This is a genomic window from Actinomycetospora callitridis (assembly GCF_028737265.1).
In the GTDB taxonomy this organism is placed as follows: domain Bacteria; phylum Actinomycetota; class Actinomycetes; order Mycobacteriales; family Pseudonocardiaceae; genus Actinomycetospora; species Actinomycetospora callitridis.
Window position 1 is genome coordinate 1 of sequence record NZ_JAQZAK010000015.1, and the last position, 56984, is coordinate 56984.

Sequence of the window (56984 nt, forward strand, 5' to 3'; positions counted from 1 at the left end):
GCCATGATCGGCCCCGGTGCTCCTCCCGGCCCGTGGGGCGGGCTCGCCGGAGCACCCGCGGCGATCACGGGCCGCGCGCGGCCGCAGGCACCGCCCGCGGGGGTGGGGCCAGGTGGGGACGTGCTCGCCGGGCCGGTGGGGCGAGGTGGGGGACGTCGTCCGGGCGGTGATCGCGCCCGCTGCTCCCCCTGGCCCGTGTGGCGGGCTCGCCGGAGCACCCGGAGCGATCACGGGTCGCGCGCGGCCGCAGGCACGGCCCGCGGTGGTGGGGCGAGGTGGGGGACGCGCTCGTCGGCCCGGTGGGGCGAGGTGGGGGACGTCGCCCGGGCGGTGATCGCGCCCGGTGCTCCTCCCGGCCCGTGTGGCGGGCTCGCCGGAGCACCCGGGGCGATCATGCGCCCCGAGCCGACGGCCACCGGGAGATCAAGGGCGCGGTGTGCACCCGCCGGCGCGCCTCCGGGGTGTCGACGTGCCCCTGATCATGAGCACTGCCGCCCGGGACCCCGGAACGACGACGCGCCGCCGACCACGGGGGTCGGCGGCGCGTCGGGGCGTCGAGGAGCGGAGGGCTACTCCTGCTCGAAGCGGCGGCGGAAGCGCTCTTCCATCCGCGAGGTGAAGCGGCTGCGCTCCTTCTCGGTCGCGGCCGGGGCCTCGCCCTCGGCGGCGGCGGCTTCCTTCTTGCGCGCACCGAAGGACGTGATGGCGAGGATCGCGCCGCCGAACATCGCGAGGAAGCCCGCGACGCTGACGATGATCCCCACGGTGGAGGAGCTGAAGACGACGCCCAGCACGAGCATCACGACGCCGATGATGAAGAGGGCGATGCCCTGCACGCGGCGCCGGCGCGACGGACGTCGGAGCTTGCCTCCCCGCACGGTGGACGCGAACTTCGGGTCCTCGTCGTAGAGGGCGCGCTCGATCTGCTCGAGCAGGCGCTGCTCGTGCTCGGAGAGCGGCATGTTTCTCCTCCGGCACCGGAATGGGAAAGACGCCCGACCTCGGGGGGTCTGGCGGGCATCGTCGGGATGTCCGACACCCATCGTACGAGTCCGGTGGCAGTCCCACTACCCGGACCGGCGTGTTGCGCTCCTGATCATCCGTTCGGCTCCCGCGGTGACGCCGCTCGCGACACGCTCGGATGCTCTCGGTGACGATTCGGCCCGTCACCACGCGCCGGATCCGCGGCCTCGACGGGTGAGCGGGCCCGGGTCGGGTCCGGATCGCCGAGCAGGCTCGCCGGACGGACCGCGGCGACGCCGAAGCGTGATCGGGCCTGGTCAGCGGCGCGCTCGGCATCCGACCAGCCGTGCTCGGCCTCGCCGAGGACGATCTGCTCGGGCGCGCGGTCCGCCGGGACGAGCCCCTCGGCGCGGACACCGAGCAGCCGCACCGGCGCGATCGGGCCGAGGGCGTCGAGGAGCTCGCCCGCGGTGGCGTACAGCTCACGGGCGAGATCCGTCGGCGCCGGGAGGGTCCGCGATCGTGTGATCGTGGTGAAGTCGTCGAAGCGGACCTTGAGCGCGACCGTCCGCGCCCGCACTCCGCGCCGGCGCAACATCCGTCCGGTGCGGTCGGCGAGGCGCAGGAGCTCGCGCCGCAGCACGGCCCGGTCGACGAGGTCGCGGGCGAACGTCTCCTCGGCGCCGGCGGACTTCTCGCGGCCGTGCGGGTCGACCCGCCGCTCGTCGACACCACGCGCCAGGGCGAACAGGTGGACGGCGTGGGCCTCCCCCACCGCCCGCCGGAGCGTGGCGAGCCCGGCCGCGGCGACGTCCCCGACCGTCGCGATGCCGTGGCGGGCGAGCACCTCCTCCGTCCGCGCCCCGACGCCCCACAGCGCGCCGACCGGCAGCGGGTCGAGGAAGGCGCGGACCCCGTCGGCGGGCACGAGGTGCACCCCGTCGGGCTTCGCGACCCGCGAGGCGAGCTTGGCGACGAACATCGTCGACGCGATGCCGACCGAGCAGGTGATCTCCTGGGAGGCGGCGACCTGCTCGCGGACCGACGCCGCGATCTCCAGCGGTGTCGCCCCGAGACGCCGCAGCGCGCCGGACACGTCGAGGAACGCCTCGTCGAGGCTCAGCGGCTGCACCAGCGGCGTGACCGAGCGGAACACCTCCATGACCGCGCGGGAGACCTCGGCGTAGGCGGCGAAGTCCGGCGGCAGGAAGACGGCCTGCGGGCACAGCCGGTGCGCGCGGGCCGAGGGCATCGCCGAGCGGACCCCGTGGGCCCGGGCCTCGTAGCTCGCCGAGAGCACCACGCCGCGCTCCGGGCCGCCACCGACGACGACCGGACGGCCACGCAGCTCGGGCCGCGAGCGGATCTCGACCAACGCGTAGAACGCGTCCATGTCGACGTGCAGGATGCCGCAGCCCGCGTCCCGGCCGGGGGCGTGACCCGAGGGGGGCGTGCTCAGCCCGGCCGCCGCGCGAGAACGTGCAGCTGCGAGGCCATGTCGCGCAGCGGCGGGGTGCCGGCGGCGATGTCCTCGAGCTCGGCGAGGGGGTCGGGCACGGCGCCGCCGGTGTCGAGCACGCCGTCGGGCACGAGGTCGGCGAGCACCCGGTGTCCCTGCACCCGCTCGACCGACAGCTGCCCGTCGGCCTCGACCAGCGTGCGGATCTCCTCGACGTCCATGCGCCGGCGCAGCGGGTCGTCGGGGCCCCAGCGCCCCGAGGGGTCGACGAGCACCCGGCGCGCCTCCTCGAGGCGACCGGCCACGACCCGCGAGAGCACCGCGGCGAACCGGCCGGCGACGAGCAGCGAGAGCGCCCCACCGGGCACGGTCGCGAGGGCGAGCGCCCGGCACGCCTCGGCCGGGTCGTCGACGTACTCGAGCAGCCCGTGCCCGAGGACCAGGTCGGCCTCGGCGTCGGCGACCACGTCGGCCAGCGCGTCCACGTCGCCCTGCACGGCCCGCACCCCGCCGGCGACCCCCGATTCGCGCGCCCGGCTGCGAAGGACCGCGAGGGCGTTGGCGCTGGAGTCGACGACCGTGACCTCGCACCCGTCGGCGGCCAGGGGCACCGCCCAGGTGCCGCTGCCGCCACCGACGTCGAGGACGCGGGGTGCCGCGCCGTCGCGACGGCTCCGCGCCGCGGTCAGCTCGACCCGCAGCGTGCGCGCGACGACGTCGACCGGGGCGAACGACGGGGCGCGACTCACCGCGACACCGTAGAACGTGTGACGGGTGCGCGGGGGCACCGACCGGTAGGTTCCCCCCGTGCACGTCACCGGGGTGCTGAGCCTCAAGGGCGGGGTCGGCAAGACGACCGTCGTCCTGGGCCTTGCCGGATCCGCTCTCCGGGCCGGTCTGCGGACCCTGGTGGTCGACCTCGACCCCCAGGGCAACGCGACGACCGCGCTCGAGCCCGAGGCCACCGAGACCACGATCGCCCAGGCCATGGAACGGCCGTCGGCGGCGCTGCTCGCGTCGTCGATCGCCCCCAGCGCCTGGGGCGAGGAGCTCGACGTCCTCGTCGGCTCGGAGGACATCGAGCGTCACAACCACCCCGATCCGGGGTCGCAGCGGCTGGGGGCTCTGGCGCGCCTGCTCGGCGACCTGCCCAAGGATGAGGACGGCGCCACCCGGACGGGGCTGGCGAAGTACGACCTCGTGCTCATCGACTGCCCGCCCTCGCTCGGCCAGCTGACCCGCTCCGCCCTCGTGGCCGTCGACCGGGCCGTCCTGGTGACCGAGCCCACGATCTTCGCGGTGTCCGGTGTACAGCGCGCCTTCGAGGCCGTGCAGGCCGAGCGCGAGAACAACCCGGACCTCCAGCCGCTGGGCGTGCTGGTGAACAAGTACCGGGCGCGCTCCTCGGAGCACGAGTTCCGCCTGGGCGAGCTGCGCGAGCTCTTCGGCCCCCTCGTCATCTCCGGGGCCCTGCCCGACCGCAGCGCGGTCCAGCAGGCCCAGGGCGCCGGGGTGCCGATCCAGCGGTGGGACACCCCGGGTGCCCGCGAGATCGCGAGCCAGTTCGACTCGCTGCTCGGGCGCATCGTGCGCTCGCGCACCAAACGCTCGGGCCGCGGGCGGGCTCGGCGGACGCCCGAGGACTGACCGTCAGCGTCCGCGCCCGGCCACGGTGCGCGTGACCAGGGCGAGGAACAGGTCGGCCTGACGCACCATGTCGTCGGCGTCGCGCTGGGACACCTTGCCCCGCACCCCGGCCTCGACGGCCGAGCGCGTCGCCGAGTGCGCCGCGAAGAAGGCCGCCCACTCGCCGTACTCGGGCGCGACGGACGCCAGCAGCGTCCAGGCGTCCGTGGGGCGTGAGGCGCGCTTGGCGCGGGCCCGCAGGGCGAGCACCGCCGCCGCGGCACGCAGGGCCCCGAGGTGGGCGGCCCGGAAGCGCTCGGCGGCGTCGTCCTCGGCCTGGGCGGCGCGCAGCTCGTCGCGGGCGGCGCCGAGCAGCTGCACCACCGTGCGCGACGGCGGCGGAGCCGGCGCGGCCGGGGTGGCGCGGGTGGGGGCCCCGCGCTCGTCCGACCGCGCCGGCGTACCGGACCGGGCGGGGGCGGGGACCGCCGGTCCGGCGTCGGTGGGCGCCGCCCTGCGCGGGGCGGCCTCCAGAGGGGTGGTGTCGAACAGTCCGGGCATGGCGAGAGCGCTGGTCATGGTGATCTCCTCAGGGCATCGGGCGTCGCGAGCGGGGTCAGTAGCCGGCCCGGCGGAGGTCCCACACGCCGGGACCCGAGCGCATGCGCAGCACGAACTCGCCGGGCGGCAGGTGCGGCTCGTCGGACCGGCACGCGAGCACGCGCCAGCAGCGGCACCGGTCGCCCCCCACCGGCATGGCCGAGAGGAACGGCCACCGGGACTCCTCGATCCAGCGTTCCTGCACCTCGGTGACCAGGTAGTGACTGTCCCGCCGGTTCGGGCGGCGATGGAACTCGACCGGGTCGCCGTCCGCACAGCGGACCTGGACCGGCGACGGACTGCGAACCACGATGCGTCCTCCACGGCGGCTCGTGCTCCTCGACCCGGGGCCCGGGTCGAGTGGGTGCCTGCCACCGTGGGGAGCCGGCGGCACTCCCGGACGGCGGGGCGCTTCCCCCGCCCCGCCGTCCGAGCGATCGAACACGTGTTCGATAGGAACCAGTGAACCCGGTCGGTCCGGCGCCGTCAAGTCGATCCGCCGGTCCCCTCGGAGGCGATCCCGGACCACCCCGTGAGCACCCGCCCGGGGAGATCGACCCGTGGATCGCGGCCGGGGCGTGGTGAGATACCGGCGTGTCCGTCTCCGACTCCCCCCGCGCCGCGGGAGCCGGCCGATGACCGCCGCGCCGGCCCGCGCGACGGTCGTCGACCTGACGCCCGACGACCTCGGGGCCCGGCTCGACGAGGCGCTGACCGTCTACGTGCACGCGATGGGCTATCCGCCCGGCACGGTGCGGCAGCGACGCCCGATGTGGGTCGAGCACTCCCGTCGTCCGGGCTGGCACGCCGCGGCCGCGCTCGGGCCCGACCGCTCGCTGTGGGGCATCGCGTACGGCTACCCGGGCGCGCGGGGCCAGTGGTGGTTCGAGGAGGTGCGCCGCGGCCTGCTCGCGGGCGGCGCCGCGGGCCGCGAGCTGGCCGACACCGTGCTCGACGACTACTTCGAGCTCACCGAGCTGCACGTGCGGCCCGACGTCCAGGGCGACGGCCTCGGCGAGGCGCTGGCCCGCCGCCTGCTGGCGCGACCGACGAACCGCCACGTCCTCCTCTCGACCCCCGAGGCGGACCCGCCGTCGCGCGCGTGGTCGCTCTACCGCCGCCTCGGGTTCACCGACGTCCTGCGCCACCACCGGTTCACGAGCGACCCGCGCCCGTTCGCGGTGCTCGGCCGGACCCTGCCCCTCGAGGCCCCGGGCACGCCGCACCGCCCGGGCCGCGCCTGACCCGGACCGTCGGGGGCGCCTGGCACCATGCGCGGGTGCCCGCGTCCGCTTCCCCAGCCGACATCACCACCACCGACACCCGCCCGAGCCACGCCCCCTCGAACGGGACCCCCGCGACCAGCAACCGCCGCCGCACGCTCGTGCTCCTGGCCGTGGTGCTGGCCCTGGTCGGCGTCCTCGGCACGGGCTGCGTGCGGGTGCGCGCCGGCATGGCCGTCTCCCCGGACGACCGCGTCTCGGGCGTCGTCGACATCGCCACCCCGGACGGTGCCCCCGCCGGGCAGGGTCCGCCCCTGCAGGTGCCCGACGACCTCAGCGGGAACGTCTCGGTCGAGCGCTACGAGCAGGACGGCTACATCGGCTCCAAGGTGCAGTTCGAGGACCTGTCGTTCGACGAGGTCACCCGCCTGCTGCCCTCGATCAGCCCGACGAGCACGCAGGCGATCCGGGTCCAGATGCGCCGCGCGGGCGACCGGGTGGTCGTGTCCGGCCAGGTCGACCTCACGCGGGTGTCGCCGGAGAGCGCCGACGTGCAGCTGAAGATGGCGTTCCCGGGCTCGATCCGCCAGACCGACGGGACGGCGACGCCGGGGCTGATCAGCTGGACGCTGCAGCCGGGCACCGTCAACGACGTCAACGCGGTGATCGAGTACCCGGACCCCGACGCCCCGTCGTGGATCGGCTGGTCGCTGCTGCTGCTCGCGGTGGTCGCCGTGGCGGTCGCGATCGTGGTGGTGCTGGCCGCGTCGTCGCGCACCCAGCTCCGCACACGCGCACGCCGCTGATCGGGCCACTGACCCCGCCGACCCGCAGGTCGGCGGGGCCGGACGGTGTCAGGAGCGGGGCGTCGCCGGCACGAGACCGAGGCGCTGGACGACGTCCACCACCGCGGGCGAGCGGTTCATGCTGATGTAGTGGATGTTCGTGACGCCCTCGTCGAACATCCGCTGGGACAGCTCGACGCACAGGTCGATGCCGGCGTCGCGGTAGCCCGCGGCGTCGTCGACGAGGGGGTCGAGGCGCTCGGACATGAGCTTCGGCAGCGGCGCGCCGGAGAAGTCCGCGCCGCGCTCGGCCGACTTCGGCGTCGTGATCGGCATGAGGCCGGGCATGACCGGGATGTCGCAGCCGGCGGCGGCGATGCGGTCGCGCATGCGCAGGAACTCGTCGGCGTCGTAGAACATCTGCGTGATCGCGAACTCCGCGCCCGCCTTGACCTTCTGCACGAAGAACCGGGTGTCGGTGTCCTCGTCGACCGAGCGCGGGTGCAGGTACGGGAAGGCCGCGACGCCGACGCAGAAGTCGCCCAGGCGGTTCACCATGTGGACGAGCTCCTCGGTGTAGCTCAGCCCCGCCGGGTGCGGCACCCAGTCGGCGTCCTTGTCCCCGGGAGGGTCGCCGCGGATCGCGAGGACGTTGCTGATGCCCGCCGCGAGGTAGGAGCCGATCACCTGGCGCAGGTCGTCGAGCGAGGCGTCGACCGCGGTGAGGTGGGCCATCGCCGTCAGCGTGGTGTCGGTGGCGATGCGACCGGTGGTGCGGATGGTGCGGTCGCGGCTCGAGCCGCCGGCGCCGTAGGTGACCGACACGAAGGCCGGGTCGAGCGGCTCCAGGTCGCGGATGGTGCGCCAGAGTGTGGCTTCGCCCTCATCGTTCTTGGGCGGGAAGAACTCCGCCGAGAACGTGGGCACCCCGCGCTGGATGCGCTCCGTCACAGTAGCCATCCGGCGACCCTACGGTGACGGGGCGTCGTTACGGAGGTCCGTTGTGACCGGGACCGCCCGATCGGCCAGGTCGGCCGAACGGCCCTAGGCTCCGGTTCCGGACACGCTTGCGGTCCGGAGGGGAGAGTGCGGATGACGCTCGGCGGAGTCTCGACGCGAGCCGACAACGGTGCCCGCGACCCCTTCGGCAGCCCTGCTGAGCAGGGCGGACGCGCCATCGAGCACGACCTGCCCGGCGCGGTGACCGCCGACCTGGCCGACTACCTCGCCGGCCGGCGCGACGAGTGCGCCGACATCGCCGAGGAGTACGCCGACGCCGTCGACGACCTCACACGGTTCGTCCTCGCCGGCGGCAAGCGGCTGCGTCCCACGTTCGCGTGGTGGGGCTGGCGGGCCGCAGGCGGCCTCGACGACCCCTCCGCGGTGCTGCGCGCCGTGAGCGCCCTGGAGCTCATCCAGGCGTGTGCGCTGGTGCACGACGACCTCATCGACGACTCCGCGACGCGCCGCGGCGAGCCCACCGTGCACGCCCGGTGGGCGGCGCGGCACGCCGGCGCCGCCTGGACCGGCGACCCGACCCGCTTCGGCGCCGCGGTCGCGATCCTGCTCGGCGACGTGGCGCTGGCCTGGGCCGACGACATGCTCCACGAGTCCGGGGTGGACCCCGTCGCGCTCGCCCGCGCCCGCCCGGCGTGGCAGGCCATGCGCACCGAGGTGCTCGGCGGCCAGTTCCTCGACGTCCAGGGACACGCGTCGTCCGACTCGAGCCCCGAGACCGCCCTGCGCATCAGCCGGTACAAGACCGCGGCCTACACCGTGGAGCGCCCGCTGCACCTCGGGGCCGCGATCGCGGGCGCCGACGACACGACGATCGCCGCGCTGCGCCGGTACGGCACCGACCTCGGCATCGCCTTCCAGCTGCGCGACGACCTGCTGGGCGTGTTCGGCGACCCGGCGGTGACCGGCAAGCCCGCCGGCGACGACCTGCGCGAGGGCAAGCTGACCCTGCTGGTCGCGCTGACCCGCGCCCACCCCGACCGCACGACGGCCGCGGTCGTCGAGCGCGCCGTGGGCAACCCCCACCTCGATCCCGAGGGCGTCGCCGCCGCCCGCGAGGCCCTCGTCTCCCTCGGCGTCGTCGACGACGTCGAGCGCCGCATCACCGAGCTCACCGCCTCCGCACTCGACGCGGTGCGCGGTGCCGACGCCCCGGTCCTGGCCGTCCCGGCCCCCGACCGGCTCGCCGATCTGGCCGTCGCCGCCACCCGGCGCGCCCGCTGATCCACCTCCCAGGAGCCGCGTGACCCGCACCGTCCAGTCCCCCACCGACCACGTCGTCGTCGTGGGCGCCGGCCTCGCCGGCCTCGCGACCGCCCTGCACCTGCTCGGCGCGGGCCGTCGCGTCACGATCGTCGAGCGCGACGCCACCCCCGGCGGGCGCGCCGGCCGCCTCGACCTCCATGGGGGGCAGCACGCCGACAGGGGGTTCCGCCTCGACACCGGCCCGACCGTGATCACGATGCCGGAGCTGATCGAGGAGGCCCTGGCCGCCGTCGGCGAGAAGCTCGGCGACCGCCTCGAGCTCGTCGACCTCCACCCCGCGTACCACGCACGGTTCGCCGACGGCAGTGCGATCGACGTGCACACCGACCCGGGCGCGATGGAGCAGGAGATCCGCGAGAAGGTCTCGGCGTCCGACGCCGAGGGCTACCGACGGCTGCGGGCCTGGCTCACCGAGCTCTACCAGGTGCAGATGGCGACGTTCATCGACGCGAACTTCGACTCGCCGCTCGACGTCCTGGGCCCCGACCTGGCGCGGCTGGGCGCGCTCGGGGGCTTCGGGCGGCTCGGGGCGAGGATCGCCAAGTTCCTCGACGACGAGCGCCTGCGGCGCATCTTCTCCTTCCAGGCCCTGTACGCGGGCGTCCCGCCGGCCAAGGCCCTCGCCGCCTACGCGGTGATCGCCTACATGGACACGATCGCCGGCGTCTCGTTCCCGAAGGGCGGGGTCCGGGCCCTCCCCCAGGCCCTCGCCGACGCCGCCGCCGACGCGGGCGCCGAGTTCCGCTACGGCACGACCGTCACCGGGCTGGAGCGCTCCGGCGGGCGGGTGCGGGCGCTGCGCACCGTCCCGACGGGCGAGCCGACCGCCGACGGCGATCGCCTCGCCGCCGACGCCGTCGTGCTGACCTGCGATCTCCCCGTGTCCTACGGCCTGCTCGGGCGCACGCCGCGACGCGTGGTGCCGATGCGCTGGTCGCCGTCGGCGTTCGTGTGGCACGCCGGGGTGCCCGCCGGCACCGGGCTCGGCCACCACACCATCTCCTTCGGCGACGCCTGGGCGGGCACGTTCGACGAGATCATCACCGAGGGCCGGCTGATGTCCGACCCGTCGCTGCTGGTCACGCACCCGACGGCCACCGACCCGTCGCTGGCGCCCGAGGGGCACGAGCTGGTGTCCGTGCTCGCGCCCGCCCCGAACACCGACAAGGCCCCGCTCGACTGGGAGCGCATCGGCCCGCGCTACCGCGACGAGCTGCGCGGGGTCTTGGCAGGTCGCGGTATCGAGCTCGGTGGGGCGGGCGGGGAGGTCACTGTGGAGCACCTCATCACCCCCGACGACTGGGGCCGGCTCGGCCTCGCGGCGGGCACCCCGTTCTCGGCGGCGCACACGTTCGCCCAGACCGGCCCGTTCCGCGCGGGCAACCTCGTGCGCGGCGAGGGCAACGTCGTCCTCGCCGGCTCGGGGACGACGCCCGGCGTCGGCGTCCCGACGGTGCTCGTCTCGGGCAAGCTCGCGGCGGCGCGGATCACCGGGTGAGCACCACCGAGCTGGACGCCGCCGGCATCACCGACCCGGCGCTGCGCGACGCCTACACGCAGTGCCGGGCTCTCAACGCCGTGCACGGCCGGACCTACTTCCTCGCCACGCGCCTGCTCGCCCCGGCCCAGCGCCCGGCGATCCACGCGCTCTACGGCTTCGCGCGTATGGCCGACGACGTCGTCGACGACCCGGACGCCGACGCCTCGCCGGCCGCCGTCGCCGCGCGGCTCGAGGAGGTCCGCGCCCGCATGCGCCGGGGCCTGGCCGGTACCGACCCGCGGACGCTCGTGACCGAGGGCGAGCCGGTGGTCGCCGCGCTGGCCGACACCGTCGCCCGCTTCGGCATCGAGCACCGCCACCTCGAGGACTTCATGGACTCGATGGCCATGGACCTCACGGTCACCGACTACCCGACGTTCGACGACCTCGCCGGCTACGTGCACGGCTCGGCCGCGGTCATCGGGCTGCAGGTGCTGCCGGTGCTCGGGACGGTCGGACCGCGGGCGGAGGCCGAGCCGTACGCCGCCGACCTCGGCGTCGCCTTCCAGGTGACGAACTTCCTGCGCGACGTCGGCGAGGACCTCGACCGCGGCCGCGTCTACCTGCCGACCGCGGAGCTCGCGGCGTTCGGCGTGGACCGCGACCTGCTGGCGTGGTGCCGCACCACCGGTCGCACCGACCCGCGGGTCCGGCGGGCCCTGGCCCACCTCGTCGCCCGCACCCGCGCGGTCTACCGGCGCGCCGAGCGCGGCATCGCCCTGCTCCACCCGGTGTCGCGGCCCTGCGTGCGGACCGCGCACGTGCTCTACGGGGGCATCCTCGACGAGATCGTCGACGCGGACTACGACGTACTGCGCCGGCGCGTGGCCGTCGGGAACGGGCGCCGCGCCGCGGTGGCGCTCCCGCGCCTGGCCCACGCCGTCGGGACGCGGTGGCGCCGGCGGCTCGCGGCGTGACCCTCGTGCTCGCCGTCGACGCCGCCTGCGCGCGGTGCCGGGCGGTGGGCACCACCGTGGCGGACACCGTCGGGCCGGACCTCGAGGTGCTGCCGCTGGCCGACTACCGGGTGACGGCGTGGTGCGCCGAGTCCGGCGTCGCGGGGGACGCGCCGACGCTGCTGGAGATCACGCCCACCGACGGCGACGACCGCGTGCGGGCCTGGACCGGCCCCGCGCTGGCCCCCGCCCTGGTGCGTCGACTCGGCGTGCGGCGCGCCGCCCGGCTGACGGCGGCGCTGCGCCGGCACGGGCTGCTCGGGGAGGCGTTGAGCGGACTGCGCCCGTTCAGAACGCCATCGCCTGGGCGCGACGCTTGACCTCGCGACCCCGGTCGGAGCGCAGCGCGTCGATGGGGGTGCCCGGCAGGGAGTCGTCGTCGGCGAAGAGCCAGCGAAGGATCTCCCCGTCGGCGTACCCCCCGTCGCGGAGGACCTGGATGGTGCCGGGCAGGCCCTTCACCACCCCGTCGGTGGTGAGGAAGGCGGCGGGCACCGACCAGCGGTCGTCGTCCCGAACGCCCAGCAACTGCCCCTGCTTGATCATCTGACTGACGCGCGTACGGGGCACGCCGAGACGCTCGGCGACCTGGGCGAGCGAGACGACCTCGATGTCGTGGCCCACGAGGGCGGCGAGGGACTCGGTCACACGCGTCACTGTGCCAGAGGTGGGGCTCCTCCGGCCCCTTGTGCCCGCGTGTGTCCCGGGGTGTCCAGACCGTCGCGGACCAGGGCCTCCGGGTGGGCGAGCGCCGCGAGGTGCCCGCCGGGCACGAGCACCGGTTCGACGCCGGCGCGCGCACGGGCGAGACCGATCTGGAAGTCGGGCGGGAAGAAGCGGTCGTCGCGTCCCACGACGACCGTGACGGGCACGTCGGGCCACGCGGGGAGCGACCAGCCGTCGGCGAACGGGCCACCGGACTGCTCGCGCTGGTGCTCGGCGCCGGCCGCGACCACGTCGGCGGGGACGTCGTGCAGGAACTCCCACTCGGGGTCGAACCCGGCGTCCTCGCGGCCCGCGGCGCGGACCGCGGCCTCCTTCGCCGCCGCGTGCCCCGACCCCGTCCACCACTGCCCGGGCGTCTCCCCCACCGCGGGGATCATGGCGTTGACCAGCACCAACCGCTCCACGGGGATGCGCCGGCAGATCTCCACCGCGGTGGGCCCGCCCAGCGACTGCCCGACCACGACGGGGTCGGGGCGGCCACCGAGGGCCTCGAGCGCGACCTCGACGTAGCGCGGCACGCCGGCCTCCGGGTCGTCGGCGGGGAGGTCGACGGCGATCGCCTCGTCACCCCGCGCCCGCAGGAGCTCCACCACGCGGTGCCAGTACCAGGCCGCGCCGCCCGCGCCGGGCACCAGGAGCCAGGTCGTCATGGCCGGAGAGCCTAGGGGTGCGCCTCCGGCGCATGTGAGCACTTCGAGGTGCTGGAGCACCCCGAAGTGCTCACGTGCGCGAAGCGCACCCGGTCGAGGGGCCGCGCGTCGGACACGAGAATCCCCGCAGGTCACCGACCTCCTCGTAGCATCGGGCCATGACGTCCGTCCCGACCGCCGACCCCGCGGGGACGGTGCTGGAGGGGCGCTACCGCGTCGACGGCCTCCTCGCGCGCGGCGGGATGTCGGTGGTGCACCGCGGGAGCGACCTGCGCCTGGACCGTCCGGTGGCGATCAAGATCCTCGATCGCGGCCTCGCAGGCGACCCCGCCTTCGTCCGGCGCTTCGAGCGGGAGGCGCGGGCCGCGGCCCGTCTCGCGCACCCCGGCGTGGTCGCGGTGCACGACCAGGGGCGCGACCCCGACGGCACCGTCTTCCTCGTCCTCGAGCTGGTCGAGGGCGGGACGCTGCGCGACGTCCTGCGCGACCAGGTCCGCCTCCACCCGGCGGCGGCCCTGACGGTCATCGAGCAGGTGGTCACCGCCCTGCAGGTCGCCCACGACCGCGGTCTCGTCCACCGCGACGTGAAGCCCGAGAACGTGCTGGTCGGCACCGACGGGTCGGTGAAGGTCGCCGACTTCGGGCTGGTCGCCGCGGCGTGGGAGACCGACGCCGCCGACCCGAACGACCCCGAGGGCTCCGGCGAGATGGTGCTCGGGACCGTGGCGTACCTGGCCCCCGAGCAGGTCACCGACGGCCGCGCCGACGCCCGCAGCGACCTCTACGCGGCCGGGATCGTGCTGTTCGAGCTGCTCACGGGCGTACCGCCCCACGGCGGGGACGACGCCGTGGAGGTCGCCCGCCGGCACGTGCACCACGACGTCCCGCCGCCCTCGTCCGTCGTCGGCGGCATCCCCCGCGCGCTGGACCGCCTCGTGCTCGCGGCGACCGACCGCGACCCCGAGGCCCGCCTCGCCGACGCCGGCGCCTTCCTGGCCGCCGTCCGCGGGGTGCGGATGGACACCGACCTGCCCTACTACCCGGTGCCGCCGCCCCCGCGCCGCACCGGCGCCGCCTGCTCCCGGCCGCTGCGGGGGACGCGGCTGCTCGACCTCGACGGCGCGCCCCGCGAGGCGCCCCGGACCGGGCGCCGGGCGTGGGACGCGGAGCCCGAGGACGTCGACGACAAGGACGTCGACGACCTCGGGGACGACTACGGGGACGACTACGGGGACGACCTCGGGGACGAGCCCGACGGCGACCGCGAACCCGACTCCGGCACTGATCCGGCCCACGGGGTGCGCCGTCGCCCCGACGGCGCGGTGGACGACGTCGACGTGGCCATCGAGCGGATCGAGCGCCGGCGGGCGCGGACCCGCTCCCGCCGGCTGCTCGGAGCCTGGCTGCTGCTCGTCTCGATCGCGACCGTCGCCGCGGGCGCGGCCGGCTGGGGCCTCGGGATCCCGGGCTAGCTGCTAGTTCCGGAGCATCTCCGCGACCAGGAATGCGAGCTCCAGCGACTGCTGGGTGTTCAGCCGCGGGTCGCAGGCCGTCTCGTAGCGCCCGGCGAGGTCGGTGTCGGAGATGTCCTGGGCGCCGCCGAGGCACTCGGTGACGTCCTCGCCGGTGAGCTCGACGTGGATGCCGCCGGGGTGGGTGCCGAGACCCTGGTGCACCTCGAAGAAGCCCTGGACCTCGTCGACGACCTGGTCGAAGTGCCGCGTCTTGTAGCCGGTGGTCGCCTCGACGGTGTTGCCGTGCATCGGGTCGCACTGCCAGATGACCTGGTGGCCCGAGCCCGTGACCTTCTCGACGATCGACGGCAGCACGTCGCGGACCTTGCCCGCACCCATGCGCGAGATCAGCGTCAGCCGGCCGGGCTGGTGGTACGGGTCGAGGCGCTCGACGTACTCCACCGCCTGCTCCGGCGTGGTGCCCGGCCCGATCTTGATGCCGATGGGGTTGGCCAGCAGCTCCGCGAACGCGATGTGCGCGCCGTCGAGGGCCCGGGTGCGCTCGCCGATCCACAGGAAGTGGGCGCCGAGGGAGAACAGGCGGGCGTCCTCACGGCTGGTGGCCTCGACCCGCGAGTCCAGCCGCAGCAGCGCGCGCTCGTAGTCGAGCACGAGGGCCTCGTGGCTGGCGAAGATCTCGGTGCCGCGCAGGGAGTGGTCGTTCACCCCGGCCGCCGACATGAACCGCAGCGCCCGGTCGATCTCGGCGGCGACGGCCTCGTACCGCTCGCCCGCGGCCGACGTGCGCACGAACTCCCGGTTCCACTCGTGCACCTCGTGCAGGTCGGCCATGCCGCCGGAGGTCAGGGCACGGACCAGGTTCATCGCGGCGCCGGCGTTGGCGTAGGCGCGGATCATGCGGCCCGGGTCGGGGATGCGGCGCTCGGCGTGCGCGGCCAGCGAGTTGACCATGTCGCCCCGGTAGGACGGCAGGCCCAGCGCGTCGGTGTTCGACGAGCGCGGCTTCGCGTACTGCCCGGCGATCCGCCCGATCTTGACCACCGGCAGCGACGCGCCGTAGGTCAGCACGACCGCCATCTGCAGCAGGGTGCGGATGTTGCCGCGCAGGTGCGGCTCGGTGTTGTCCGCGAAGGTCTCCGCGCAGTCGCCGCCCTGGAGCAGGAACGCCTCACCCCGGGCGACCGAGGCCAGCTGGGACTGCAGCCGGTCGATCTCGGCGGGCACGGTGATCGGCGGCACGTGCTCGAGGACGGTGCGGACCTCGGCGACCGCGTCCGGGTCGGGCCAGTCGGGCTGCTGCGCCGCCGGGCGCGCGAGCGCGGCGTCGAGACGTTCCCGCAGTGCGGTGGGCAGGGGAGGCAGGCCCGGCAGAGCGTCCACGGGCAGGTCGACGGACCAGTTCACACCCGCCAGCGTAGTGGGCGGTGACGCGGCTGCCGCGTGTTCCCCACGACCCGGCCCTCCGGGTGGGGTGATCACGCGCTGTGATCACGCCCGGGCCGGCGGGCCGCCCGCGTGCAGCGCACGCCAGTGCGCGTCGATGACCTGCCAGCGGGCCAGGTTGTGGCGGGCGTCGGCGAGCGCGTCGTGGGCGTCCGCGGGCGCCGACGGCAGCTCGGGGCGCCCGACGTCGTCCCAGCGCTGGCGAAGGTCGCGGGTGAAGCGGGGCAGCGCCCGCGGCAGGTCGGGCATCGCGCCCCAGAGCTGCGCGATCGCGACGTGGTCGTACGCGGCGTACCAGGCCCAGAGCTCCACGGGGCCCTCGCCGGCGGTCACGAACTCGTAGAACGCCTCGCGGATGCTCAGGCGGCTGCGCCACGCCGGGTCCGACATCGGGGGCAGCTTGTCGAGGACGTTGTGCCGCACCCAGGGGCCCGCCCGCATGGGGTCGAACTGCTTGGAGATCGCGTAGAACTCGCGGCCCTGCTCGTCCACGACACCCACCGAGACCAGCTCGATGGTGGTCCCGTCCTCGATGAACTCGCAGTCGTAGAAGTACCGGGCCACGAGGGAGATTCTGGACGGTGGGACCCCGCCGCGATCAGGCGGCCTCGACGTCCGCGCCCTTGTCCTTGAGCGTGCTGGCGTAGACGTCCACGTACTCCTGGCCCGACAGGCGCTGCACCGCGTCCATGATCTCGTCGGTCATCGCCCGCTCGACCTGGCGGTCGTCGGTGATGCCGGCGTAGCGCGAGAAGTCGAGCGGCTCGCCGATGCGGATGCCGATGCGGACCGGGCGCCAGAAGCGGGACCCGACGGGGTTCGCCTGGTCCGTCCCGATCATCGCGACGGGGACGACGGGCACGCCGGCCTCGAGCGCCATGCGCGCCACCCCGGTGCGGCCCTTGAACAGCCGGCCGTCGGGCGAGCGCGTGCCCTCGGGGTAGATGCCGAACAGCCGGCCCTCGCGCAGCACGCCGATGCCGGTGTCGAGCGCCGCGCGCGCCGCACGCCCGTTGCCGCGCTCGATCGGGACCTGGCCCATGCCGGTGAAGAACCACCGCTTGAGGGTGCCGAGCACGCCGGGCTGCGTGAAGTACTCCGCCTTGGCGGGGAAGGCCATCCGGCGCGGCACCATCAGGGGCAGGACGAAGGAGTCGAGCACCGCGAGGTGGTTGGACGCGACCAGCGCGCCACCCCGCCGCGGCAGGTTCTCCGCCCCCACCACGCGCGGACGGAACGCCACGCGCATGAGCGGGCCGAGCAGCACCCACTTCATGATCCAGTACAGCACTCGCGCTCCCGTCCGACCGCCCTCGTCGCTGGGGGCGAGCGTAGGGCCCGCCCGCGGCCCGACACAGTCCCGGCGCCACCCGTCACACGACCCGATCGGCCCCCTCGGAGGCCCGGCGATCATGCGAACGGCCGCCCGCGACCCCGTCGGGTGGACCGCCCGGCGCGACACGGGCACCACCGCGTGACCCGGGCGTGTGGGACATGCCACGATAGGGTTCCCGATCCGCTCCCACCGCCTCGTGCGGTCCCTGTGCCGCGCCGCCCACGCCGTTCGTCGGAGGATCCACCGTGCCCGTCCTGCCCGGAGCCGAGCCCTTCGTCTCCGATCCCGGCGACGGCTCGCGCGAGATCGGCGTGGTGCTCAGCCACGGGCTCACCGGCACGCCGCAGAGCATGCGGGCGTGGGGCGAGTTCCTGGCCTCCGACGGCATCGGCGTGCGCGGGCCCCGCCTGCCGGGCCACGGCACGCGCTGGCAGGACCTCAACCGCACCCGCTGGACCGACTGGTACGGCGAGGTCGAGCGCGCCGTCGACGACCTCCGTCGCGAGTACCGGTCGGTGTTCGTGTTCGGGCAGTCGATGGGCGGCACGCTCACGCTGCGCCTCGCGCAGGAGCGCGGGGACGACCTCGCGGGCATCGCGCTGGTCAACCCGTCGGTCACGACGCTGCGCAAGGACGCGACGATCGCGCCCTACATCCAGTGGATCGTGCCCTTCGTGCCGGGCGTCGCGAACGACATCAAGAAGCCCGGCGTCACCGAGCTGGCCTACGACCGCCTGCCGACGCGCGCCGTGGTGTCGCTGACGACGCTCTGGCGCCTCGTGCGCGCCGATCTCGAACGGGTGCGCCTGCCCGTCCTGCTGTTCCACTCCCCCACCGACCACGTGGTGGAGCCGGTCAACAGCACCCTCGTCCTCCAGGGCATCTCCTCGCACGACGTCACCGACGTGGTGCTCGACGACAGCCACCACGTGGCCACCCTCGACAACGACGCCCCGAGGATCTTCTCCGACAGCCTGGCCTTCGTCCGTCGCGTGCACGACGACCGCATCGGCGGATCGCACGCCACGGACACCGCCGTCGCCACCCCAGGGACCCCCGCATGACCGCGCCCGAGCCGGACGAGACCCGCCCCGACCCCGCGGACAGCGGCGTCGGCGATCCCCACCGTCCCGGCGTGCCGGACGACATCGACGCGGCCTTCGCCTCGATCGTCGCCGACTGGGCGGCCACCGGGGCCCCCCGATGGCCGGACGAGGTGCCCGACCCGGACGACGCGTCGGGCCGGGAACACCCGTCCACCGGGCTCGGCACCGCGACGCCCCCCGGCGGCCAGCGCCGGCCGCGCGACACGTTCGACGCCGACGTCCCCCGCCCCGCCGCGCGTCCGGGTGCCACCCCGCCCGCTCAGGACCCGCCTGCGCGCGACGTGCCCCGCGCCTCGCCGAAGCCGGCCCACGACGAGCACTTCGTGCCCCCGGAGCCCCCTCCGCTGCCGCGCCTCGGCGTGAGCAGCCTGCTCGGGCTCGGCCTGCTGATCGTCGGGGTCGTGCTGCTCGCCGTCCCGGGCCTGCTCGGCGGGCCCGTCGGCCTCGGCATCGTGCCCGGGCTGCTGGCGATGACCGCCGGCCTCGGGTGGCTCGTGTTCGGCCTGCGCCGCGGGCGCGACGCGGGCGCCGGCGACGGCTCCGACGACGGCGCGATCCTCTAGACGCCCGACCGCTCGCGGGCGTCGAGGGCGGCGCCCACCATCCCGGCCCGACCGCCCAGCGTCGCGGGCCGGATCTCGGCCGGCCGGCGGTGCGCTCCCCCGGTGACCTCCTCGGCGTAGCGGCGGCGCGCCTGGTCCAGGAACAGGGTCGACGACGCGGACACCTCGCCGCCCACCACGACGACGTCGGGGTCGAAGACGTCGGCGACCAGGGACAGCGCCTGCCCGAGCCAGTCGGCGAACTCGTCGACGACCCGCCCGGCCAGCACGTCGCCCGCCTCGGCGGCCCGGGCCACGTCCCAGCCGGTGATCGGCTGCGCGCGCTCCCACGGCGCCCGCAGCACCGAGAACTCCTCGGTGTCGGCGACGAGCTCCTCCGCCGAGCGCCCCAGCGCGGTCCCGCTGCAGTAGCGCTCGAGGCAGCCACGCTTGCCGCACGGGCAGGGCCGGCCGCCCCGGACGACCGTGAGGTGCCCGAGCTCGGGGGCGACGCCGTGGGCCCCGCGGAACACGGCCCCGTCGACCAGCAGGGCCGCGCCGATCCCGGTGCCGAGGGCGACGAGGACGGCCACCCGGGCGCCCGCGGCCGCGCCGACCCGGTGCTCGGCCAGCCCCGCCGCGTTCGCGTCGTGCTCGATCACCACGGGCAGCTCGAGGCGGGCGGCCAGCCGTTCGGCCACGGGGTCGTCGCGCCACGGCAGGTGGGCGCCGAACGCCACGGTGCGCCGGTCCGGGTCGACGAACCCGGCGATCGCCAGCCCGACCGCGCCGACGTGGTGCTGCTCGGTGAGACCGCGGACGAGGTCGACGATCGCGTCGTCGAGGCCGGCGGCGTCGCGGGCCGTGGGCGTCGCCGCGGTGGCGATGACGGTGCCGTCGGCGTCGATCACCCCGGCGCGCACCGAGGTGCCGCCGATGTCGACCCCGACGGTCAGCACGGGGTGTCGCCGGCGGACTCCCCGTCCCCCTCTGTCCGGTCTGTCCGGTCTGTCCGGCCGGAGCGCGCGGGCCGCCGGATGGCGATGCGCTGCACCGACGGCCGCGGCACGGCGGCGGGCGGGCCGGCAGCGGGCGGAGCGGCAGCGGGCGGAGCGGTCGGGCGCGCGGGCCGCCCGGGGGGCGGGGCCGGCGCCTCGGGGGCGGTCCGCTCGGGTCCAGCGGTGGCGGGCGGTGGTCCGGAGGCGACACTCGGGCGCCGGGGCGCCGGGCGGGGTCCGCCACCCGGGGGACGCGGCCCGGGCGGGGGTGCGGCGCCGCGGGATGCGGCCGGGCCGGTCGGCCCGGTGGCGGTCGGGCCGGTGGTGGTCGGCCCGGTGGCGGTCGGGCCGGTGGCGGGCGCGTCGGTGGTCGAGGGCTCCCGGAACGCGGCCGAGCGCGGCGACGACCGGCGGATCGGCACACGCCGGCCGTGGGCGCGCGAGCCCGCCGGGGTCGGGGCCGGCCGGGGGCTCTCGGGCTCCGGGGTCGGCGGTCCAGGGATGTCGGGCTCGTCGACCCCGGCCGCGTCCCCGGGGACGGGGTCGGGCGCACCCGTGCCCCACCCGTCCCACGCGCCCCACTCGGCGGGCCAGCCGGGCGGTGGGGGTGGCGTCGTGGATGCCGCCGGCTCCGTCGCGGTGTGGTGCCCGTGGTGGTGGCCGTGCTGGTGCCCGTGCGAGGGGTCCTGGTGCGCCTGCACCATCAGCCGCAGCAGGGCCATCAGCGCCGTGGCGTGCTCGGTGAGGCGGGCGGTCAGCTCGGGCTGCTCGCCCCGGAACGCGGCGACGAGCGCGCAGATGGGGCACCAGGTGCACGGCCCGGGGCTCTGGGACGGGCGCGCCGACGCCGCCCCGGGGTCCGGCATCCCGGCGTCGAGCCCGTCGACCCGCGTCCCGAGCCAGTCGAGCAGCGCGGACGCCGTGGCCCGCGCCTCGTCCGTGAGGTGGTCCCGGTCGGCGCGCCCGAACCCGCCCTGGGGCCCGGTCACGTCATCCACACGGAGCGGTCGGGGCGGAAGACCACCGAGAGCAGGTCGTCGGAGAGGTCGGCACCCGTGACCTCGCAGCGCCGGAGCACGGGCGGCAGGGCCACGGCGCGGCGGCGGCCGTCGACCGTCACCGCCAGCTCGTCGCCGATACGGGCGAGATCCACCTCGGCCTCCCCGATCCCCGAGACGTGCAGGTCGAGCACGAACTCGCTCTCGGGCTGCGTGCCGGTGCCCGCGGTCCGCCGCACCGCGACGAGCGCGCGCCCGACCGGCCCGTCGAGCGGGTCGTCGTCGCCGTAGAGGGTGTCGGCGAGCACCGCGAGGGCGTCGACACCGACGGGCTCGCCGGCGTGGTGGGGCACCCGACGCACGGGCACGTCCCCGCCGGCACCGACGAGGTCGGCGAGCACCGCCTCCTGCTCCGCCCGCCGCGCGCGCACCCACGTCGCGGCCTCGCCGCGTCCCTTGCCGGCGTCGGGGACCAGCCGGTTGGCCACCATCCCGTCGACGTGCAGCCCGTGCAGGGCGAGGGCGGTGAGGGTGCGCCGGGTCTCGGCCGCGACCACGCGCTCGGGGGTCAGCACGAGGCGGATGGTCGTCGTGCGGTGGTCGGCGAGCAGGGCCCGCAGGCCCGCGAGCTGCTCGGCGAGGCGGGACAGCGAGGCCGCGGCGGCGTCCCACCGGGCCACGGTCGCGCTGCTGCCGGCGATCCCGGCGAGGACGCCGCGCACCGCCCGGCGGTGGGTCGGGAACAGGCGCTCCAGGTAGGAGCCCAGCGCCTCGGGCAGCGCGAGCAGCCGCAGCGTCTCCGCCGTGGGACCGCAGTCGACGACCACGACCTCCCACGGCCCGTCGACCGTCGCCCGGCGGACGTCCTCGAGCGCGAGGAGCTCCTCGACGCCGGGCAGGACGGTCAGCTCGTCGGCGACCATCTCGTCGACCCCGGCGCCGGCGAGCAGGGTGCGGAGCTGGGTGCGCAGCGGCTCCCACGCCTCGTCGACGAGCGCGCGGGTATCGATGTGCGCCGCGAACAGACCCGGGAAGGTGTCGGGGGCGATCTCGGCAGGGGTGCCGTCGAGGGACACGGCGAAGGCGTCCCCGAGGGAGTGGGCGGGGTCCGCCGACAGGGCCAGCACCTTGCGCCCGGCCCGCGCGAGCGCCACCGCCGTCGCCGCGGCCGTGGTGGTCTTCCCGACCCCACCCTTGCCGGTGAACAGCAGGACCCGCACTAGCCCTCCACGCGGCGCTTCAGCCCGGTCAGTGCCTGATCCATGATCCGCTTCTCGGCGCGGCGCTTGAGCATGCCCGGCAGCGGGACGCTGAGGTCCACCGACAGCGTGTACGTGACCTCCGTCGTCCCCCCGTCCTCGGCCAGGCGGTAGCGGCCCCGCTGGGAGCGCTGCATCTGGCCCGACACCAGATCCCAGGTGACGCCGTCGTCCACCCAGTCGTAGGCCAGCACGTAGGTGTCCTTGATCGGCCCGGCGTCGAGCGAGAAGCGGACCTGCTCGGGCCGTCCCTCGTCGTCGTGGGTGAGCACCGTGGCCGCGGTGATCGAGTCCGCCCACTCGGGATAGGCGTCGAAATCGGCGATGACCCCGAGGACGTCGGGGGCCGGCGCCGCGATCGTGATGGATTGCGTCGACTCGTCGGCCATGGCGCGAAAGGCTACCGCCGCGCCCCCGGCGGGCGGCACGCGCCGTGCGGCCGGGGACATGACCCGTGACCCCTGCCTCACCCCGTCACGCGGACGTGACCGGGGACTCCCCGCCGGGCGGCACACCGGGCGGCCGCCCGGCCTCCAGCCGGTCCTTGAGCGCGAACGCCACGGCCTTCGCGGCCCGCTGGCGGCGCACACCCTCGCGCGTCGCGGCCCGGCGCGAGAGGGGCTCGCCGACGGGATCGACCCGCAGGAACCAGTGCAGCACCGTGCCGTCGCCGACGGCCTCGAGCCACACCTCCATGCTGCCGGTCCAGGCGTCACCGACGACGCTCCAGCGCACGCCCTGCGCGCCCCGGTCGGTGAACACCCGCAGCGCGAGGTCCGGCCAGAGCCGGCGCCAGGCGGCGGGGTCGGCGAACTCGGCGGCGAGGCGCTCGGGGGGCACGGCGAGGAAGGTCTCGTCCACCACGTCCACGGTCGCCACGCCGCCAGCGTGACAGGACCCGTGCCGTACGCCGTCCGGGGCTCCGTGGCGATGGGTGGGCGGATTGTCCGGCTACCGGGAGGTAGTCCCCCGCGACTATGGTCACAGCCGACGCAGCGAGGCGCGCGGGGCAGGAGTTGGAGCGAGATGCAGCAGTACACGGAGCCGGCGACCGCCAAGGTGGCCGACGACGACAACCTCACCGCCGCGCCGTGGGCCAACGCCGAGGCGCACGGCAGCGACGTCGCCTACCGCCGCCTGGTCGACGACCAGTGGCAGGACGTGACGTTCTCGACCTTCCGTGACGAGGTCGCCACCGCGGCCAAGGGCTTCCTCGCCGCGGGGCTGCAGCCCGGCGACCGGGTCGGCCTCATCTCCCACACGCGCTACGAGTGGACGCTGCTCGACTACGCCCTCTGGGCGGCCGGCGCGGTCACCCTCCCGATCTACGAGACCTCCTCGTCCGACCAGGTCGAGTGGTGCCTGTCCGACTCCGGCGCCAAGGGCGTGATCGTCGAGTCCGACGAGCACCGCGCCATCGTCGAGAACCTGCGCGAGAAGCTCCCCGAGCTCGAGCACGTCTGGCAGATCGACGGCGCCGACGGCGCGGTGAGCGCCCTGCGCGACGCCGGTGCGGGCGTCGACGACGCGACGCTGGAGCAGCGCCGGACGTCGGTGCACGCCGACGACCTCGCGACGCTGATCTACACCTCGGGCACCACGGGCCGCCCCAAGGGCTGCGAGATCACCCACCGCAACCTGCTGTTCGAGGTGCGCGCCGTCGCCGACACGTTCTCGGACCTCATGCAGCCCGGGAACTCGACGCTGCTGTTCCTCCCGCTCGCGCACATCTTCGCGCGCGTCATCCAGTGCGCCGCGATGGAGTACCGCTACACGATCGGCCACTTCGCCGACACGAAGAAGCTGACCACCGAGCTGCCCCGCTTCCAGCCGGACTTCCTGCTCTCCGTGCCGCGTGTGTTCGAGAAGGTCTACAACGGCGCCAAGGTCAAGGCGCACAACGACGGCAAGGGCCGGATCTTCGACATGGCCGAGGCGACGGCCGTCTCCTACAGCGAGTCCCTCGACGCGGGCGGCCCCGGCCTCGTCCTGCGCCTGCAGCACGCCCTGTTCAACAAGCTCGTGTACGGCAAGCTGCGCGCCGCGCTCGGCGGGAAGTGCACCGGCGCGGTCTCCGGCGGCTCGGCGCTCGGCGCGCGCATCGGCCACTTCTTCCGCGGCATCGGCGTCCCGATCCACGAGGGCTACGGGCTCACCGAGACCAGCGCGGCGATCACCGCGAACCCGAACCGGGCGGTCAAGGTCGGCACCGTCGGCAAGGCCATCCCCGGCGTCACGATCGCGATCGGCGAGGACGGCGAGATCCTCGCCAAGGGCGACGTGGTGTTCCGCGGCTACTGGAACAACGAGGAGGCGACGGCCTCGACGATCGTCGACGGCTGGTTCCACACCGGCGACCTCGGCAGCCTCGACGAGGACGGCTACCTCTCGATCACCGGCCGCAAGAAGGAGCTCATCGTCACCGCGGGCGGCAAGAACGTCGCCCCCGCGGTGCTCGAGGACCGCGTGCGCGCCCACCGCCTCATCAGCCAGGCCCTCGTCGTCGGCGACAACCGGCCCTACATCGGCGCGCTGATCACCCTCGACCCCGAGGCCCTGCCGGGCTGGAGCTCCGAGCACGGCAAGGACGCCTCCGACGCGGCCACCCTCGCCGGGGACGCCGACCTGCAGGCCGAGATCTCGGGCGCGATCGACGACGCCAACCGCGCCGTCTCCAAGGCCGAGGCCATCAAGCAGTGGCGCATCCTGGAGAGCGACTTCACCGAGGAGAGCGGCGAGCTCACGCCGACGATGAAGCTCAAGCGCAACGTCATCACCGAGAACCGCGCCGCCGACATCGAGGCGGTGTACGAGCAGCGCTGAGCCGCTTCTCTGTCGCAACGAACGCGCTGTTCGCTGCCTCTACGCGCGCGAACTCCCCGTTCGCGCGCCGGATCTAGCCGGCGGCCAGCGCGCGCAGGCGGGCGGCGCGGGCGTCCCAGGTCCAGTCGGCGCGCATCCAGCGCCGGCCGGCCTCACCCATCGCGCGCGCGGCGTCGGGGTCGGCGAGCACGCTCGCGAGGGTGTCGGCGACGTCGGTGGCGTCGCGGCCGTCGACGAGGCGCCCCGTCTCCCCCGGCCGGACGGTCTCGGGCGCGCCACCGGAGCGCCCGGCGACCACGGGCACCCCGGCCGCCTGGGCCTCGAGGAGCACGATCCCCAGCCCCTCGACGTCGAGGCCCCCGCCGAGCGTGCGGCAGGGCAGCGCGGAGACGTCGGCCGCGGCGTGGTGCCCCGCGACCTCGTCGGGGGCCATCGGGCCGGTGAACACCACGTGGTCGGCCACCCCGTGGCAGCGCGCGAGCCGACGCAGCCGGTCGCGGTCGGGCCCGTCGCCGGCGACCATCAGCGCCGCCCCGGGCACCGCGGTCCGCAGGCGCGGCAGGGCGGCGATCAGCACGTCCTGGCCCTTGCGGCGCACCAGCCGCGACACGCACACCACGAGCGGGCGCTGCCCCAGCCCGTGTCGGCGGCGGATCGCCTCGCGGGCGCCGGGGTCGGGCCGGAACCGGGCGGTGTCGATGCCCGACGGCAGCGGCTCGAGGGCGGCCTCCGGGCCGAGGGCCGGCGCGATGCGGCCGCGTGTGTAGCGGCTGACGGTGGTGACGACGTCGCAGTCGCCCCCGATGCGCCGCAGCGCCTGGCGGCTGCCCGGCAGCATCGACCAGCCGACCTCGTGTCCGTGGGTGCTCGCGAGCACCCGACGGGCGCCGCGGCGCCGCAGCGCCGGCGCCATCAGCCCGAGCGGCGCCGCCGCCCCGAACCACACGGTCTCGATGCCGTGGGAGCGCACGAGCTCCCCGGCCCGCCGGGTGGCGCCGGGCGTCGGCAGCATCATCGTGGTCGGCAGGCGGTGCACCTCGAAGGGCTGCGCCGCGTCGAACGTCCGGCACGCCTCGACGGCCTCCGGCGAGCGCGCCCAGGTGGACGCGAGCACCACCAGCTCCTCGGGCGGCAGATGCGTGGCGAGGGCGTGGAGGTAGGACTGGATCCCGCCGGGCCGGGGCGGGAAGTCGTTGGTGACCAGCAGCGTGCGCGCCACCGCGGGAGCGTGTCACGGGCCCCCGCGCGCCCCGCGACGGGCTACGGGGCCCAGCGACGGATGAACTCGACCGCTGCCGCGTCGATGACCTCGGGGTGCGAGGCGCTCAGGAAGTGCTGCCCGCCCTCGACGACCCGCAGCTCGGCCTCCGGGGAGCGCGTGAAGCGGCCGATCTCGTCCTGGGCGTTGGCCACCGAGTAGACGGGGTCCGCCGTGCCGTGCAGCCAGAGGACCGGGCACCGGACCTCGTCGAGCCTGCCGTGCAGCCCGTCCCGGTCGCGCAGGTTGATCGAGCTCGTCCGCAGACGCCTGCGCCCGGCGTCGCCGGTGTAGTTCTGCTGGTGGGTCGCGTGCCAGAACTCCCGCTCCTCCGCACTCACGTCGGGACCGAAGCCCTCCGCGAGCACCGCGTCGACGAGCTCGACGGGGATCACCCAGTCGTCGCCGACGGGCTCGGCGAGGGCGTCGATCGCGGGGGTGCAGAAGGAGATGCCGTCCCAGCAGCCGAGCTCGCGGCTCCGCGGGCTCTCGAAGTCCATCGACGTGCCGAGCGGGAGGACGCCCTGGACGACGTCGGGGGCGAGCAGCGCCATGCGCACGGCGATCCAGCCGCCCTGGGAGGTCCCGAGCACGAACGCCCGGTCGATGCCGAGGGCGTCGAGGACGCCGAGGGCGGCCGCCGCGCTGTCCCAGTAGGTGTAGTCGGCGTACCCGGCGCGGGTGCTTCCGTGGCCGTAGGGCTCGATCGCGAGGAGGTTGGCGGTCCGCCGGAGCTCCTCGTCGGCGAACTGCGGGCGGTAGAGATCCACCGACGTGGTGAACGAGTTGGACAGGACCAGCGTCGGGAGCGACGCGTCGTACGGCGCGGCGAGCGCGTACCCGATGGTCGAGGAACCGAGGTGGGGCACGGTGATCGTGTCGGCGACGCTCATGGTGCGGAGCGTGTGACCCGGACCACGGTCGTGTCAATCAGCGGGGTCGGTCAGAGGACGACGCGCCGCACGCCCGAGAGGCTGCGGCGGACCTCGGAGACCTTGACGACGTCGCCGGACTGCGGGGCCTCGAGGAACTTGCCGTCGCCGACGTAGAAGCCGACGTGGGTGACGGGCTCGTTGAAGAACAGCAGGTCGCCGGGCCGGGCGTCCGGGAAGGACACCGGGATGCCGATCAGGGCCTGCTGGCGCGACACCCGCGGCAGCCCGACCCCGACCTGGCGGTAGGCCCACTGCACCAGCCCGGAGCAGTCGTAGGTGCTCGGACCGGTGGCGCCCCACAGGTAGGGCTTGCCCTGCTGGGTCAGCGCCATCTTCAGTGCCTCGATGGCGATCCCGGTGCCGGCGATGTCGGTGGGGAAGTTCGTGGTGCCACCGCGGCGCAGCGCGGCCAGGGTCTCGGGTGAGGCGTCGGCGAGGGCCTGCTCGGCCGCGGCGACCTCGCGGTCGGCGTCGTCCTTGCGGCGCTGGGCGTCGTCGGCGGTGCGCTGCGCGTCGGCGGCGGAGCGCTCGGCGTCGAGCGCGCGGGCGTCGGCGTCGCGCTCGGCACCCTCGGCGACGGCGGTGGCGTCGAGGAAGCGCTGGACCAGGACACGGTTCTCCTCGGAGATGGTGTCCAGCAGCGAGGTGCGGTCCAGGTAGGCCTGCGGGGACTCGGCGCCCAGCAGCGCGCCCAGCGGGTCGAGCTGCCCGCCCTGGTAGGCGGCGCGGGAGACCTGATCGACCGCGGTGAACGCGACGTCGCGCTCGGCGCGGGCGGCGTCGGCGACCTCGCGGGCGGCGTCGGCCTCGCCGCGGGTGCGGTCGGCCTCGCCCCGACGGACCCCGAGCTGCTCCTCCGCGTCCAGCGACGCCTCCGTGGCGTCGGCCGCGCGGGCGTTGGCCTGGGCGAGGGACGTGACGGCGTCGGAGGCTCCGGGCGGGACGATGGGGTCGGCCCACGCGGACCCCGTGGGCCCGGCTCCGAGCCCAGCCCCGGACCCGAGCAGGGCGACGACGGCCGTGACGACCACGGCCACCGAGAGGCGGCGGCGAACGCCGCGATCCGCGGGGCGGGGAGACACCACGGTGTCGTCGGGTCCTCTCTGCGCTGCCCGGCACAGCCGTGACCCCGGACCCTCCGGCCATCCGCACGGGACGGCCCGGGACCGGACGTCTCGGCCCCCGACGGCCACCATCCGGAGCCCACCGCGCCGTGCTCGGGCAGCGGTGGGTGCGCGGACTCTAACCGACCGTGCTCGGCCCTCCGCACGCGGCGGCGGCGATCGGTGGGCGCCCGGGCGGCGGACGGCCCGGCGCGCACCGGGCGGCGCGCGTTCACCCCACACCCCGGGCCCGCCGCGCCCCCACGGCGCCGGCCGGACGTTCGCGCGGCGGCGCCGCCGGGGGCACCAGCCGCAGCCGCGGGATGAGCCCGTGGTCGGCCAGGACCTCGAGCGCGCGCTGCTCCACCGGACCGAACTCCAGCGGCAGCGGGCCGCCGGGCTCGTCCGTGGACGGCGTGGCCCGGGACGGGACCGTCGGCGTGCCGAGCAGCACCCCGACGACGCAGTCGTCGCAGGCGATGTCCCGCACCGTGCAGGTGTCGCAGTCGATGAGCACAGCGGCCTCCCAGTGGTGTCGACGGCCTCTCGACGGCCTCGACGCCCTCGGCCCCCGGCAGGTCCGGGGTCATGCTGCGCACGCTAGGAGCGACCCCCGACAACGCCGGTCCGCGCGACCGGGCGGGGCCCCCTCGGATGCACTCAGATGCGCGCGAGCCGGCCCAGCAGGACGCTCGAGGGCACCGGGTGGGCGCCGCTGCGGCGCACCGAGTCCACGACGGCGCGGTCGGACGTCACCACCACCAGCGGCCGGCCCTCCGGCTCCGCCCCGACCAGGGAGCGGATGAGGTCGTCGGCGAGCACGCCGGCGTCGCTGAAGAGCACCCGCACCCCGCGCACCGAGTGCGTCGGCACCCCGGTGATCCCCGCCCCGTCGAAGACGAGCGTGGTCTCGGCACCCGTACGCGCCGCCAGCGGCTGGACCGCGGCGACCAGGCGCTCGCGCTGCGCGGCCAGCGACAGCTCCGGCCACCCCGTCTTGGTGACGTTGTAGCCGTCGACCATGAGGTGCACCTCGGGCAGCGCGAGCAGCCGGTCGAGCGCGGCCGGGTCGGTGACCCGGGCCTTCGGAGCCGCCCCGGTCGCCCCCGCCCCGACCAGCTCCGCGGGCCGCGTCCCGGAATCCCCCGGACGCAGGCCGAGCTCCCGGCGCAGGCCCTCGGCGGCCCCGGCGACGGTGTCGACGAGCAGGGCCAGGCGCGCGTCGTCGGCGCGCCGTGCCTCCACCGAGGCGCGCCGCACCCCGGCCAGCTCGTCGGCGGCACGACGCGCGCGCTCCTCGGCGTGGGCCGCGGCGTCGCGGGCCCGGTCCCGCTCGCGCCGCAGCTCCGCCATCTCGGCGCGCAGCCCGCCCTCGCCCGCGTCGCGCGCGGCCCGCAGCTCGGCGGCCTCGTCCTCGGCGCGCCGCACCCGCGTGCCCTGCTCGCGCAGGCGGGCGCGCAGCTTCGCGATCTCGTCGCGGTTCTCCTCGGCGGTGGCCTCGACCGCGGCGCGGGCCTGCTCGCGGTCCGCGCTGAGCCGCCGCACCTCGCCCTCGAGCTTCTCGACCTTCGCGACCGCGGCGTCACGCTCGGAGCGGGCGCGCGCGGCGTCGGCGCGTTCCCCCAGGCCGCGGACCAGGACCGAGCCCTCGTCCCGGCCCTCGAGCACGGCGACGGCCGCGGCGTGCACGGGGTCGGGGACCTCCGGACGCCACCGCGCGGGCCGCTCCTCGGTCCACCAGCCGACGACGGACGCGGCGAACCCCTCCGCGCTCCCCAGCGCCGTGAGCAGCGGCCCCGCACCCGCCCGGGCCCGCTTCGACGGCGCGAACCGGGACACCGCGCGCACCGGCGGGGGCAGATCGGTGACGGGCATGTGCCCGACGGCCACGGACGCGAGCTCGGCCACCTTGGCCCGCACGGCCTCGGGCGCGCGCTCGAGGAGCTGGACGCGGACGGCGGCCCGGGCGGCCTCGTCGGACGCGTTCCCGGGGGCCTCCCCAGAGGTGGGCGCGTCGGAGGCGGGCGCGTCGTCGGCCGCCGCGGGTGCCCCCGTCGCTGCACCGTCGCCGCCGGCCTCCATGACCGCCCAGGCTAGCCCTGCCGGGGCCACCGTCCGCGCTGGTGAGCCCGGTGCGGCGCGTGCTCGACCCGGGACTGTCGGGGGGCACCCCTAGCGTCCCGCCGCGATGGACGCCCCCGCCCGTCCGGTCACCGGTCCGGACCCCCAGCTCTCGTTCGGCGAGCTCGGCACGCCCCTGTCGGCCGTCACGTTCGTCGTGGTCGACCTGGAGACGACGGGCGGGCCGCCCGACTCGGACGCGATCACCGAGATCGGGGCGGTGAAGGTGCGCGGCGGCGAGATCGTCGGGGAGTTCGCGACGCTCGTCGACCCGGGCGTCGCCGTGCCCCCGCAGATCGTCTCGCTCACCGGCATCACGACGGCGATGGTCCGCGACGCCCCGCGGCTGCCCGCGGTCCTGCCCGGCCTGCTGGAGTTCTGCGCCGGGGCGGTGCTCGTGGCCCACAACGCGCCGTTCGACGTCGGGCACCTGCGCGCGGCCTGCCGGCGTCACGGCCCGTCGTGGCCGCGCCCGGCGGTGGTGTGCACGGCGCGGCTCGGGCGCCGCGTCCTGTCCCGCGACGAGGCGCCGTCGTGCCGGCTCTCGGCCCTGGCGGCGCTCTTCCGCGCGGGCACGCGCCCGATCCACCGCGCGCTGGACGACGCGCGGGCCACCGTCGACGTCCTGCACGGGCTGCTCGAGCGCGTCGGCGGCCGCGGCGTGTCGACGCTCGAGGACCTCCTGGCGCTGCAGGTCGAGGTCAGCCCGGTCCAGCGCGCCAAGCGCCACCTGGCCGACGCCGTCCCCGAGCAGCCGGGCGTCTACCTGTTCCGCGGGCCGGGCGACGAGGTGCTCTACGTCGGCACCAGCGGCGACCTGCGACGACGCGTGCGCTCCTACTTCACCGGCGGCGACAAGCGGGCGCGCATCAAGGAGATGATCGGGCTGGTCGAGCGGGTCGACTGGGTGGTGTGCGCCCACGTCCTCGAGGCCGAGGTCCGGGAGCTGCGCCTGCTCGCCGGGCACGCGCCCCGCTACAACCGGCGCTCGAGCTTCCCGCACCGCGGCTGGTGGGTCGCGCTCACCGACGAGCCCTTCCCGCGGCTCTCGGTGGTCCGCACGCCGCGCGCCGACGCCGTCGGGCCCTTCGGGCGCCGTCCCGACGCCGTGGCGGCGGTCCAGGCCCTGCAGGACGCCCTCCCGCTGCGGCCGTGCACCCAGCGCATCCCGGCGCGCGGCGCCTCCGGGACGCCGTGCGCGCTGCACGAGATGGGCCGGTGCGGGGCGCCGTGCGCGGGTCACGTGGACGTCGCGGCCTACCGGCCCGTGGTCGACGACGCCCGGGCGCTGGTCCGCGGGGCCGACGACACGGGGCTGCGCCGGCTCTCGGCGGCGGTGGGCGACCTCGCGGCCGCCGAGCGCTTCGAGGACGCCGCGGCCCACCGCGACCGCCTCGCCGACCTCGCCGCCGCCCTCGGGCGCGTCCAGCGCCTCTCCGCCGTGGCCGGGGCGCCGGAGATGATCGCCGCCCGCCCGGACGGCGAGCGCGGGTGGGACCTCGCGGTCGTCCGGCACGGACGCCTGGCGGCGGCCGGGCGTGCCCGCCGGGGCGTACCGCCGATGCCGGTGGTCGAGGCGCTCGTGGCCTCCGCCGAGACCGTGCGCCCCGGCGACGGCCCGCTGTGCGGCGCGCCGCCCGAGGAGGTCGCCGTCGTCACCCGCTGGCTCGAACGGCCGGGGACGCGGATGGTCCGCACCACCACCCCGTGGGCGATGCCGGCCGCCGGGGCCGGCGCGTGGGCCGGGTGGGTCGGACGGGCCCGCGAGGCGCGGCGCGAGCCTGCGGGGGCGCCGGGCGAGCCGCCCTAGACTCTCGGCACCCGGGGCCGGGCAGCCGGTCCCCGAGCCACACCCGAGCGACGAGGAGGGCCCGTTGATCACGGCCTTCGTGCTGGTCCACGCCGACGCCGACCACATCCCCGAGACCGCCCAGGCCATCGCGGACCTCGACGGCGTCGCGGAGGTCTACTCCTGCGCCGGCGACGTCGACCTGGTCGCCGTGGTGCGCGTCCGGGAGCACGAGCAGCTCGCGGACGTCATCGCCGGCGGGCTGAGCCGCGTGTCGGGGGTGCGCAGCACGTCCACGCACATCGCGTTCCGCTCCTACTCCTCGAGCGACGACGCCTCGGCGTTCTCGATGGGGCTCGACTAGCTCGTCACGCCCCGGGAGACGGCCTCAGTCACGCACGGCGCGGGCGACCGCCGACCAGCGCTCGAGCAGAGCCCCGGCGGCGCCCGAGTCGACCGCCTCGGCGGCCCGTCGCATGCCGGTCGCCACGCCGGCGTGCAGGTCGGTCATCGCCGTGCCGGTGACCGACTCCTCGTGGGCGGCGAGCGCGGCGCCCGCGTTGAGCAGCACCGCGTCGCGGACCGCTCCGGGCTCGCCCGCGAACACCGCGCGGGCCACCGCGGCGTTGTGGGCGGCGTCCCCGCCCCGCAGCGCCCCGGGGCCGGAGACCGGCACGCCCAGGGCGGTCGGGTCGAGCGTCTCCACCCGCACCCCGCCCGGTCCGGCGTGCCAGACGGTGGTCGTCGTCGCGGTGGTGACCTCGTCGAGCCCGTCGTCGCCCCGCACGACCACGGCGCGGTCCCCGCGGGCGGCGAGCACCTCGGCGAGGATCGGCGCGAAGCGCACGTCGGCGCACCCGATCAGCGCCGCGCCAGGGCGGGCCGGGTTGGTCAGCGGCCCGAGCAGGTTGAACGCGGTCGGGACGCCGAGCTGGCCGCGCACCGGGCCCGCATGGCGCATGGCCGGGTGGAAGACCTGGGCGAAGCAGAACCCGATGCCGACCTCGGCGACGCAGCGGGCGACGGCGTCGGGACCGAGGTCGACCGGCACGCCGAGGGCCTCGAGCACGTCCACCGACCCGCTCTGCGACGACGCGGCGCGCCCGCCGTGCTTGACGACGCGGGCACCGGCCGCGGCCATCACGACGGCCGCCATCGTCGAGATGTTGACGGTGTGCGCGCCGTCGCCGCCGGTGCCGACGATGTCCACCACCGGACCGGGGACGTCGACGGGCCGGGCGTGGGCGAGCATCGCCGTCGCCAGCCCCGCGATCTCCGGCGCCGTCTCCCCCTTGGCGCGCAGGGCCACGACGAAGCCCGCGACCTGCGCGGGCGACGCCTCGCCGGACATCACCTGGTCCATCGCCCACTCGGTGTCGTCCGCGGCGAGGTCGTGGCCCGCCAGCAGGCGCCCGAGCAGGCCCGGCCAGCTCGGTGGCGTCCCCACCGTGGCCGTCACCCGCGGACGGCGGGCGCGGCCCGCTCCCGCAGGACGGTGGCGACGGTCTCGGCGGCGGTCACCGGGTCCAGCGGCTGCACGAGGACCGCGTCGGCCTGCGACCAGGTCGCGAGCCAGTGGTCGTCGCGGCGCCGGACGACGACGATGATCGGCGGCGGGTCGTCGCTCTCGTTCTTGATCTGGCGGCACACCCCCATCCCGCCGGTGGGCTGCGCCTCGCCGTCGAGGACCGCGAGATCGATCTCGCCGGCGTCGAAGGAGCCGAGGACGTCCCCGATGCTGTCCGCCTCGACGAAGCGCAGTCGCGGCAGGTCGGGCGCGGGGCGGCGCCCCACGGCGCTGGAGATGGCCTCGCGCACCTCCGGACGATGGCTCATCACCACGACCGTGAGTGTGGGGCTCGGGGCGGTCATGGGGCGGATGCTATCCGGCGGTGCCCGACGGCACCGAGCCCCACGACCACCCGCCGCGCCACGCCCGGCGATCGGTACGACGAATCGACGTACGACGGCGGGTAGGAGAACCTGCAGGTGAGGGGCGTGCAGGTCGCGACGGGTGCGGACCGTCCCCCGAACATCGCACGATCCGCCCTCGCCCCGACGGGCTGGTGTCGGGCAGAGGTGTCATCATGACGCCCGTGACGACCGCCCAGGGTGCGCCGGCGCCTTCCTTCAGCGCGAGGATTCACTCCCTCAACCGGCCCAACGTCGTGAGCGTGGGGACCATCATCTGGCTCTCCAGCGAGCTGATGTTCTTCGCCGGGCTGTTCGCCATGTACTTCGTCGCGCGCGCGAACGCCACGGAGGGATGGCCACCGGAACCCACCGAGCTCGACGTGCCGTACGCGCTGGTGAACACGATCATCCTCGTGGCCTCCTCGTTCACGTGCCAGTACGGCGTGTTCGCGGCGGAGCGCGGCGACGTGTTCGGCCTGCGCCGCTGGTACGCGATCACGTTCGTGATGGGCACGATCTTCGTGCTCGGGCAGGTCCTCGAGTACCACACGCTCGTCACCGAGCACGCGACGACGATCTCCAGCAGCTCCTACGGGTCGGTCTTCTACATCACGACCGGGTTCCACGCGCTGCACGTCACGGGCGGTCTGATCGCGTTCATCCTGCTCATAGCCCGCACGTTCCTCAGTCGGTTCACACCGGCGCAGGCCACGGCGGCGATCGTCGTCTCGTACTACTGGCACTTCGTGGACGTGGTCTGGATCGGCCTGTTCGCGGTCATCTACTTCATCCGCTGACCCGTGTCGGCGACCCCGCAAGCCCCGCAGGACCAACCGCACCACCACCGAGGAGAGCTCGAGGTTGGGCACCCGATGAGTGACGAGAAGCCGCGATCCGCCCCCACCCGGGCACGTCGCGGGACGAAGATGCGCCGGCGCCTGTCCGGGATGCTGGCCCTGGGCGTCGCGCTGGTCGCCGTCGGCGGCCTGTACACGGTGTTCACCCCGGAGCCGGACCAGGCGCTCGCGGCCGACCCCGCGATCGTGCGCGAGGGCCAGCAGATCTACGACAACTCCTGCATCACGTGCCACGGCACGAACCTGCAGGGCGTGGAGGGGCGCGGCCCCAGCCTCATCGGCGTCGGCGAGGCCTCGGTCTACTACCAGGTCTCCACCGGCCGGATGCCGCTCGCGGCCCAGGGTGCGGCGGCCGAGCGGAAGCCCCCGCGATTCGACGAGGCCCAGATCGACGCCCTCGGGGCGTTCATCCAGGCCAACGGCGGCGGTCCGGTGACGCCCGAGGAGAGCGGCGAGGCGCTGCGCGGCCGCGACCTCGGTCGCGGCGGTGAGCTCTTCCGCCTCAACTGCGCGTCGTGCCACAACTTCACCGGCCGTGGCGGCGCGCTGTCCCAGGGCAAGTTCGCGCCGAACCTCGACCCGGCGAGCGAGTCGCAGATCTACGCGGCGATGCTCTCGGGCCCGGCCAACATGCCCACCTTCGCCGACACGCAGCTCTCCCCCGAGGAGAAGCGCGACATCATCGGCTACATCAAGTCGGTGGGCGCCGCGAACCCCGCGAAGAACCCCGGCGGCGCGGAGCTCGGTGGCTTCGGCCCCGTACCGGAGGGTGTCGTCGCGTTCTTCGTCGGTCTCGCCGCCCTCATCGGTATCTCTCTGTGGATCGGATCCCGCCAGTGAGCACGCGCCCCGCTGACCACGGCGCCAACGCGCCCACCGAGCCCCACCCCTCGGACGCCACCCCGCGCATCCCGTCGGACGACGAGCTCGCCCGGATGAGCACCGACGACCTCGTCCGTCTGGGCAACCAGATCGACGACCTCGAGGTCGTCTCGGACCGCGAGCGGTTCCCCGTGCCCGGCACCCGCGCCGAGAAGCGGGCCGAGCGCCAGGTCGCGGGCTGGTTCATCATCGCCGCCCTGGCGGGCGTCGCCTTCCTCGTGGCGTTCATCGCCTGGCCCTGGGAGTACCGAGGGCCCGGCGAGGAGGGAGGCATGCTCTATTCCCTCTACACGCCGGTCATCGGGTTCCTCTTCGGCCTCTCGGTGTTCGCGGTGGGCATGGGCGTGATCGCCTACTCGAAGAAGCTCCTGCCCGAGGACCTGACGATCCAGCAGCGTCACGACGGCCGGTCCTCCGAGGTCGACCGCCGCACCGCGGCCGCCCGCCTCGTCCAGACGGGTCAGCAGAGCGGCATCACGCGCCGCAAGCTCGTCTACCGGTCGATCGGTGCCGCCGGCGGGGTGCTCGGCCTCGGCGTGCTGGTGGCCGCCTTCGGGGGGCTCGTCAAGAACCCGTGGAAGGAGGGGCCCAACTCGCCCCTGCTCATCACGGGGTGGCACTCCGAGGACGGCGAGCGCGTCTACCTGCGGCGCGACACCGGTGAGTCCGAGCAGGTCGTGCTCGTGCGCCCCGGTGACCTCGCCCCGGGCGCGATCGAGACGGTCTACCCGTTCAAGGAGTCCCAGCGCTCGCACCCGGAGGAGCTCGCCGAGGAGCTCCACTCGGCCGACTCGCCCGTGATGCTCATCCACCTGCGGCCCGACGTCACCGTCATCAAGCGGGCCGGCCAGGAGGACTTCAACTACGGGGCGTTGTTCGCCTACTCCAAGATCTGCAGCCACATGGGCTGCCCCACGTCGCTGTACGAGGACCAGACCAACCGCATCCTCTGTCCCTGTCACCAGTCGCAGTTCCAGGCGAACGAGTACGCCAAGCCCGTCTTCGGCCCGGCGACCCGTCCACTGGCGCAACTGCCGATCTCGGTGGACGATCAGGGGTATCTGTACGCGCGCAGCGACTTCATCGAACCGGTGGGTCCGGCGTTCTGGGAGCGAAGCTCATGAGTGCGATCACCACACCCACCCGTAGAGGCGGCGGCACGGCGATGAAGCTCGCCGGCACCGCCGCTGACGAGGCGGACAGCCGGTTCCACCCCGCCGGGCCCCTCCGTCGTCAGATCAACAAGGTCTTCCCCACGCACTGGTCGTTCATGCTGGGCGAGATCAACATGTACGCCTTCATCGTGCTGCTGATCTCGGGCACCTGGCTGGCGGTCTTCTACGACCCCTCGATGACCGAGGTCACCTACAGCGGCGTGTTCCAGCCGCTGCAGGGCGTCTCCATGAGCCGGGCGTACGAGTCGACGCTGGACATCTCGTTCGAGGTCCGCGGCGGCCTGTTCATCCGCCAGGTCCACCACTGGGCCGCGCTGCTCTACGTCGCGGCGATGATCGCGCACATGATGCGGACGTTCTTCACCGGAGCGTTCCGCCGCCCGCGCGAGACCAACTGGGCCCTCGGCGTCGTCCTGCTGCTCACCGGCATGATCGAGGGCTTCATCGGCTACTCGCTGCCCGACGACCTGCTCTCCGGCACCGGCATCCGCACGGGCGTCTCGGCGATCGTCATGTCGATCCCCGTGATCGGCACCTGGTTGCAGTTCGCGATCTTCGGCGGCGAGTACCCGGGCGACATCATCATCCCGCGTCTGTACATCGTCCACGTCTTCCTGCTGCCCGGGATCATCACCGCGGTCATCGCGGTGCACGTGGCACTGGTGTGGTTCCAGAAGCACACCCAGTTCCCCGGCCCGGGCCGCACCGAGCGCAACGTCGTCGGCGTCCGCATCCTGCCGACGTTCGCCACCAAGGCCGGCGGCTTCACCGTCGTCTCGGTGGGCCTCATGGCGGCGATGGGCGGCATTTTCCAGATCAACCCGATCTGGAACCTCGGCCCGTACAACCCGGCCAAGGTCTCAGCGGGCTCGCAGCCCGACTGGTACATGGCCGTGTTCGACGGCGCCGTCCGACTGTGGCCGTCGTGGGAGATGTACCTGTTCGGCCGGTACACGATCCCCGCGATCTTCTTCCCGGCCGTGATCGGCATGGGCATCCTCACCACGCTGCTCGCGCTCTACCCGATGATCGAGCGCAAGCTGACCGGCGACGACGCCCACCACAACCTGCTGCAGCGCCCGCGTGACGTCCCGGTGCGGACGGCCACCGGCATGATGGCCATGGCCTTCTACTTCTGGCTGGTCGTGGCGTGCGGCAACGACATCATCGGCTACACGTTCGACATCTCCCTGAACGTGATGACGTGGATCGGGCGCATCGGCCTGCTCGTGCTCCCGCCGCTCGTCTACTTCGCGACCTACCGGATCTGCCTGGGCCTCCAGCGCGGCGACCGCGAGGTGCTCGAGCACGGCATCGAGACCGGGCACATCAAGCGCCTGCCGCACGGTGAGTTCGTCGAGGTGCACCAGCCGCTGGGTGGCGTCGACGAGCACGGCCACGCCGTCCCGCTCGCCTACCAGGGCGCCAAGGTGCCGAAGCGCATGAACGACCTCGGCGCCGCGGGCCAGCCCCTCAAGGGCGGCTGGTTCCGTCCGGACCCGGCCGACGAGCAGGAAGCCCTCACCGGTGGTCACGGTGGCGGCGACCCGCTGGAGGTCGAGCCCGGCGAGCAGCGCGAGCTCGCCGGCCGCCCGGACGCCGGGCGCCCGCGCGACATCCAGGAGTAGATCGTCCGCACGACACGGGCCGGGAGCGTCATCGACGCTCCCGGCCCGTCGTCGTTGTCGGGTCCTCCCCCGGCGCCCGGACGCCGGGAGGGCGTGCACCGCTGGTGCAAGCCCTGCGTCCACGCTGGCACTGAACGCCAGGATCGCCACAGCGTCGCTCGAGCGACACGCCGAGGACAGCGCGGCGGGCTCGTGAGCGGCTCCGGGTGGACGGGAGAGGCGCCCACCCATGCCCTGAGCGCCTCACAGGGCCTCTGAGGCCACGGCCAGCTCGCTCACCGGGGACGGGCGCGGGTGCCGCGGGGCTCGTCATCCGGTCGCGCTCTGCTCCTGCGGCTCGCCGGGCACCTGGTGCTCGTCGCTCGGGGTCAAGCTCAGCGACCTCCGCGCCGCTCGACCTCCGTCGCCGACGGCCCGCGGGCCGCCGGCCCCAGACCCTCGATCAGCAGGCGAGAACACACCGTCCGAGTGCCGCTGCCGGGGCCTCTCGACCTGGTGATCTCCCGACCGAGCGCGCCCGCCGGGCCCCGCTGACACGAACGCGCCGTTCGCACGCATAGAAGCAGCGAACGGCGCGTTCGCTCCACCGACCCCGCCCGCCCGACCCAGGCGCACACACACCACAGCCCCGCTCCGGCGGACGGAGCGGGGCTGTGGGGGCGTCTGAGGGCCTGTGAGGGCCTGTGAGGGCCTCCGAGAGACCCGCGGGCGACCTAGTGCGCCGAGGGACCCGCGTGGTACTCGAACACGAGGCCGCAGATGGCGATGATGAGGGCGACGCCGGCGAGGACGATCAGCCACCACTGCCACAGCGCGATGCCGAAGCCCGTGAGGGCGGTGCCGCCCGCGACGGCGATGGGCCAGTAGCTCCCGGGGCTGAAGAAGCCCAGGTCGCCGGCGCCGTCGGACACCTCGGCCTCGGGGTTGTCCTCGGGCCGCTCCTCGAGCCGCCGGGCGACGAAGCGGAAGTACGTGCCGACGATGAGGGTCAGGCCGCCGGTCAGCGTCAGGGCGACGATGCCGACCTCCTCGCCCGAGAGGATGCCGTACACGATCGCGCAGACGAAGCAGAAGACCGTGAGGATCTCGAAGATGCGGGATTCGACCTTCACCGGGTCCTCGCTCTCGACAGGGTGGGGCGGGCGGTCACTTGAACGCCTGCCGGGCGGTCGGGTCCGGGTTGGCGGGCTGCGTGGTGATCGACTCGGGGTTGCAGAGCTCGCCGCAGTTCATCGCCGCGAGGGCGGCGTTGGTGGTGAAGCCCTGCCCCGTCTGCGGGTCGATCCGCTGGCGGATCTGGAGGAACTGCTCGAACTGCGCCGGCGGCAGCGCCCGGACCTCGAAGTTCATCATCGAGTGGTAGGCGCCGCAGAACTCCGCGCAGCGGCCGACGAAGGCACCGGGACGCTCGATCCGGTCGATGACCCAGGTGTTCTTCTGGTCGTTCTCCTCCGGGTACGGCATGACGTCGCGCTTGAAGAGGAACTCCGGCACCCAGAAGGAGTGGATGACGTCCTTCGACTCCTGGGTGAACGCGATCGGCCGGTCGACGGGCAGCACCAGGATCGGCACGGAGGTCGTGGTGCCGACGACGGAGGCCGGGAGCCCGTTGGGCGCGATGGTCTGCGGATAGCCGAACTCCCAGTTCCACTGGAACCCGGTGATCGTCACCTGCAGTTCGTTGCCCTCCGCATCGCGGTCGACGACGTTCTGCACGACGACGGTGAAGTAGAAGAGCACCGCGACGATCACCAGCGGCACGACCGTGAGCACGAGCTCGAGCGGCAGGTTGTACTGGAACTGGCGCGGGAGGTCGGACGCGCCGGCGCGCTTGCGGTGGAAGGCGACGGTCCAGGCCGTGAGACCCCACACGATGACGCCGACGACCAGGGCGGCGACCGCGGCCCAGGTCCAGAGCGTGCGCATCTGCGTGGCCTCGGGCGTGACGCCGACCGGCCAGCCGAAGCGGAGGACCTCGTCCACCGAGCACCCGGAGGTGGTCACCGCCACGACGACGGCGGCCGCAGTCAGTCCCAGCACCCGGCGTGCGCGCCCGGTGCGGGCCCGGGGCGGCGTCCCATCTCGGCGCACTGCTGCTGCCTTCCTCCTCGCACGGTGCACGCCGTCCGACCAGGGGCCGAGGACGGCTCCGGAGGGTGCGGCGAGCGGCCCGGCGACCCGGGCCCCGACGTCGGAGCGGAGACTATCCGAGCGAGCCACTACGCGCTGTCGGAGGGGCGCGCGGGGTGTCACGGAGCGGCACATCGCGGTCGTCATACTGAGCGCATCCCGCCCGTCGGGGCGGTGGCGTGGCCCCGGAACCGGAGGTGTCAGCGGACGCGTGTGCGGCCTGATGGGATTGATCACGCCCGGCGGTGAGGGCGCGGCGCGTGCCGACGCGGTGCGGGCGAGCCTCGAGTGCATGCGCCACCGCGGGCCGGACGAGTCCGGCGTGTGGCACGACGACGACGTGGCGCTGGGGTTCAACCGGCTCTCGATCATCGACGTCGAGGGCTCGCACCAGCCGCTGACCTACGCGAGCGATCGCTACCGCATCGTCTTCAACGGCGAGATCTACAACTACCTCGAGCTGCGCGAGGAGCTGGCGCGCGACCACGGCGCACGGTTCGTCACCGACGGGGACACCGAGGCCATCGTCGCGGCCTACGACGTCTGGGGTCCCGACGCGGTCCGCCGCCTGCGCGGCATGTTCGCGTTCCTGATCTGGGACACCCACGAGCGCGTGCTCTTCGGCGCCCGTGACCCGTTCGGCATCAAGCCCCTCTTCGTCTCCGCCGGCCCGCACGGCGTGGCCTTCGCCAGCGAGAAGAAGAGCCTGCTCGACCTGGCGAAGGGCCTCGGCGAGCCGACCACCGCGCCCGACCCGACCGCGCTGCAGCACTACCTGCAGCTGCAGTACGTGCCGGAGCCGCTCTCGCTGCACCGCTCGATCCGCCGCGTCGAGTCGGGGACGAGCTTCACCGTCTCCCCCGGCGAGCCGATGGCGACGGAGCGCTACTTCGTCCCGACCTTCGACGAGAAGCCGGTCGACGACGAGGCCCGCGTGCACGCCGAGATCACCGAGGTCCTGCGCGACTCGGTGGCCAAGCACATGCGCGCCGACGTCACCGTGGGCGCGTTCCTCTCCGGGGGCATCGACTCCACGGTCATCGCCGCGCTCGCCAAGGAGCACAACCCGGACCTCATCACCTTCACCACGGGCTTCGAGCGCGACGGCTACTCCGAGGTCGACGTCGCCCACGAGTCGGCCGAAGCGATCGGCGTGCGCCACGTCGTCCGCACCGTCACCGCCCAGGAGATGATGGACGCGCTGCCGCTCATCGTCTGGTACCTCGACGACCCGGTGGCCGACCCCGCGCTGGTCCCCCTGTGGTTCGTGGCCCGCGAAGCCCGCAAGCACGTGAAGGTCGTGCTCTCCGGCGAGGGCGCCGACGAGCTGTTCGGCGGCTACACGATCTACAAGGAGCCGCTCTCGCTCGCGCCGTTCGAGAAGCTGCCCGGGGCGGTGCGCAAGCTCGCCGGGTCGCTGTCGGCGAAGCTGCCCGACGGCATGCGCGGCAAGGACCTCCTGCGCCGCGGCGCGCTCCCCCTCGAGGAGCGCTACTACGGCAACGCGCGCATCTTCCGCAACGACCAGCTCGCCGCGGTCCTGCGCGGGCACGACCCCGAGCTCTCGCACGTCGACATCACCGCCCCGCTCTACGCCGACTCGGGCTCCTGGGACCCGGTGGCGCGGATGCAGCACGTCGACCTCTTCACCTGGCTGCGCGGCGACATCCTCGTCAAGGCCGACAAGATGACGATGGCCAACTCCCTCGAGCTGCGCGTGCCGTTCCTCGACAAGGAGGTCTTCGAGGTCGCGTCGCACCTGCCGACCGACCAGAAGGTCGCCCACGGCACCACGAAGTACGCGCTGCGCCGGGCGATCGAGGGCATCGTGCCGCCCCACGTGCTGAACCGCCGCAAGCTCGGGTTCCCGGTGCCGATCCGCCACTGGCTCGCCCACGACATGCTCGAGTGGGCCCGGGAGATCGTCCGCGACTCCCAGACCGACGCGATCCTCGACAAGGCCGCCGTGCTGCGCCTCATCGACGACCACCGCGCCGGCCCCGTCGACCACTCGCGGCGGATCTGGACGATCCTGGTGTTCATGCTCTGGCACGGCATCTTCGTCGAGGAGCGCATCCGCCCCGCGATCCCGGAGCCGAACTACCCGGTGTATGCGTGAACGTGCCGGACGTAACGGTGCGGTCCCTCTGATGGCGGCTTTCACCTAGGGTCGAACGTTGGTCCGAAGGACGTACCGCCAGCGAGAGGCATCCATGGACGTACTGGGAATCGGCAACGCGATCGTCGACGTGTTGTTCCGCAGCGACGACGACACCATCCGCGGGCACGACCTGCCCAAGGGCGGGATGACGCTCATCGACGAGGCCCAGGCCGAGAAGCTGTACGCCGAGGCGGGCGACACCACCGAGCGCTCCGGCGGCAGCGTCGCGAACACCATCGCCATCGCGGCCGCGCTCGGCGGGGACACGGGTTACGTCGGCAAGGTGTCGGACGACCGCCTCGGCGGCTCGTTCACCGACTCGATCCGCTCGCACGGTGTCGCGTTCACGACGCCGGCGCTGTCCGGGAGCCCGGCGACCGCTCGGTGCCTGATCATGGTGACGCCCGACGGCGAGCGCACGATGTCGACGTTCCTCGGTGCCTGCACGGCGCTGGGGCCCGACGACATCGAGCAGGACGAGGTCGCCGGCAGCAAGGTCAGCCTGATCGAGGGCTACCTCGCCGACACCGAGCACGCCCGCCGGACGATCGGCAAGATCGTCGACGCCGCGGCGAAGAGCGACGCGAAGGTCGGCCTGACGCTCTCGGACGCCGGCTGTGTCGACCGCCACCGCGAGTACTTCCGCGAGCTGTGCCGCGAGAACGTCGAGATCCTCATCGCCGACGAGGACGAGGTCGCGGCGCTCGTCGGGGACGACCCGATCGAGGGCCTGCTGCGCGACCAGGGCGGCAACTGCGAGGTCGTCGTCGTCACCCACGGCCCGAAGGGCTCGACGATCTACGGCCTCGGCGGCTCCCGCGAGGAGGTGGAGGCGCGCCCGGCCGACGAGCTCGTCGACACCACGGGTGCCGGCGACGCCTACGCGGGCGGCTTCCTCTACGGCTGGACCCGCGGGCTCGACGTCGGGGTGGCCGGCCGGATCGGCTCGGTCGCCGCCTCGCACGTCGTCGCCCAGTTGGGGGCGCAGCCCCCGGAGGACCTGCGGCAGAAGGTCGCCGCGGAGGTCCCCGACCTGTAGCACCCCGGACACACGACGGCCCCGGACCTCGATCGAGGTCCGGGGCCGGTGTGCGTTCTCAGACCGTGCTGTCGGATCAGTTGAAGCTGTCGCCGCAGGCGCAGGACCCGCCGGCGTTGGGGTTGTCGATCGTGAACCCCTGCTTCTCGATGGTGTCGACGAAGTCGATGACCGCACCCTGCAGGTACGGCGCGCTCATGCGGTCGACGGAGACGGTCAGCCCGTTGAAGTCGACGTTGAGGTCGCCGTCGAGGCTGCGGTCGTCGAAGAAGAGCTGGTACTTGAGACCCGCGCACCCGCCCGGCTGGACCGCGATGCGCAGCGACATGTCGTTGCGGCCCTCCTGGTCGAGCAGGGCCTTCGCCTTGCCGGCGGCGGAGTCGGTCAGCTCGACACCGTGCGCGGCCTCGGTGACCGCGGACGGCGCGGTCGGGTTCTCGACGGTCATGGTTCTCCCTTGAGCTCCCGGGACGGACGCTGTGCACTACCCGCTGCGCACAACCCGGTCGCGGTGCCGTGTGTTCCTTCGGGGCGCCACATGATCTCGAAGGCCCCGCGGCCGGTCTCCATCGTCGCACACGTCGGGCGTGTGCTCATGCGTGCGCGCGCTCACCCCGGCTACCCGGGAGGACGCGCCCCCCACCGCTTGGCGACGCCCTCGGCGAGATCGGCCAGCCGGGCGGCGGGCTCGGCGAGGGCGGCCTCGACGGAACCCGCGTCCGCGGCGACCGAGTAGACGCCCTCGAGCCCGGCCTCCAGGGCCTCCCCCGTGCTCATGTCCACCTGGCCGGCCAGCGCGATACACGGGACGCCCTGCTCACGGGCCCGCGCGGCCACCACCGAGACGAGCTTGCCGTGCAGCGACTGGGCGTCGAGGCGTCCCTCACCGGTGACCACGAGGTCGGCGCGGGCGAGGGCCTCGTCGAGGCCCGCGACCTCGCGGACCAGCTCCCCGCCGGCGACCCTGCGGGCCCCGAGCGCCGCGAGCGCCACGCCCAGCCCGCCGGCGGCGCCGGCCCCGGGGAGGTCGGCGAGGCCGTCGCCCAGCACCGCCGCCCACGCCGTCAGCGCCGCGTCGAGGGCGGCCACGGTGTCCTCGTCAGCACCCTTCTGGGGGCCGAACACCGCCGCGGCGCCCTCCGGGCCGGTCAGCACGTGGTCGACGTCGGCGGCCACGACGAGGTCGATGCCCTCGAACCGCGCCCGGACATCCGCGAGTCCGTCGAGGCGGGCGGCCCGCGCGAGGGCCCCGCCACCGTCGGGCAGGGCGTCCCCGTCGGCGTCCCGGGCCACCGCGCCGAGCGCGGCCAGCATCCCGGCCCCGCCGTCGGTGCAGGCGGAGCCGCCGAGCCCGACGACGATCGCGGACGGCCCGTGCCCGGCGGCTGCTGCCATGAGCTCGCCCACGCCCCGGCTCGTCGCCGACGCCGCGGTGCGCGGCGTGCGCTCGTCGACGAGGTGCAGCCCGCAGGCCGACGCCGACTCGACGTACGCGGTCCCGTCCAGCTCCAGCCACGTCGCCGAGGTCGGCGCCCCGAGCGGACCCGTGACCTCCACCTCGTGCCGGGTGCCGCCGCGCGCGGTGTGCAGGACCTCGACGAACCCGGTACCGCCGTCGGCCAGCGGGAGCAGGACGGCGGTGTCCTCCGGCTCGCTCCGGGCCCACCCCTCGGCCATCGCCGTGGCCGCCTCGGCCGCGGTCAGACTGCCGCCGAAGGAGTCAGGAGCGAGCAGCACACGCATACGGCGCACCGTAGGGGTCTCGCGGTCTGGGGAGGCCTGTCCGGGTGCCCTATTCTGGGAACGTGAACTTCTTGCGCCGTGGCACCTCGACCGGGACGGGCTCCGAGCCCGACGACGCCACGACCACCGAGGCCGACGACCGCGAGACGGTCGTCGTCGGCGAGCGCGGTGGACGCCAGACCACCGGCAAGGGACGCCCGACGCCGGCCCGTCGCGACGCGCAGGGCAAGCGGCGCGGACCGGTGGCGCCGGCCCCCAAGACCCAGCGCGAGGCCATGAAGCGCGCGCGGGCGCTGCGCGGCACCAAGGACGACCGCCGCAAGGCCTCCGCGGACCGCCGCAAGCGCATGATGGCCGGCGACGACTCGGTGCTGCTGCCCCGCGATCGCGGGCCCGCCCGCGCCTACGCGCGCGACCTCGTCGACGCCCGGCGCAACCTCATGGGCCTCTTCATGCCCCTGGCCGTCGTCATCTTCGTGACGGTGATCGTCCCGATCCCCCAGGTGCAGACCGCCGGCAGCCTGATCTGCCTGGTCATGCTCGTGATGATGGCGCTCGAGGGCGTCATGCTCGGCCGCTACGTCGTGACGCGGGTGCGCGCGAAGTTCCCGGACGAGCAGGTCGGCGGCCTGTCCTACGGCTGGTACGCGTTCACGCGCGCCACCCAGCTGCGCCGCCTGCGGATGCCCGCGCCCCGGGTGGCCCGCGGCACCGCGATCGCCTGAGGGCGACCCTGCGCACGCTGGTCCTCGGCGGGACGCGCTCGGGCAAGTCCGCGTACGCCGAGGGGATGCTCGACGCCGACGCGCCGGTGCTCTACGTCGCCACCGCCCGCGGTGTCGACCCGGCCGCCGACCCCGAGTGGGCCGACCGCGTCGCCGAGCACCGCGCCCGCCGGCCCGCCGGGTGGCGGACGGTGGAGGACGCCGACCTCCCGGCGATACTCGACGCGCACCCCGGCGAACCCGTGCTCGTCGACGACCTCGCCACCTGGGTGACGGGGCTGCTCGACGACGCCGGCTGGGAGCGCGACGCGCCGTCGGTCGACGCGGCACGCGCGTCGCTGACGGCGGCGGTCGGACGCTTCGCCGGGACGCTGGTGCTCGTGTCGGCCGAGGTCGGGCTGGGCGTCGTGCCCTCGACGAGCGCCGGACGCCGCTTCCGGGACGAGCTCGGCGCGGTGAACCAGGCGCTCGCGGCGGTGTGCGACGAGGTGTGGCTGCTCGTGGCCGGGGTGCCCCTGCGTCTGCGCTGACCGGCTACGGTCGCGCCGAAATCGTCGTGTCGAGGAGGAGGAACCGCGTGCACCCGGTCGCCAGCTCGGCCCCGGCGGGTGTCGCGCCCCCCGACGAGACCGCCCGCGAGGAGGCCCGCGCGGCGCTGCCCGGCGGGAGCTACGGGCGCCTCGAGGAGCTCGCCGCGTGGCTCGCCGCCTGCCAGGGGCGGGCGCCGGCCCGGGCGCCGCGGCGGGTGCGGGCGGTGCTGTTCGCCGCCGACCACGGGATCGCCGCCGCCGGTGTCTCCGCCCACGCGCCCGGCGAGACCGTGGCGCGGGTGGCCGCCGCGCGCGACGGCTCGGGCGCGGTGGCCCGGTTCGCCGAGGCCGCGGGCGCCGGGCTGCGGGTCGTCGACGTCGGGCTGGCCACGCCGGTGCCCGGGGACGCGCGCGACGACCGCGCCGTGGTGCGCGGCGGCGGTCGCCTCGACCTCGAGGACGTGCTGACCGCCGACCAGGCCGCGGCCGCGCTGCGCGCCGGGCGCGAGGTGGCCGACGAGGAGGTCGACGAGGGCGCCGACCTGCTCGTCGCCGGTGAGCTGGCCGTCGGCGTCAGCACCCCCGTCGCCGTGCTCGCGGCCGCGATGACCGGGCGCGAGCCCGTGGCCGTCGTGGGGCGTGGCAGCGGGATCGACGACCGCGCGTGGATGGTCAAGGCCGCGGCGGTCCGCGACGGGCTGCGGCGCGCCCGGGCGGTGGGCCGCGATCCCCAGGGCCTGCTGCGGGTCGCCGGCGGCGCCGACCTGGCCGCGCTCGTCGGGTTCCTCTCCCAGGCCGCCCGTCGCCGGACCCCGGTGCTGCTCGACGGCGCGGCGACGGCCGTGGCCGCGCTGCTCGCCGACACCGAGGTCCCGGGCGCGCGCGCCTGGTGGACGGCGGGCACACGGTGCACCGAGCCCGCGCAGGCCTTCGCGCTCGACGTCCTGGGACTCGAGCCGCTGCTGGACCTGTCGATGCGCGCCGGTCAGGGCACCGGGGCGCTGACCGCGGTCGGGCTCGTGCGCGCCGCGGTGTGCGTCGGCTGAGGTGCCCGGCCCCTTCCGCGGCGGGGTGACGCTGGCCGTCGCGATGTTCACGGTCGTGCCCCTGCACGCGCGGCGGATCGACCGGCCCGCCGCCGCCGTGGCGCTCGCGGTGGTCCCGGTCGTGGGCGTGGTGCTCGGCGCCCTGCTGGGCGCCGGCGCCGCGGGCCTGGTCGCCGGCGGGGCGCCGGGGCTGCTCGCGGGGCTCGTGGTCGTCGGTCTCGGGGCGGCGGCGACCCGCGGGCTGCACCTCGATGGCCTCGCGGACCTCGCCGACGGGCTCGGCAGCCACGGCGACGCGGCGCGCACGCTGGCGGTGATGCGGGACCCGGGCACCGGCGCGTTCGCGGTCATCTGGCTGGTCGTGGTGCTCGGGATCCAGGCCACGGCGTTCGGGGCGCTGGCGGAGCGGGGCGTGGTGGCCGCGGTCGTCGGGGGCGCGCTGGCCCTGGGGCTGGGGCGCGCCGCGTTCGCCTGGGTGGCGCGGCGGGGCGTGCCCGCGGCGTCCCCGGACGGGCTCGGTGCCCTGGTCGCCGGGACCCAGCCGGCGTGGCGGGCGGCGGTGTGGGCGGTGGTGCTCGCCGGCGCCGCGTTCCCGGTGCTGGGGCTCCGCGCGGTGGTCGCGGCCCTGCTGGCGGCGGTGGTCGTCGTCCTCGTCGCGGCTCACGCCCGCCGGCGCCTCGGGGGCGTGTCGGGCGACGTGTTCGGCGCCTGCGCCGAGCTCGCCGCCACCGTCGCCCTCGCGGTGCTCGCCGTCGCCTGACGCAACGAACGCGCCGTTCGCTGCTTCTAGGCACGCAAAGTCCCCGTTGATCGCCCAGCGGCGTCGCGCCGAGAAGGCGTCGCCTGGAGCGAACGGCCCGTTCGTACGCATAGAAGCAGCGAACGACCCGTTCGCTCCACCAGGCGAACGGCGCGCGTCAGCGCAGGCGCGTCATCCAGCCCCGGGTGTCCGGGGCCGCGCCGCGCTGGATGGCGGTGAGGCGCTCGCGCAGGCGCTGGGTCATCGCGCCCGGCTTGCCGTCGGCGATGTCGTACTCGCCGCCCTCGTACTTCACGGTGCCGACCGGGGTGATGACCGCGGCGGTGCCGCAGGCGAACACCTCGGTGAGGCGCCCGGCGGCGTTCTCCTTCTCCATCTCGTCGGTGGAGATCCGGCGCTCGCTGACCGTCGCGCCCTCCTCCTCGGCGAGCTCGAGCAGCGAGCGGCGGGTGACGCCGGGCAGCAGCGAGCCGGAGAGCTCGGGGGTGACGACCTCGACGTTGCCCGAGGGGTCGGTGAACACGAAGAAGAGGTTCATGCCCCCCATCTCCTCGATCCACCGGTGCTCGAGGGCGTCGAGCCAGACCACCTGGTCGCACCCCTGCGCCGACGCCTGGGCCTGCGCGGCGAGCGAGGCCGCGTAGTTGCCGCCGCACTTGGCCTCGCCGGTGCCGCCGGGCACGGCGCGGACGTAGTCGGTGGACAGCCAGACGGTCACCGGGGCCAGGCCGCGCGGGAAGTACGCGCCGGCCGGGGACGCGATGAGCATGTAGAGGTACTCCTCGCTCGGGCGCACGCCGAGCCCCGACGAGGAGCCGATCATGAAGGGCCGCAGGTAGAGCGAGTCCTCCCCGCCCGCGGCCGGCACCCAGCGCTCGTCGACGGCGAGCAGCTCCTCCAGCGAGCCGAGGAACAGTTCCTCGGGCAGCGGGGGCATCGCCAGGCGCTCGGCCGAGCGGGCCATGCGCTCCGCGTTCGCCGTCGGGCGGAACGCGTGGATCGAGTCGTCGGCCCAGCGGTAGGCCTTGAGCCCCTCGAAGATCGTCTGGCTGTAGTGGAGCACGACCGCGGCCGGGTCCATCGACAGTGCCTGGTACGGCCCGACGGTCGCGTCGTGCCATCCGCGCGCGGCGTCCCAGGAGATCGTCACCATGTGGTCGGTGAAGAACTTCCCGAACCCGGGTGCGGCGAGTACCTCCGCCACACGCTCCGCGGTCGCCGGGGCGGGGTGCGGGGTGTGGGCGAAGGCCGTACTCATGGTTCCAGCCTAGTCCGACGGGGCAAGACCGATCGCCGCCCGCGTCACCAGGCCGGCGACCCGTCCGTCGCGCACCAGCCAGGCCGCGTCGGCCCCGTCCAGACGGGTGCGCGCGTCCTCGACCCCCTCCCCCGCGCCGAGGCTCGGCGGCTCCGGGCGGACGTGGTGGCGCACCGGGTCGCCGTCGGGCAGACCGTCCAGATCCGCCGCCCTCACGGCGCCGAGGATCTCCGACGGGGCCGCCGCGCCGTCGGGCCGGTCGTGGGTCACGGGGGCGGGGCCGGGCGTCCCGGCGAGCGCCGCCCGGGCCCGCCCCACCGTCCAGGACGCGCGCACGACCGGCACCGCGACGACCGGCAGGTCGCCCACCAGCGGCCCCGGGACGTCCGCGTCCGGCTCGTCGAGGAAGCCGAGCCGTCGCAGCCAGCCGTCGTCGAAGTACTTCGAGAGGTAGGCCCGCCCGGAGTCGGGGGCGATCGCGACGACCACGTCGTCGGGACCCAGGTCGCGGGCCGCGACCAGCGCCCCCGCCACGGCCGTCGCCGACGAGCCCCCGAGAAGCAGGCCCTCCTCGCGGGCCAGGCGGCGGGCGGTGTGCATCGTCGTGCGGTCGTCGACGCGCACGATCTCGTCGGCCACCGACCGGTCCCAGTTGGCGGGCCAGGGGTCGTCGACGGTGTCGGGGTGGCGGTAGTGGCCGATCGCCTCGACGTAGTACGGGCTGCCGTCCCCGCCGCCGTAGGCCGAGGTCACGGGGTCGACGCCGACGACGCGCACCGGACCCCGCTCCTTGAGCGCCGCGCCGGTGCCCGACAGCGTGCCGCCGGTGCCGATGCCCGCGACGAAGCAGGTCACGCGGCCGCCGGTCTGCTCCCAGATCTCGGGCGCGGTGGTGTCGTGGTGGGCCCGGGGGTTGGCGGGGTTGCCGTACTGGTCGGCGAGCCAGCCGCCGGGCGTCTCCTGGGCGATCCGCGCCGCGAGGTTGATGACGTGGCGCGGGTCGTCGCGGCGCAGTCCTCCCGGCGTCAGCACCACATCGGCGCCGTAGGCGCGCAGCGCGGCGATCTTCTCGGCGGCCGTGGTGTCGGGGACGACGATGAGCGTGCGGTAGCCGAGGAAACCGCCGACCAGCGCCAGGCCGATCCCGGTGTTGCCCGAGGTGCCCTCGACGATCACCCCGCCCGGGCCCAGCGCCCCGGAGCGCTCGGCGGCGCGGACCATCCACAGCGCCGCGCGGTCCTTGACGCTCCCGCCGGCGTTCTGCCACTCCGCCTTGACGTAGATCGTCGGCGCCAGGCCCTCGGTCACCCGCCGCAGGCGGATGAGCGGGGTGGCGCCGATGGCGTCGAGCACCGATTCGTGGACGCTCCCGGGCACGCCCCGTGTGTACACGCAAAGATGGCCCCGTGACGTTCCCGGGCTTCGGCGAGGCGGTCGTCGACTTCTACGAGGGCCTCGAGGCCGACAACTCCAAGGCCTACTGGACCGACAACAAGGCGCTCTACGACGACCACGTCCGCGCGCCGATGGTCGCGATGCTCGCCGACCTCGAGCCCGAGTTCGGCCCGGGCAAGGTCTTCCGCCCCTACCGCGACGTGCGCTTCGCCGCCGACAAGACCCCCTACAAGGTCCAGTGCGGCGCGACCGTCGGCGGGCGCTACGTCCAGGTCTCGGCCGACGGGATCATGGTGGCCGTCGGCTACTACCGGATGACCTCCGCGCAGGTCGCGCGCTTCCGTGCCGCGATCGACGACGACCGCCACGGGCCGGAGCTCGAGAAGATCGTCGACGACCTGCGCGCCGACGGGTTCACCGTCGACGGCGAGCAGCTGAAGTCCCGCCCGCGCGGCGTCGACCCCGAGCACCCCCGCCTGGAGCTGCTGCGCCACAAGAGCCTGTTCGTCCGGCGCTCGTGGCCGCCGTCCGACGAGCTGCACACGCCCGCCGTGCGCGAGCGGGTGGCCGAGACCTGGCGGCGTCTCGAGCCCCTCGGACGCTGGCTCGACGAGCACGTCGGCGTCGACCTCGACGACACCGCCGACCGCCCGGGCCGCCGCCGCTGACCCTCACGGCCACCACGCGTTCCGCCGCCTACCGTCGGCCCATCGTGGGGACGACGACGCGTGCCGCCCTCTGGGCGAGCGCGCTCCTGGCGCTGGCGCTGCTCGGCGGCCTCCTCTGGTGGACCGCCGCCGAGCGAGGGCTGACCGCCCGTGACCTGTGGGAGACCGTGGACCCGCCGCCGGAGTCGTGCGTCGAGCAGGACCCGACCACGTCGGGCTGCCTCACACCGACCGCCCTGCGCCTGCACGACGCCGCCGTCGCCCGGTTCGGCGCGCCGGGTGCGGACGCCCCGATCCGCTCGGTCACCTGCTGGTCAGAGCACACGTGGAACCCGTCGAGCGACCACCCCGAGGGGCGCGCCTGCGACTTCTTCCCCGGCCGCTACGGCGAGTTCCCGGAGGGCGACGACCTCGCCGCCGGCTGGGCCGTGGCGCACTGGCTGCGCGAGAACGCCGGGGAGCTCGACGTCCGGTACGTCATCTGGCAGGGCCGCATCTGGGCCGCCGGGAGCTCCGATGCCGGCGACGGCTGGGGCCGGCCCTACACCGGCGGTGGCGTGTACGACCCCGAGGACGCCACGGGCGGGCACTTCGACCACGTGCACGTCAGCGTGCGCGACGGGTCCCGGTGGTGAGCCGCCGTGAGCGAAGTTCCCGGCTATGGCCGGGAACTCCGCTCACGTGGGGATCGGGTCGTGGGGCCAGTCGCGGAGGTTCACCTGGTCGCACGTGAGGGCGAAGGCGTCGATCTCCTCCGTGCTCGCGCCGCGGGTGAACAGCTCGACGAGGCCCCGGAAGTACTCCTCGCGCGGCGCCCCGGGCACGAAGAGGATGAGGAAGCGGGCCGTCTCCTCGCCCACGGCGTGGAACCCGTGCACACCGTTGACCGGGACGTGGGCGAAGTCGCCGTGCTCGAGCACCTGCCACTTCTGCCCGCTCATCACCGCGAGCCGGCCCGAGATCACCCAGAACGACTCGGAGAACCCCTGGTGGTAGTGCGGGATCGCACCCCAGCGGCCCGGGACGGCGGCGTTCTCGAACAGGCCGAAGCCGCCGCCGACGACGTCGCTCGGCGCGGTGAACAGGGCGGGGCCGGCCTGCTCGGCCTCGGCGCGGAAGCGGTAGACGCCCGGCGCGGACTCCGGGATCTCGGTCGGGAAGCTCACCCGATCATCCTCACCGCACGTGCGAGGGGACGAAAGGCGGGCTGACGACCTCGCACTCGAGCGACCGGCCGCGGACGTCGACGGTCAGCGTCTCGCCCTCCTCGACGCCCGCCGCGGTGTCGAGCAGCGCGAGCGCGATCCCCGTCTTCAACGTCGGCGAGAACGTGCCGGACGTGGTCTCGCCGATGGGGACGTCGCCCTGCACCACGGCCATGTGCCCGCGCGGCACGCCGCGACCGGTGGCGCGCAGCCCCCAGGAGCGGCGCCGCGGACCCGCCTCGCGCTCGGCGAGCAGCGCCTCGCGGCCCCAGAACTCGTCCTTCTTCCAGCCGACGGCGAACCCGCACCGCGCCTGCAGCGGCGTGATGTCGGGGCCGAGGTCCTGGCCGTGCAGCGGCAGGCCCGCCTCGGTGCGCAGGGTGTCGCGGGCGCCGAGCCCGGCGGGAAGCCCGCCCTTCTCGGCCACCACGGCGGCCAGCGCGTCCCACAGCTCCCCGGCACCGTCCGACGGCGCGATGAGCTCGTAGCCCCGCTCGCCGGTGTAGCCCGTGCGGCAGACGCGCACCGGGCGCCCGGCCCACTCCGCGTCGACGAAGGCCATGTAGTCCAGCGGCTCGGGATCGGTCAGCAGGCCGACCTCGGCGAGCACCTCGGGCGACGCGGGCCCCTGCACCGCGAGCACCACGTGGTCGTCGTGCTCGTCGGCCACGGTGATCCCGGACGGGGCGACCTCGGCGAGGCGCCGTCCGACGCCCGCGGAGTTCGCGGCGTTCGGGACGGCGAAGACCTCGTCGGGGCCGACGAGGTAGAGGATCAGGTCGTCGACGACGCCGCCGTTCTCGCTGCAGCACAGCGTGTACTGCGCCTTGCCCGGCACGATCCGCGACAGGTCGTTCGTCAGGCAGCGGTCGACGAACGCCGCGGCGCCGGGGCCGCTGATGCGGACCTTGCCCAGGTGGCTGACGTCGAACAGGCCGACGGCCTCGCGGGTGGCGGTGTGCTCGGCCACCGTGCCCGAATACTGGACGGGCATCTCCCAGCCGCCGAACGGCGCGAACGACGCCCCGAGGGCGACGTGGTGATCGTGCAGCGGGCTACGACGTGAGTCGGGCACGGTCTCGGACACCCGCGGCACGGTACGGGAGCCGCCCCGGTCCTAGCATGTGATCGACACCGCCCGGCGCAGGAGGACACCCCACGTGAGCAGCACCCCCGACCTCGAGCTCCTCGGCCCCGACCCGGGCACCGACGCGCTCGCCGACGTGGACGCCGTGGTCGTCGGCGTGCGACCCGGGACCGACGGCGGCGACCCCGTCGTGGCCGGCCCGACGTCCGCGCTCGGCGACCTCGCCGGCGAGCTGCCCGGCCTGGTCGCGCTGCTCGGCGGCACGGGCAAGGCCGAGGAGGTCACCCGCGTCCCCACCCGTGGGTCGATCGGGGCGCCGCTCGTGGTCGCCGTCGGGCTCGGGGCCGAGCCGGGCGACACGGGCGGGGCGGGCGAGACGCCCGACCTCGCCGAGCAGGTCCGACGTGCGGCCGGTGCCGCGGCGCGGACCCTGCACGGGCACGCCGCCAGCATCGTCACCACGCTCTCCGCGCTCGACCTCGCTGCCGCGATCGAGGGCACGCTGCTCGGCGACTACGCCTTCACCGACTACAAGAAGGCCCCCGAGACCGCGCCGACCGAGCTCGCGATCGTCGGTCTCGTGGGCAACGACGACGCGTCGGTGACCCGGGCAGCCGCGGTCGCGAAGGCCGTCCGCCACGCCCGCGACTTCGTCAACACCCCGCCCAACGACCTCTACCCGGACGCGTTCGCGCAGCGGGCGCGTGCCCTGGCCGAGGCCGCCGGGGTGTCGGTGGAGATCCTCGACGAGTCCGCGCTCGCCGAGCACGGCTACGGCGGCGTCCTGGGCGTCGGCGGCGGGTCGTCGCGGCCGCCGCGGCTGGTCCGGCTGACGTACTCGCCCGCGAACCCGCGCAAGAAGGTCGCCCTCGTCGGCAAGGGCATCACGTTCGACACGGGCGGCATCTCGATCAAGCCCGCGGCCAACATGGACCACATGACCTCGGACATGTCCGGGGCCGCCGGGGTCGTCGCCGCGACCTGCCTGGCCGCCGACCTCGGGCTCGACGTCGAGGTCGTCGCCACCGTGCCGATGGCCGAGAACATGCCCTCGGGCACCGCGTACCGCCCCGGCGACGTCCTGACGATGTACGGCGGCACGACCGTCGAGGTGCTCAACACCGACGCCGAGGGCCGTCTCGTCCTCGGCGACGCCATCGCCCGCGCCTGCGAGGACTCCCCCGACTACCTGCTCGAGACCTCGACGCTCACCGGCGCCCAGCTCGTCGCCCTCGGCTCGCGGACGCCCGGGGTCATGGGCACCGACGAGTTCCGCGACCGGGTCGCCGCCCACGCCGTCGCCGCGGGCGACGGGGGCTGGGCGATGCCGCTGCCCGACGAGCTGCGCAGCGACCTCGACTCGCGGGTGGCCGACCTCGCCAACGTCACCAACCACCGCTTCGGCGGGATGCTCGTGGGCGGCATCTTCCTGCGGGAGTTCGTCGCCGACGGCGTGCCGTGGGTGCACCTCGACATCGCCGGACCGGCCTTCAACACCGGCGGTCCGCACGGCTACACGCCCAAGGGCGGCACCGGCGTCCCGGTCCGCACGATCGCCGCCGTGCTCGACGACATCGCCCGCAACGGCTGAGGTCGGCCGCGGGGGTTTCGCGGAGGTGGAAGGATGAACCCGGACAACGCCTCCCCGACACCACGATGTCGGGCCGGGGCCACCGCACGCCACACGCCGACGCGGGAGTAGCAGCAGTGAGCGACACGTACGACGTCATCATCCTCGGAGCCGGGTCCGGGGGGTACGCCTGCGCCTTCCGGGCCGCGGAGCTGGGCCTCTCGGTCGCGCTGGTGGAGAAGGACAAGGTCGGCGGCACCTGTCTGCACCGCGGCTGCATCCCGACGAAGGCCCTCCTGCACGCCGCCGAGGTCGCCGACTCGGCGCGCGAGGGCGAGCAGTTCGGCGTGAAGAGCTCGCTGTCGGGCATCGACATGAGCGGCGTCAACTCCTACAAGGACAACGTCGTCGCGCGCCTCTACAAGGGCCTGCAGGGCCTGGTGAAGGCGAACAAGGTCACGCTGATCGAGGGCGCCGGCAAGCTCGTGGGGCAGGACACCGTCGAGGTCGACGGGCAGCGTTACCAGGGCCGGCACATCGTCCTGGCCTCCGGCTCGTACTCGAAGACGCTGCCCGGCCTCGAGCTCGGCGGCCGGGTGCTCACCTCCACCGAGGCCATCAACCTCGACTACGTGCCCGAGCGCGTCGTCGTGCTCGGCGGTGGCGTCATCGGCGTCGAGTTCGCCAGCGTGTGGAAGAGCTTCGGCAGCGAGGTCACGATCGTCGAGGCCCTGCCGCACCTCGTGCCCAACGAGGACGAGTTCCTCTCCAAGTCGCTCGAGCGCCAGTTCCGCAAGCGCAAGATCGCCTTCAAGACCGGCACGAAGTTCACCGGCGTCGAGCAGAGCGCGGACTCGGTGACGATCAGCCTGGAGAACGGCGAGCAGATCGAGGCGGACCTGCTGCTCGTCGCCGTCGGCCGCGGCCCGAACACCGCCGACCTCGGCTACGAGGAGAACGGCGTCACCCTCGACCGCGGCTTCGTCCCGACGAACGAGCGCCTGCACACGGGCGTGGCCAACATCTACGCCGTCGGCGACATCGTCCCCGGCCTGCAGCTGGCCCACCGCGGCTTCCAGCAGGGCATCTTCGTCGCCGAGGAGATCGCGGGCCTCAACCCGCCGGTGATCGACGAGACGGGCATCCCGCGGGTCACCTACTGCGAGCCCGAGGTCGCCTCGGTCGGCCTCACCGAGGCGCAGGCCAAGGAGGTC

The 56984-nt window shown here is 74.8% G+C and carries 58 protein-coding genes (1 of these 58 running past the window's edge); 27 read left to right on the forward strand and 31 right to left on the reverse strand.

The genetic code is table 11. From position 1 onward, the window contains the following. Positions 1-569: 569 nt before the first annotated feature. The 3 genes from PH191_RS28515 to PH191_RS28525 all read right to left on the reverse strand — a co-directional run bounded on the left by PH191_RS28515 (position 570) and on the right by PH191_RS28525 (position 3171). On the reverse strand, positions 570-962 hold the full coding sequence (locus PH191_RS28515) for a DUF3040 domain-containing protein (RefSeq protein WP_274198015.1): 393 nt from the start codon (positions 960-962) through the stop codon (positions 570-572). A 134-nt stretch (positions 963-1096) separates the two neighbouring features. Then, positions 1097-2422, reverse strand: coding sequence for a DNA polymerase IV (dinB, locus tag PH191_RS28520; RefSeq protein ID WP_337994112.1), 1326 nt, complete (start codon positions 2420-2422; stop codon positions 1097-1099). Further along, positions 2419-3171, reverse strand: a complete 753-nt coding sequence (locus PH191_RS28525; protein ID WP_274198016.1) for a class I SAM-dependent methyltransferase — start codon at positions 3169-3171, stop codon at positions 2419-2421. Before PH191_RS28525 ends, dinB begins: the two co-directional genes overlap by 4 nt. 58 nt (positions 3172-3229) lie before the next feature. Between PH191_RS28525 and PH191_RS28530 the strand changes: the two genes are divergently transcribed. Then, a complete protein-coding gene (locus PH191_RS28530) occupies positions 3230-4069 on the forward strand; it encodes a ParA family protein (protein ID WP_274198017.1) in 840 nt (279 codons plus the stop codon). Positions 4070-4072: 3 nt separating this feature from the next. Here the strand turns inward: PH191_RS28530 and PH191_RS28535 are convergent, their stop codons facing one another. Together PH191_RS28535 and PH191_RS28540 are read right to left on the reverse strand one after the other, a co-directional pair. Then, positions 4073-4627: an SAV_6107 family HEPN domain-containing protein gene (locus PH191_RS28535; RefSeq protein WP_274198018.1), complete on the reverse strand. Its 555-nt coding sequence runs from the start codon at positions 4625-4627 to the stop codon at positions 4073-4075. Between the two features lie 37 nt (positions 4628-4664). Continuing rightward, positions 4665-4958: a hypothetical protein gene (locus PH191_RS28540; protein ID WP_274190183.1), complete on the reverse strand. Its 294-nt coding sequence runs from the start codon at positions 4956-4958 to the stop codon at positions 4665-4667. A 325-nt stretch (positions 4959-5283) separates the two neighbouring features. On the opposite strand from PH191_RS28540, the gene PH191_RS28545 reads away from it, so the two are divergent. Next, positions 5284-5892 carry a GNAT family N-acetyltransferase gene (locus PH191_RS28545; protein WP_274198019.1) on the forward strand — a complete coding sequence of 203 codons (609 nt, stop codon included), beginning with the start codon at positions 5284-5286 and terminating at the stop codon, positions 5890-5892. Positions 5893-5927: 35 nt separating this feature from the next. Further along, positions 5928-6677: a DUF3153 domain-containing protein gene (locus PH191_RS28550; RefSeq protein WP_274198020.1), complete on the forward strand. Its 750-nt coding sequence runs from the start codon at positions 5928-5930 to the stop codon at positions 6675-6677. Between the two features lie 48 nt (positions 6678-6725). Here PH191_RS28550 and PH191_RS28555 read toward each other — a convergent pair whose 3' ends face one another. Continuing rightward, positions 6726-7616: a methylenetetrahydrofolate reductase gene (locus PH191_RS28555; RefSeq protein WP_274198021.1), complete on the reverse strand. Its 891-nt coding sequence runs from the start codon at positions 7614-7616 to the stop codon at positions 6726-6728. A gap of 132 nt (positions 7617-7748) precedes the next feature. Between PH191_RS28555 and PH191_RS28560 the strand changes: the two genes are divergently transcribed. Genes PH191_RS28560 through PH191_RS28575 form a run of 4 tightly spaced genes read left to right on the forward strand, consistent with a single transcriptional unit; the run spans position 7749 to position 11755 of the window. Continuing rightward, positions 7749-8897, forward strand: coding sequence for a polyprenyl synthetase family protein (locus tag PH191_RS28560; protein WP_274198022.1), 1149 nt, complete (start codon positions 7749-7751; stop codon positions 8895-8897). Positions 8898-8916: 19 nt separating this feature from the next. Then, positions 8917-10437, forward strand: coding sequence for a phytoene desaturase family protein (crtI, locus tag PH191_RS28565; RefSeq protein WP_274198023.1), 1521 nt, complete (start codon positions 8917-8919; stop codon positions 10435-10437). Beyond that, positions 10434-11396 (forward strand): phytoene/squalene synthase family protein, encoded by a 963-nt coding sequence (locus PH191_RS28570; protein WP_274198024.1) that lies wholly within the window; start codon positions 10434-10436, stop codon positions 11394-11396. The genes crtI and PH191_RS28570 overlap by 4 nt, the downstream gene beginning before the upstream one ends. Continuing rightward, complete coding sequence (locus tag PH191_RS28575; protein WP_274198025.1) at positions 11393-11755, forward strand: hypothetical protein; 363 nt, start codon at positions 11393-11395, stop codon at positions 11753-11755. The genes PH191_RS28570 and PH191_RS28575 overlap by 4 nt, the downstream gene beginning before the upstream one ends. Here the strand turns inward: PH191_RS28575 and PH191_RS28580 are convergent. Both PH191_RS28580 and PH191_RS28585 read right to left on the reverse strand, forming a co-directional pair. Then, complete coding sequence (locus PH191_RS28580; RefSeq protein ID WP_274198026.1) at positions 11724-12083, reverse strand: Rv2175c family DNA-binding protein; 360 nt, start codon at positions 12081-12083, stop codon at positions 11724-11726. The two genes, PH191_RS28575 and PH191_RS28580, sit on opposite strands and share 32 nt — an antisense overlap. A gap of 5 nt (positions 12084-12088) precedes the next feature. Further along, positions 12089-12811: an alpha/beta fold hydrolase gene (locus tag PH191_RS28585; protein WP_274198027.1), complete on the reverse strand. Its 723-nt coding sequence runs from the start codon at positions 12809-12811 to the stop codon at positions 12089-12091. A 158-nt stretch (positions 12812-12969) separates the two neighbouring features. Between PH191_RS28585 and PH191_RS28590 the strand changes: the two genes are divergently transcribed. Next, complete coding sequence (locus PH191_RS28590; protein WP_337994111.1) at positions 12970-14283, forward strand: protein kinase domain-containing protein; 1314 nt, start codon at positions 12970-12972, stop codon at positions 14281-14283. Positions 14284-14286: 3 nt separating this feature from the next. Here the strand turns inward: PH191_RS28590 and PH191_RS28595 are convergent, their stop codons facing one another. The 3 genes from PH191_RS28595 to PH191_RS28605 all read right to left on the reverse strand — a co-directional run bounded on the left by PH191_RS28595 (position 14287) and on the right by PH191_RS28605 (position 17020). After that, entirely contained in the window at positions 14287-15690 is a 1404-nt protein-coding gene (locus PH191_RS28595) for a class II 3-deoxy-7-phosphoheptulonate synthase (protein ID WP_274198028.1), read from the reverse strand. A gap of 84 nt (positions 15691-15774) precedes the next feature. Further along, complete coding sequence (locus PH191_RS28600) at positions 15775-16293, reverse strand: polyadenylate-specific 3'-exoribonuclease AS (protein ID WP_274198029.1); 519 nt, start codon at positions 16291-16293, stop codon at positions 15775-15777. A gap of 34 nt (positions 16294-16327) precedes the next feature. Continuing rightward, positions 16328-17020, reverse strand: a complete 693-nt coding sequence (locus PH191_RS28605) for a lysophospholipid acyltransferase family protein (RefSeq protein WP_274198030.1) — start codon at positions 17018-17020, stop codon at positions 16328-16330. 290 nt (positions 17021-17310) lie between these two features. Between PH191_RS28605 and PH191_RS28610 the strand changes: the two genes are divergently transcribed. Both PH191_RS28610 and PH191_RS28615 read left to right on the forward strand, forming a co-directional pair. Next, positions 17311-18129 (forward strand): alpha/beta hydrolase, encoded by an 819-nt coding sequence (locus tag PH191_RS28610; RefSeq protein WP_274198031.1) that lies wholly within the window; start codon positions 17311-17313, stop codon positions 18127-18129. Continuing rightward, positions 18126-18734: a hypothetical protein gene (locus PH191_RS28615; RefSeq protein WP_274198032.1), complete on the forward strand. Its 609-nt coding sequence runs from the start codon at positions 18126-18128 to the stop codon at positions 18732-18734. The genes PH191_RS28610 and PH191_RS28615 overlap by 4 nt, the downstream gene beginning before the upstream one ends. Here PH191_RS28615 and PH191_RS28620 read toward each other — a convergent pair. From PH191_RS28620 to PH191_RS28640, 5 genes are all read right to left on the reverse strand, one after another. Then, a complete protein-coding gene (locus PH191_RS28620; RefSeq protein ID WP_274198033.1) occupies positions 18731-19672 on the reverse strand; it encodes an ROK family protein in 942 nt (313 codons plus the stop codon). The two genes, PH191_RS28615 and PH191_RS28620, sit on opposite strands and share 4 nt — an antisense overlap. After that, positions 19666-20700: a hypothetical protein gene (locus PH191_RS28625; RefSeq protein ID WP_274198034.1), complete on the reverse strand. Its 1035-nt coding sequence runs from the start codon at positions 20698-20700 to the stop codon at positions 19666-19668. Before PH191_RS28625 ends, PH191_RS28620 begins: the two co-directional genes overlap by 7 nt. After that, positions 20697-21929 carry an ArsA family ATPase gene (locus tag PH191_RS28630; RefSeq protein WP_274198035.1) on the reverse strand — a complete coding sequence of 411 codons (1233 nt, stop codon included), beginning with the start codon at positions 21927-21929 and terminating at the stop codon, positions 20697-20699. The genes PH191_RS28625 and PH191_RS28630 overlap by 4 nt, the downstream gene beginning before the upstream one ends. After that, on the reverse strand, positions 21929-22357 hold the full coding sequence (locus tag PH191_RS28635) for an SRPBCC family protein (RefSeq protein WP_274190203.1): 429 nt from the start codon (positions 22355-22357) through the stop codon (positions 21929-21931). The genes PH191_RS28630 and PH191_RS28635 overlap by 1 nt, the downstream gene beginning before the upstream one ends. A gap of 85 nt (positions 22358-22442) precedes the next feature. Next, positions 22443-22847, reverse strand: coding sequence for a polyketide cyclase / dehydrase and lipid transport (locus PH191_RS28640; RefSeq protein WP_274198036.1), 405 nt, complete (start codon positions 22845-22847; stop codon positions 22443-22445). Between the two features lie 147 nt (positions 22848-22994). On the opposite strand from PH191_RS28640, the gene PH191_RS28645 reads away from it, so the two are divergent. Then, positions 22995-24791, forward strand: coding sequence for an AMP-dependent synthetase/ligase (locus tag PH191_RS28645; protein WP_274198037.1), 1797 nt, complete (start codon positions 22995-22997; stop codon positions 24789-24791). A 73-nt stretch (positions 24792-24864) separates the two neighbouring features. Here PH191_RS28645 and PH191_RS28650 read toward each other — a convergent pair whose 3' ends face one another. From PH191_RS28650 to PH191_RS28670, 5 genes are all read right to left on the reverse strand, one after another. Then, entirely contained in the window at positions 24865-26010 is a 1146-nt protein-coding gene (locus tag PH191_RS28650; RefSeq protein WP_274198038.1) for a glycosyltransferase family 4 protein, read from the reverse strand. Positions 26011-26051: 41 nt separating this feature from the next. Continuing rightward, positions 26052-26942, reverse strand: a complete 891-nt coding sequence (locus PH191_RS28655) for an alpha/beta fold hydrolase (RefSeq protein WP_274198039.1) — start codon at positions 26940-26942, stop codon at positions 26052-26054. A 50-nt stretch (positions 26943-26992) separates the two neighbouring features. Further along, complete coding sequence (locus PH191_RS28660; protein ID WP_274198040.1) at positions 26993-28069, reverse strand: C40 family peptidase; 1077 nt, start codon at positions 28067-28069, stop codon at positions 26993-26995. Positions 28070-28319: 250 nt separating this feature from the next. Further along, on the reverse strand, positions 28320-28604 hold the full coding sequence (locus PH191_RS28665) for a hypothetical protein (protein WP_274198041.1): 285 nt from the start codon (positions 28602-28604) through the stop codon (positions 28320-28322). Between the two features lie 143 nt (positions 28605-28747). Beyond that, positions 28748-30169: an NYN domain-containing protein gene (locus tag PH191_RS28670; RefSeq protein WP_274198042.1), complete on the reverse strand. Its 1422-nt coding sequence runs from the start codon at positions 30167-30169 to the stop codon at positions 28748-28750. 106 nt (positions 30170-30275) lie between these two features. Here PH191_RS28670 and PH191_RS28675 point away from each other — a divergent pair, with 106 nt between their 5' ends. Both PH191_RS28675 and PH191_RS28680 read left to right on the forward strand, forming a co-directional pair. Beyond that, positions 30276-32018: a DEDD exonuclease domain-containing protein gene (locus PH191_RS28675; RefSeq protein ID WP_274198043.1), complete on the forward strand. Its 1743-nt coding sequence runs from the start codon at positions 30276-30278 to the stop codon at positions 32016-32018. A gap of 64 nt (positions 32019-32082) precedes the next feature. Next, the gene (locus PH191_RS28680; RefSeq protein WP_274190212.1) at positions 32083-32361 is read left to right on the forward strand and encodes an Lrp/AsnC family transcriptional regulator; all 279 of its coding nucleotides are present in this window, start codon (positions 32083-32085) and stop codon (positions 32359-32361) included. 24 nt (positions 32362-32385) lie between these two features. On the opposite strand, the gene trpD is transcribed toward PH191_RS28680, so the two are convergent. Together trpD and PH191_RS28690 are read right to left on the reverse strand one after the other, a co-directional pair. Continuing rightward, positions 32386-33444, reverse strand: coding sequence for an anthranilate phosphoribosyltransferase (gene trpD / locus PH191_RS28685; protein ID WP_274198077.1), 1059 nt, complete (start codon positions 33442-33444; stop codon positions 32386-32388). An 8-nt stretch (positions 33445-33452) separates the two neighbouring features. Then, positions 33453-33869 (reverse strand): response regulator transcription factor, encoded by a 417-nt coding sequence (locus PH191_RS28690; RefSeq protein ID WP_274198044.1) that lies wholly within the window; start codon positions 33867-33869, stop codon positions 33453-33455. Positions 33870-34084: 215 nt separating this feature from the next. Between PH191_RS28690 and ctaE the strand changes: the two genes are divergently transcribed. From ctaE to qcrB, 4 genes are all read left to right on the forward strand, one after another. After that, on the forward strand, positions 34085-34708 hold the full coding sequence (gene ctaE / locus PH191_RS28695; protein ID WP_274198045.1) for an aa3-type cytochrome oxidase subunit III: 624 nt from the start codon (positions 34085-34087) through the stop codon (positions 34706-34708). Between the two features lie 75 nt (positions 34709-34783). After that, the gene (qcrC, locus tag PH191_RS28700; RefSeq protein WP_274198046.1) at positions 34784-35608 is read left to right on the forward strand and encodes a cytochrome bc1 complex diheme cytochrome c subunit; all 825 of its coding nucleotides are present in this window, start codon (positions 34784-34786) and stop codon (positions 35606-35608) included. Further along, positions 35605-36774, forward strand: coding sequence for a cytochrome bc1 complex Rieske iron-sulfur subunit (qcrA, locus tag PH191_RS28705; protein WP_420791862.1), 1170 nt, complete (start codon positions 35605-35607; stop codon positions 36772-36774). The genes qcrC and qcrA overlap by 4 nt, the downstream gene beginning before the upstream one ends. Then, entirely contained in the window at positions 36771-38453 is a 1683-nt protein-coding gene (gene qcrB / locus PH191_RS28710; RefSeq protein ID WP_274198047.1) for a cytochrome bc1 complex cytochrome b subunit, read from the forward strand. The genes qcrA and qcrB overlap by 4 nt, the downstream gene beginning before the upstream one ends. A 713-nt stretch (positions 38454-39166) precedes the next feature. On the opposite strand, the gene PH191_RS28715 is transcribed toward qcrB, so the two are convergent. Together PH191_RS28715 and ctaC are read right to left on the reverse strand one after the other, a co-directional pair. Then, positions 39167-39565, reverse strand: a complete 399-nt coding sequence (locus PH191_RS28715; RefSeq protein WP_274190219.1) for a cytochrome c oxidase subunit 4 — start codon at positions 39563-39565, stop codon at positions 39167-39169. A gap of 34 nt (positions 39566-39599) precedes the next feature. Further along, on the reverse strand, positions 39600-40490 hold the full coding sequence (gene ctaC, locus PH191_RS28720; RefSeq protein WP_274198079.1) for an aa3-type cytochrome oxidase subunit II: 891 nt from the start codon (positions 40488-40490) through the stop codon (positions 39600-39602). A gap of 304 nt (positions 40491-40794) precedes the next feature. Here ctaC and asnB point away from each other — a divergent pair, with 304 nt between their 5' ends. Continuing rightward, positions 40795-42702, forward strand: coding sequence for an asparagine synthase (glutamine-hydrolyzing) (gene asnB / locus PH191_RS28725; protein WP_274198048.1), 1908 nt, complete (start codon positions 40795-40797; stop codon positions 42700-42702). Positions 42703-42796: 94 nt separating this feature from the next. After that, the gene (locus PH191_RS28730) at positions 42797-43783 is read left to right on the forward strand and encodes an adenosine kinase (RefSeq protein ID WP_274198049.1); all 987 of its coding nucleotides are present in this window, start codon (positions 42797-42799) and stop codon (positions 43781-43783) included. 76 nt (positions 43784-43859) lie between these two features. Here PH191_RS28730 and PH191_RS28735 read toward each other — a convergent pair whose 3' ends face one another. Next, positions 43860-44231: a HesB/IscA family protein gene (locus PH191_RS28735; protein WP_274190223.1), complete on the reverse strand. Its 372-nt coding sequence runs from the start codon at positions 44229-44231 to the stop codon at positions 43860-43862. A 170-nt stretch (positions 44232-44401) separates the two neighbouring features. Further along, complete coding sequence (locus PH191_RS28740; protein WP_274198050.1) at positions 44402-45526, reverse strand: glycerate kinase family protein; 1125 nt, start codon at positions 45524-45526, stop codon at positions 44402-44404. A gap of 62 nt (positions 45527-45588) precedes the next feature. Here PH191_RS28740 and PH191_RS28745 point away from each other — a divergent pair, with 62 nt between their 5' ends. From PH191_RS28745 to PH191_RS28760, 4 genes are read left to right on the forward strand one after another with little or no spacing between them, the layout of a single operon-like run. Beyond that, positions 45589-46251: a DUF3043 domain-containing protein gene (locus PH191_RS28745; RefSeq protein WP_274198051.1), complete on the forward strand. Its 663-nt coding sequence runs from the start codon at positions 45589-45591 to the stop codon at positions 46249-46251. Between the two features lie 8 nt (positions 46252-46259). Next, a complete protein-coding gene (cobU, locus tag PH191_RS28750; RefSeq protein WP_274198080.1) occupies positions 46260-46781 on the forward strand; it encodes a bifunctional adenosylcobinamide kinase/adenosylcobinamide-phosphate guanylyltransferase in 522 nt (173 codons plus the stop codon). Between the two features lie 47 nt (positions 46782-46828). Then, a complete protein-coding gene (locus PH191_RS28755; protein ID WP_274198052.1) occupies positions 46829-47827 on the forward strand; it encodes a nicotinate-nucleotide--dimethylbenzimidazole phosphoribosyltransferase in 999 nt (332 codons plus the stop codon). Between the two features lies 1 nt (position 47828). Continuing rightward, the gene (locus tag PH191_RS28760; protein ID WP_274198053.1) at positions 47829-48587 is read left to right on the forward strand and encodes an adenosylcobinamide-GDP ribazoletransferase; all 759 of its coding nucleotides are present in this window, start codon (positions 47829-47831) and stop codon (positions 48585-48587) included. A gap of 157 nt (positions 48588-48744) precedes the next feature. Here PH191_RS28760 and PH191_RS28765 read toward each other — a convergent pair whose 3' ends face one another. Then, the gene (locus tag PH191_RS28765) at positions 48745-49845 is read right to left on the reverse strand and encodes a branched-chain amino acid aminotransferase (protein WP_274198054.1); all 1101 of its coding nucleotides are present in this window, start codon (positions 49843-49845) and stop codon (positions 48745-48747) included. A gap of 9 nt (positions 49846-49854) precedes the next feature. Next, positions 49855-51222: a PLP-dependent cysteine synthase family protein gene (locus tag PH191_RS28770; protein ID WP_274198055.1), complete on the reverse strand. Its 1368-nt coding sequence runs from the start codon at positions 51220-51222 to the stop codon at positions 49855-49857. Positions 51223-51251: 29 nt separating this feature from the next. Between PH191_RS28770 and PH191_RS28775 the strand changes: the two genes are divergently transcribed. Then, positions 51252-51908: a DUF2461 domain-containing protein gene (locus PH191_RS28775; RefSeq protein ID WP_274198056.1), complete on the forward strand. Its 657-nt coding sequence runs from the start codon at positions 51252-51254 to the stop codon at positions 51906-51908. A 44-nt stretch (positions 51909-51952) separates the two neighbouring features. Then, positions 51953-52543 (forward strand): VldE C-terminal domain-containing protein, encoded by a 591-nt coding sequence (locus PH191_RS28780; protein WP_274198057.1) that lies wholly within the window; start codon positions 51953-51955, stop codon positions 52541-52543. A gap of 42 nt (positions 52544-52585) precedes the next feature. On the opposite strand, the gene PH191_RS28785 is transcribed toward PH191_RS28780, so the two are convergent. Both PH191_RS28785 and gcvT read right to left on the reverse strand, forming a co-directional pair. Beyond that, complete coding sequence (locus tag PH191_RS28785; RefSeq protein ID WP_274198058.1) at positions 52586-53074, reverse strand: cupin domain-containing protein; 489 nt, start codon at positions 53072-53074, stop codon at positions 52586-52588. 10 nt (positions 53075-53084) lie between these two features. Continuing rightward, positions 53085-54200 (reverse strand): glycine cleavage system aminomethyltransferase GcvT, encoded by a 1116-nt coding sequence (gcvT, locus tag PH191_RS28790; protein WP_274198059.1) that lies wholly within the window; start codon positions 54198-54200, stop codon positions 53085-53087. A gap of 73 nt (positions 54201-54273) precedes the next feature. Here gcvT and PH191_RS28795 point away from each other — a divergent pair, with 73 nt between their 5' ends. Together PH191_RS28795 and lpdA are read left to right on the forward strand one after the other, a co-directional pair. After that, complete coding sequence (locus PH191_RS28795) at positions 54274-55791, forward strand: leucyl aminopeptidase (protein WP_420791863.1); 1518 nt, start codon at positions 54274-54276, stop codon at positions 55789-55791. A 116-nt stretch (positions 55792-55907) separates the two neighbouring features. After that, on the forward strand, positions 55908-56984 hold the 5' portion of the coding sequence (lpdA, locus tag PH191_RS28800) for a dihydrolipoyl dehydrogenase (RefSeq protein WP_274198060.1). 300 nt of this gene lie beyond the right edge of the window; the window shows 1077 of its 1377 coding nt (coding positions 1-1077); it begins with the start codon at positions 55908-55910; the stop codon falls past the right edge of the window.

Coding starts and splice junctions, on each gene's coding strand:
- PH191_RS28515 (WP_274198015.1), bottom strand. CDS start 962: ATGCCGCTCTCCGAGCACGAGCAGCGCCTGCTCGAGCAGATCGAGCGC.
- PH191_RS28535 (WP_274198018.1), bottom strand. CDS start 4,627: ATGACCAGCGCTCTCGCCATGCCCGGACTGTTCGACACCACCCCTCTG.
- PH191_RS28545 (WP_274198019.1), top strand. CDS start 5,284: ATGACCGCCGCGCCGGCCCGCGCGACGGTCGTCGACCTGACGCCCGAC.
- PH191_RS28555 (WP_274198021.1), bottom strand. CDS start 7,616: ATGGCTACTGTGACGGAGCGCATCCAGCGCGGGGTGCCCACGTTCTCG.
- PH191_RS28560 (WP_274198022.1), top strand. CDS start 7,749: ATGACGCTCGGCGGAGTCTCGACGCGAGCCGACAACGGTGCCCGCGAC.
- PH191_RS28585 (WP_274198027.1), bottom strand. CDS start 12,811: ATGACGACCTGGCTCCTGGTGCCCGGCGCGGGCGGCGCGGCCTGGTAC.
- PH191_RS28590 (WP_337994111.1), top strand. CDS start 12,970: ATGACGTCCGTCCCGACCGCCGACCCCGCGGGGACGGTGCTGGAGGGG.
- PH191_RS28615 (WP_274198032.1), top strand. CDS start 18,126: ATGACCGCGCCCGAGCCGGACGAGACCCGCCCCGACCCCGCGGACAGC.
- PH191_RS28635 (WP_274190203.1), bottom strand. CDS start 22,357: ATGGCCGACGAGTCGACGCAATCCATCACGATCGCGGCGCCGGCCCCC.
- PH191_RS28645 (WP_274198037.1), top strand. CDS start 22,995: ATGCAGCAGTACACGGAGCCGGCGACCGCCAAGGTGGCCGACGACGAC.
- PH191_RS28655 (WP_274198039.1), bottom strand. CDS start 26,942: ATGAGCGTCGCCGACACGATCACCGTGCCCCACCTCGGTTCCTCGACC.
- PH191_RS28670 (WP_274198042.1), bottom strand. CDS start 30,169: ATGGAGGCCGGCGGCGACGGTGCAGCGACGGGGGCACCCGCGGCGGCC.
- PH191_RS28675 (WP_274198043.1), top strand. CDS start 30,276: ATGGACGCCCCCGCCCGTCCGGTCACCGGTCCGGACCCCCAGCTCTCG.
- PH191_RS28690 (WP_274198044.1), bottom strand. CDS start 33,869: ATGACCGCCCCGAGCCCCACACTCACGGTCGTGGTGATGAGCCATCGT.
- ctaE (WP_274198045.1), top strand. CDS start 34,085: ATGACGCCCGTGACGACCGCCCAGGGTGCGCCGGCGCCTTCCTTCAGC.
- qcrC (WP_274198046.1), top strand. CDS start 34,784: ATGAGTGACGAGAAGCCGCGATCCGCCCCCACCCGGGCACGTCGCGGG.
- qcrB (WP_274198047.1), top strand. CDS start 36,771: ATGAGTGCGATCACCACACCCACCCGTAGAGGCGGCGGCACGGCGATG.
- PH191_RS28730 (WP_274198049.1), top strand. CDS start 42,797: ATGGACGTACTGGGAATCGGCAACGCGATCGTCGACGTGTTGTTCCGC.
- PH191_RS28735 (WP_274190223.1), bottom strand. CDS start 44,231: ATGACCGTCGAGAACCCGACCGCGCCGTCCGCGGTCACCGAGGCCGCG.
- PH191_RS28740 (WP_274198050.1), bottom strand. CDS start 45,526: ATGCGTGTGCTGCTCGCTCCTGACTCCTTCGGCGGCAGTCTGACCGCG.
- PH191_RS28765 (WP_274198054.1), bottom strand. CDS start 49,845: ATGAGTACGGCCTTCGCCCACACCCCGCACCCCGCCCCGGCGACCGCG.